The sequence below is a fragment of the Gemmatimonas sp. genome (genome assembly GCF_041689975.1).
Classification (GTDB): domain Bacteria; phylum Gemmatimonadota; class Gemmatimonadetes; order Gemmatimonadales; family Gemmatimonadaceae; genus Gemmatimonas.
The window spans coordinates 1-41,258 of the sequence record NZ_JBDNFF010000035.1 but is presented as its reverse complement, the minus strand read 5'-3'; the positions used below and the strand labels follow the sequence as shown (position 1 = coordinate 41,258).

Here is a 41,258-nt window from a genome sequence, read left to right as displayed (position 1 = left end):
GTCTAATCCGTCATTTCCGTGTTCCAGCTGGTGTTGGTGCTGTTGTCACGGACAAGCCGGACCGACGAGCTGCATGTGCTGTAGGATCGGTAACGGCTGGAACACGGAACCGGCGGATTCTGCGGAACCGCACGGATAAGCCAATCGGCGTCTGTGTGCCGTTCGACCACGGCGGGCGCCGAAAGCTCTCGGGGAGAATGTGACGCAACCCTGTCTCCGAACACGTCCGACCCTATCGCCAATCGAATTTCGGCGCAAACATTCATGTCTGCCGACTCGTTGCGATTTTCGGTCGGTCCCACCGAATCACCTCAGGAGCATTTCGATGAAGCGTACCATGCAGGTCGCGCTCGCGACGGCCGCACTCGCCCTCGTGCCACAGTTGGTGCAGGCGCAGGAGATGGAGAAGTCCACCGCCGTGAAGGGTGGCATTCAAATGAAGGGCTGGATGGGGAAGGTTGACGGCAAGGAAGCCAAGGCCGGACTGACCGTCGACAGCGCAAAGTTTGTGGCTATGGGCGCGGGCATGCACGCCACGACCGGCCCGGCGATCACGTACTGGAACCCCGAGATGAAGGGCAAGGGCGACTACGTCGTGAAAGCCACGTTCTCCGAGCGTGAGTACATGGGACTCAACAACCATCCGCACCCGTACGGTATCGTCATGGCCGGCAACGACATGGGCACCGACAACGAGTCCTTTCTGTATTGCGCGGCGTACGGCAACGGCAACTTCATCGTGCGCGGCATGGGCCCGGCGCCATTCCAGATGAACGGACCGCGTGGTGGCATGAGCGACGCCGTGCACAAGGCCGAAGCGAAGGGCAAGCCGGTAACGCAGGAGATCGCGATGCAGGTGAAGGGTGACAAGGTGTCGTGCATGATCAACGGCACGGAAGTGGCCACCTACAGCAAGGCCGAGCTGGTCGCGGCTGGCAAGCTCAAGAGCACTGATGGTGCCGTTGGATTCCGCATGGGTCACAACACCGATGCGCACATTGCCGGCTTCTCGATCGGCAAGCCGTGAGTAACACCGACACGGCGGCGCGCCAGTTGGACCGGCTTCGCGTCGCCGTTGTCGGCGCTGGTGCCATTGGCGGCGTGCTCGGTGCCCGTCTGCAGCAGGCCGGCCACGATGTCACGTTCATCGCTCGGGGCGCCACGTTGGCCGCTTTAAAGACACGCGGTCTCGTTCTTGAAAGCGTCGACGGCAACCTCACGTTGCCGTCGGTGCAGGTTACCGCCGATCCGAGCACCTTGGGCGTCGTAGATATCGTGCTCGTGTGCGTGAAGGCCACGCAGATCGCGAGCCTCGCACCGTCGTTGCGCCCGCTGGTCGGACCGTCCACGGCAGTGATCCCCGTCCAGAATGGGGTGGAGGCCAGCGGACTCTTGGCGGCCGCCTTGGGAGAGGGCAACGTGCTCGAGGGGTTGGGCCGGGTGCTGGTCGAGCAGGTCGACCCCGGACACATCCTCCACACCGCCGTCACCCCCATTGTCGAGTTTGGCCGCCGGGCCGGGGCGCCTGTGCAGTCGGCGGCCTATGTCCAGATTGACCGATTCGCCGCCGCCCTCCGGGGAGCCGGACTGGTCGCCATCCTGCCCGACGACATGGGTGTCGCCCTATGGGAAAAGTTCTTGTTTATCGAGCCCATCGGGGCCGTTGGTGCCGCCGCGCGCGTACCGTTCGGGGTCGTACGATCGGTGCCGGAATCACGCGCGCTGATCGACGCGGCGCTGCACGAAGTGCGAAAAGTGGGTCAGGCCGTTGGTGTGGCGTGGCCAGCCGATAGTATGGTTCGGGTATGGGCGCGCTACGATAGTCTGCCACCAGACGGTTCGACATCGTTGCAACGCGATCTCATGGCAGAACGACCGTCGGAGTTCGACGCACAGACCGGTGCCGTGGTGCGTATCGGACGTGCGCATGGCGTGCCAACGCCGGTGCACGACGTGCTGTATGCGGTGCTGCTGCCTACCGCGCAGCGCGCGACATACTGACCGACACGGACCGGTACCGATCACCCTTCGGACTCTCGACACACGAATCTGAACCGTGTCGCGCGCGGTGCTCGTCCATTGGATGGTGACCGCGCGTGGCGCATGGTCGCCATCTTCTGCCGACATGCTGAAACGCTCGGGCACGGGCGTTGCAACGTTTTCCAGCGACTTGGGTGATCCCGACGTAATTTCCATAGAGATCCGGCCTCCCGTCCTGCCGAATCATCGAACGAAGTGACTGGGCGACGCTATCGTGCGTCGCGATCCTTTTAGGAGTAGCCGGCATGAAGCTTCTGCTCGTGTTGTCCGGAATGATCACGTCGGTGACGATGGTTGCATCGTCGCCGCCGCCGACCAATCCGGTCACGACAACATCCGCCACACGGTCAACGCGCACGGACGTCGCGACGTCGGTGTCGGCGACGATCAGCACACGGCCGAGCGGCAGATTGCCTGCTGCACACCCGGTGTTGCATCCGATGCGTGCCACCAACACCACGGGTCGTGCGTTCACGCGTGCATCCGCCGGGGCGCGCGGCATCACGATGGGTGCGCTCGATGATGTAGTGCAGCAATATTGCGCCGGGTGTCACAACCCCAAGCAGCGTCGTGGTAATCTCGATCTCAAGAGCTACTCCGTCACGTCGGCGAGCGCCGCGTTGCCGACCTCGGAGAAGATGATCCGTAAGCTGCGCGCCCAGATGATGCCGCCGCCCGGATCGAAGCGTCCCACGGGCGACACCCTCGAGGCGCTGGTCGAAACACTCGAACGCGTGGTCGATGGGGCCGCGCCGGTCAATCCGGGTACGCGCACTTTCCAGCGCTTGAACCGCCCCGAGTACGAGCGCGTGATCCGCGATCTGCTCGGCCTCGAAGTGACATCCGGCGATTGGCTGCCGCTCGACACCAAGAGCGCGAACTTCGACAACATCTCCGATGTGCAGTTGCTATCGCCCACGCTTCTCGAAGGCTACCTGAACGCGGCCGCCGCCGTGAGCCGCATGGCGATCGGTGATCGCAAGGCGCTCGTGAGTCAGGCCACGTACAAGACGTCGCCGTTCGCGTCGCAGCATCCGTGGGATCACGTGGAAGGCACTCCGTACGGAACGCGCGGCGGCCTGGTTCTGCTGCATATGTTCCCGGCTGATGGTGAGTACGAATTCCGGCTCAACGTCGGGGGTGGCGTCGGTCGCCCCATGGAAGATCTCGACATCTCGATCGATGGCGATCGCGTCGCGATGCTACGCTACGATCGAGGCATCGCGCGCAACGGGGAATCGGCCGATGCGCCGCTCGGCGCCGACTACATCCGTAGTGAGCCCATCAAAGTGAAGGCGGGACAGCGCAAAGTGTCCGTCTCGTTCGCAAAGTCGGCGGAAGGTCCGTACGAAGATCTGATCAAGCCGCACGAATGGTCGCGTGCGTCCAGCGGCACCGGCGCCGCCGGCACCACCGAGCCGCCGCCCCTCTTGGAAGTGTTCGTGGCCGGCCCGTATCGCGTGACGGGGCTCTCCGACTCGCCGAGCCGTAAGCGTATCTTCACCTGCGCGCCCACGGCCGCCACACAGCAGCGTCTTTGCGCCGAGCAGATTTTCACGCGCCTTGGCACGCGCGCCTATCGTCGCCCGCTCACCGCGAACGACAAGACGAGCCTGATGAAGTTCTACGATCAGGGAGCCAAGACAGGCGGTGACAACGCGTTCGAAGAGGGCGTGCGGCTCGGGTTACAGGCGCTGCTCGCCAGCCCCTACTTCGTGTTCCGCTTCGAGAAGGAGCCCACGACCACGGCCGCGGGCACCGACTACACAATCGACGATCTCGAACTCGCCACGCGACTGTCGTTCTTCCTCTGGAGCACGATCCCTGATGATCGGTTGCTGGCGTCGGCTCGTGCGAAGACGTTGCACACGCCAGCGGTGTTTCAGGCGCAGGTGAAGCGGATGCTCGCGGATCCGCGTGCCGAAGCGCTGGCCACGCGCTTCGCCGCGCAGTGGCTGCGCTTGCAGGATCTCGAGAAGGTGCACCCTGATGCATTCCTGTTCCCCGACTTCGATCTCAAGCTTGCGCAGTCGATGCAGCGCGAGACCGAGCTGTTCTTCGAAGACGTCGTCCGCAAGGATCGCAGCGTACTCACGATGTTCAGCGCAGAGTCCACATTCGTGAACGAGCGCCTGGCGCGTCACTACGGCATCCCGAACGTGACGGGTGACGGTTTCCGGAAGGTGGCCTACGCCGACGATCAGCGCCGTGGCGTGCTCGGTCATGGCAGCGTGCTGGTGCAGACGTCGCTCGGCAATCGCACGTCTCCGGTGTTGCGCGGCAAATGGGTGATGGAAGTGCTGCTTGGCACGCCGCCGCCGCCGCCGCCGCCCGACATTCCCGACCTCGAGCAGACCGTCGGAACGAAGGAAGGCAAGCAGCTCACCACGCGCGAGCGTATGGAAATGCACCGTGCCAATCCGACCTGCCGCTCGTGCCACAATTTCATGGATCCGATCGGACTTGCGCTCGACAACTTCGACGTGACCGGAAAGCTGCGGTACCGCGAATTCGGCGCGCTGCTGGATACGCGTGGTCAGCTGTACGACGGCACCGCGCTGACCACGCCGATCGATCTCAGCAATGCACTGCTGAAGCGGCCGCTGCCGCTGATGCGCAACTTCACCGAGAACCTGATGGCGTACGCCTTGGGCCGTCGTGTCGAAGACTATGACCAGACCACGGTGCGGACGATCACGCGTGACGCCGAACGCAACAAGTACAAGTTTTCGTCGTTCGTGATGGGTGTGGTGAACAGCAAGGCCTTCCATAGCAAGCGCGCCGAGCCGGTGTCGGCTGATGCGTCTCACAACTGATCGAACTTTCAAGGAGATCGACCCATGTCGTTCATGACGCAGAAAGCCCTCCCTCGCCGCACATTCCTTCGGAACATGAGTGCCGTCATCGCACTCCCGTATCTCGATGCCATGGAACCGGCCGGCCGTTTCCTCGCCAAGGTCGGCGGCGCCGGCGCGCCGCTGATTGGTCACAAGCGCCTCGTCACCATCGAATCGGTGCACGGTGCCGCCGGATCGAACACGTGGGGCGCCTCGAAGTATCTGTGGGCGCCGAAGGGTGTGGGTCGTGACTTTACGCTGAACCCGGACGGTGCGCTCGCGCCGATGGAAGCGTGGAAGCACAAGATGTCGATCATCAGCAACACCGACGTGCGCATGGCCGAAGCATTCGACGCGCCGGAAATCGGCGGCGACCATTTCCGCTCCAGCGCGGTATTTCTCACGCAGTCGCACCCCAAGCAGACGCAGGGCTCCGATCTGTACGTCGGTACGTCGTTCGATCAGATCGTGGCGCGCAAGATCGGTCAGGATACGCCGATTCCGTCGATGCAGCTGTGCATCGAGAATCTCGATCAGGCCGGCGGCTGCTACTACAATTACGCCTGCGCGTACACGGACACGATCAGCTGGGCCTCGCCGACCGAACCGCTGCCGATGATTCGCAACCCGCGCGCGGCGTTCGACCTGCTGTTCGGTGCCGGGTCGAGCAACGCCGACCGTTCGGCTCGTCGCAAGGACAACGGCAGCATTCTGGATTGGGTCGTCGGCGAGATGTCGTCGCTCAAGCGTGAACTCGGCGCCACCGACCGTCGTCGCGTAGATCAGTATGTCGAGAACGTACGTGAGCTCGAGCGGCGCATCCAGAAGGTCGAAGCGAAGAACGCAAGTGGTGACGAGCGTCTGCTGCCGGAAGCGCCGGCCGGCGTGCCCGATTCGTTCGAAGAGCACATGAAGCTGATGTTCGACATCCAGGTGTTGGCGTTCCAATCGGACATGACACGCGTGTTCTCGTTCAAGACCGGCCGTGATGCGTCGAGCCGCACGTTCCCGGAGTCGGGCACCAATAAAGGCTTCCACCCGTCGTCGCACCACGGCGGCCGCGAGTCGGCGATTCTCGAGTTCAATCAGATCAATCGCTATCACATGTCGATGCTGCCGTACTTCCTGCAGCGCTTGCAGGACACGAAGGAAGGTGACGGTACGATGCTCGACAACACGACGATCCTGTACGGCTCGCCGATGGCCGACGGCAACATCCACAATCATCGCCGGTGCCCGTTGCTGCTCATGGGTGGTGATACCACCCTCGTGCCGGGCGGCACACACCTGCGCGCGCCGGACGGCACGCCGATGGCCGACGTGATGCTTTCGCTGCTGCACAAGTACAACATCGACGTGCCGAGCTTCGGTGACAGCCTGTCGCCCTTCGCGCTCTACGCTTGAGACGAACCATGATCGATCGAAACGGAGTGCGGGTCGGTGTCGCCGGTGCGCTCGTGTTGTTGTCGGGCGTGCTGTCACCGATCGCGGCCCAGGATACGAAGTCGGTAGTCCGGGTGGCTACATCCAGGCTCGAGACCAAGCTTGAAGCGAAGCCGGCGGCGCGTGTGGCACCGGCCGTGGCCGAAGCTGCCATGAAGGGTGACATCGCCAAGGTGCGCGCGTTGCTGGCGCAGCAGAGCGATGTGAATGTGGCGCAGGGCGATGGCATGACGGCGTTGCATTGGGCGGCCGATCGTGGTGACGTCGCGATGACCGCGCTGTTGCTCCGCTCTGGCGCAAAGCTCGCGGGTACCACGAGGAACGGCGGCTACACGCCGCTGCATGTGGCGGCGCGAGCCGGCCATGCGGCGGTGGTGCAGGCGCTGCTGGTGGCCGGTGCCGATGCGAACGTGCTCACGTCCACGGGTGCGACCGCGATGCATCTCGCGGCTTCGGCCGGTGATGCGGCGTCGGTGAAGGCGTTGCTGACGAAGAAGGCCGATCCGAACGCGCGCGAGTCGGCGTGGGGACAAACACCGCTGATGTTTGCGGCGGCCGAAAATCGTGGTGATGCGGTGCGTGCGCTGCTGGCGGGCGGCGCCGATGCGTCCATTCGCACGAAGATGGTCGATCTCACGGAGGAGTTGGCGCGACAGCAGGCGGCGGCGAAGAAGCGCAATGAGGTGCTCTTCTCGTATCTGCCGCAGAAGACGCGCGACTCGATCATAGACGCCTCGGCCAAGGCGACGGAGAAATTGATGGCCGATGCGGCCGCCGCACGCAATCGTGCCGCCGCTGCGTCGGGCATGGCGGCACCGGCGGCGCCTGCAACTCCGGCACCTGTTGTTGCCGCCCCCGCGCTCGCTGCGGTCCCTGTGGCTGCGGTCCCTGCTGCGAGTGCGCCGGCGGTTGCTGCGGCACCGGCGCCCAAGGCTGATCCTGCACTGCGTGGCTACAAAATCGGCGTGGCGGCTCCACCCACCGCAGATCTCACGCCGGCGCAGATCCAGCAAGCGATCGAAGCGGGTCGTGCGCTCTTCTCGGCTGGTCCGGTAGCCAAGTCCACCGAATCCGCCGAGCTGTTCGAAGGGCAGGTGTCTGGTTATGAAACGACCGTTGGTGGTATGGGTGGCATGACGGCGCTGCATCACGCCGCGCGACAGGGCAATACCGATGCGGCGCTGGCAATCCTCGATGGAGGCGCGAAGATCGATGAAGTGACCACCAGCGACAGTACCACGGCGCTGCTGATGGCGGCGATCAACGGCCAGTTCGATCTGGCGATGGTCCTGGTGAAGCGCGGCGCGAATGTGAAGATCGGCAGCAGTGCCGGTCTCACGCCGCTGTATTCGGCCCTGAACACGATGTGGGCACCGCGCTCGCGGTATCCGCAGCCGCAGTCGGTGCAGACACAGAAGGTCACGCACCTCGAACTGATGGACGCGATGCTGAAGGCTGGTGCGGATCCGAACGTCCGCCTCAAGAAGAACCTGTGGTTCTTTGCCTATAACAACTGCGGCAACGCCAACTGTGGACTCGAAGCGCTCGACGGCACGACACCCTTCTGGCGCGCGGCGTACGCGGTAGACGTCGAGGCGATGAAGCTGCTGAGGGATCGCGGTGCGATCGACACGCTGCCGTCGTTTCGCCCAGCCGCAGCCGCCCGCGCCAATAGGGCGCGAATCGCGGGTGGTGCAGGTGGAGCGGGTGGTCCAGGCGAGCTGCCTGGGGCGTTCGTGGTGCCGCCCGACATCGATTCCGCGTCGAAGGCCGTGCCTCCCGGTATCGGCGTGTATCCCGTTCATGCGGCGGCGGGCGTTGGTTACGGCAACGGCTTCGCTGGCAATTCCCATCGTCATGCCGCCGACGGGTGGATGCCGACCATGAAGTACCTCGTGGAAGTGCTGCATGCCGACGTGAATCAGCGTGATGTGAACGGCTACACGCCGCTGCACCACGCTGCCGCGCGCGGTGACAACGAGATGATCAAGTATTTGGTGAGCAAGGGCGCCGATCCCAAGGCCGTGGCCCGCAACGGCATGACCACGGTGGATATGGCGAACGGTCCGGTGCAGCGTTTACGACCGTTCCCCGAAACGATCCAGCTGCTCGAGAAGCTGGGCGCGAAGAACAGTCATCGCTGCGTGGCCTGCTGATTGCCAAGGGCGTCTTTCCATCGGTCGGGTCGCGTTCAACCACGACAGGACCCCATCACGCGCCCCTTCAACGTGAAGCCTCCGACGGCGAAAAGCTGTCGAGCTGAAGTTGTGCCATCCCAGTAGTGTCCCAACGTTTTTCAAAGGAGAACGAGTGGAATGGCCTCGAGATCAGAGTCTGAATGACTGGGTTGTGGCGTAAGTAGTTGATGGAGCGGGACTTGATCGAACAGGGCCACACTCAGGATCTGTAGAACTTCGTACACGCTCTGCCGGTCAAGTGGTAGACCTTGCTTCGCGATCCAGAGGTGTGTCTTCACCTGAACACGTGGGGACGCCACTCATGGTGTTGCTGTTCTTCGCGTGCCTTCGCGATCTTCGCGGACTTCGCGCGAACTGCGGTGCGTGCGGCTGCCTCGGAGCGGTCGGAGAGCCAGCTGGTTCGCGCGAAGCTCGCGGAGCACGCGAAGCGACGCGAAGAACAGCAAAATGAAGGAAAAGGGAATCGTGCCGACGGACGGGGGCGTGGCGAACCATCAATGCTGTTGTGGCTGTTCTTCGGTGCATGACGGTCCCGCGCGCCTCCGCGCAAAAGACCGACATTCAGCGCCTCGTCGTTCAAGTCGAGACCAGACAAAACGGCGCAGTTCCCCAGGAAAATCAACCACTTATACCGTTCCAATCCCAAAACGTTGGGACGCTACTGGTGCAATCCGTGAAGTGAGCGCGCGCGCCGTCAATGTAGGAACGCGCTCATCTTGTGGGGAAGGGAGAATCGTCCGTGCTGGCACGAACGCCCCGCTGCCACCTGCGCACATAGTGTCTGTCGACCGACGCCGGCCACCGTCACCGCCACAAGCGACGATCAGTTCTGCATCCAGATAAGCAGTGTGCCGCAGGGGGCGTTTCCACCGCGATTGAACTCGATGGGTGTGGACGCCACGGTGTAGAACTCGATTCCGGCGATCATGAAGGCATCGAGACTGCGAAGATCGAACAGCGGCAGTATCCCGCCGGTCTCGTATCGTACCACGTTGTCGACGATGACCTGCACGTAGCACCGCAACTTGCTCGGGTCGGCGTCAGGATGCAGCGTGATGTTACCACGCGCCGAGCCGGCCACGATCTTGCCATTCACATCCCACACGCGAAATCCGGCCACTTTGGAACGCAGTACGGCGTCGAGTGATCGCCCTTGCTGACGCACCAGTTCGTCGCGGGAGATGTATCTGCCCATCCCTGTCGCGCGTCGGCTTGCGAACTCCCCATACCACTCGTTGCGAGCATTCTCGCGATCTGCCATGCTGATCACGCGCTTCAGCACTCGCGGCAGCGGTTGGAGTTCCACGTCAACCTCGATCGGTAGACCCGACGTCAGGGAGACGGTGGCCCGAGCAGGCGTGTAACCCAGGGAGCGCACCAGCAACTCCTGTTCGCCTGCGCGCACGTCTTTCAGCGTAAACCGACCCAGCGAATCCGTGCGCGTCTCTCGCGCCGCAGTGAGTACCGCCACGACCGCGTCAGCGATCGGGCGTCCCGATTCCGTGCTCAGCACCCGTCCGCTGATCGAACCGCCTTGCGCAGACAGCAACGTCGAGCTCGTGAGCCCTGCGATCGAAGCAGCGATCGCGACCGCCGCGACCATCGCCCCTCGCGAGTTCACACGGAGGCAGAGCAGTGGATTCGTCCTCGGAGCGCTCATTGCGGTGTGCTTGCGTATGAGATCGGCACGCGCCTGCCAGGCACGATAACGCGAGGCGGAAGCTCAGGTAGAGCGCCTGGGCGGCAGGAGTGTTCTCGGATGAAGAAAACTCGTACGTCTCATGCCCGGCGTGAAGTAGCGATGGAACGAGTCGCCGTCCGACGAACGTACGATATCTGCGCGCTACGGCACTCCCCCGCGACCACAAGGGATACAACGGAGTGCGGGAGGGTCGGTTCGACTTGCCCGACGCCGCCCGGCGGCGTGACAAGACCGGCACGGACAAGCGATCCGCGCGAATGAGTGACTACCTGCTGCCAGTCGTGTCCCGACGTTTTGCAGAGGAGAACGAGGAGAAGGGGCTCGAAATCAGCGTCTGAATAACCAGGTGGTGGCGTACGTAGTTGATGGAGCGGGACTTGTGCGAACAAGGCCACACGCAGGATCTGTAGCATTTCGCACGCGTTGTCGGTCATGCGGTAGACCTTGCTTCGCGATCCAGAGGTGCGTTTTCACCGCGTACTCTCGCGATCTTCGCGGACTTCGCGCGAACGGCGGTGCTGACGGCTGCCACGGAGCGATCGGAGAGCCAGCTGGTTCGCGCGAAGCTCGCGGAGCACGCGAAGCGACGCGAAGAACAGCAACATGATGGAAATGGGCATCGTGCCGACGGACGGGGGGCGCGGCGAACGACCACGCCTGTTGTAGCGGTTCTTCGGTGCAGGACGGCCCCGCGCGCCTCCGCGCAAAAGACCGACATGCAGCGCCTCGTCGTTCACGTCGAGACCAGACAAAACGACGCCGTTCCCCACAACAAACCAACCACCTACACCGTTCTAATCCCGAAACGTTGGGACGCTACTGACCTGCTGCCGAAGATGCTCGATGAATCGTGTTCAGGCCTCACGCGGGCGATTGGCTGATGTGATCGATCAGGCGGGTCGTTGCCGGAAGCCCTACGACTGTACGCATTCAGCCTGCTCCGAGGTGGGGGTCCCGGTAACGTCTACTTCTTCTTTCAGTCCATTGACTGAAGAGTATTTGGACTAGCCCGGTCGTAGATCCTACGGCTTCTTCTCGCCGGCGAGGAGAAGCCCGATGTGGCTCTGCGCCTGCTGCAGCCCACCTTCGCCGTCGCCCCAACCGATGCGGCCGTCGGCGTCGTTGTCCGAGCCCGCGATGAACTGATCGCAGATGGAAACGAGCTGCGCCAACAGCGCGGCCGCCGCTGCGGCCGTCGTCGCGGCCTGAATCTGCCTAGCGATGGCAATGGCCTGATCAGCACGCGTCATCGCGCTCCGCGCGGCGGTCGCGATATGCGTGGCGTGGGTCTTCACGTTCGCTGATGCCGTAGGTTCCTTGGCCGCCAGCTCCACGTGCTGCGCAATGCCACCGGCCGCGCGCTTCATGCCGAAGCCCTTGCCGGGGCCGCTGGGAGCCTGCGTGGGGTCGATCGCATGAATCACGTGCCCCGCGTGCGTCTGCATGGACTGCAGATTGTCCGGCGTGCGCGCGGCAAACGCGGCGTGCTGTGCCGCGATCTTCGCTTCGACCAGCGCCATCGGTAGGAAACCGGATTTGTCGGGCGTATCCATGAAGCTCGAGACCACGTGGCCCAGGTGCGTGCCCACGAGTCCCGGAGGCAGCGACGACGCAGCTACGGCGCCCAGTGCCAACGGTGCGGCGGCCATCACGCCCGGCAGTGGCGCGCCCGTGACCACCGAGAGGATGCTGTCGAACTGGCTGCGCAGTGTCGCATTGCTGCTCACCATAAAACGACGCTTCGAGAACACGGAGTCGGCCATCCCCTTCGTGGCGAGCGCTTCGGTGATCATCTCGCGCTTCTTGTGCTGCAGCTCGAGCTGCGCCTCTTTCGTCTTGTTCTTCTGCTGGGCCGCCTTGTTGTCGCTCGAATCGTGAATGGCGGAGACGATCAGATGCGCTTCCACCAACGCTCGCACTTCGGCGAGCGTAAGAGGGGGTGCCACCGCTGGGGCGCTCTGACCGGCGCTCTGTGCGGCGAGTGGCGCAGTGAAGGCTGCGGCCGAAACGAGGGCCGCTGAGAAGGTCAGCGCCAGAACGGAAGACGGGCGGACAGGGAGGGCCATGGCGTCCGGGAGGTGAGAGTCGATCGGGGCCTGCGTTTACGCGCCCTGCGTTCACGCGCCCTGCGACACTATACGCATTCGACCCGCACTCCGCTCTGGCGAAGTAAAGATTTTGACGGCATCGTCCGGCATTACCGATCGATCACCCCCGAGTTCTCCAACCGTTCAACCGTTCCGAGGCACCGCAATGACCCGAGGCATACTCTCGCGCGCGCCACATCGCATCGCGATCCTGGGCGCCGCGCTGGCCAGCGCTGTGGCGTCCGTCGCCCTCAGCAGCACGGCCAGCGCCCAGGGTGGCGCTCAGCCCGCCACCGCCCGTGATCCGCGCAACATGGGCGGCGGTACCTGCTCGGCCAATCCGTACAACTGCGTAGATGCGGTGAATCCGCTCCGCGCGCCGGACACCGTGTGGATGGAAGAGATGACGTGGATGGACGTCCGCGATGCGATGAAAGCCGGCAAGACCACGGCGATCATCGCCACTGGTGGCATGGAGCCGAACGGTCCCTGGCTCGTGACTGGCAAGCACAATTATGTGTTACACACGAACTGTGACGCGATTGCGCGGAAGCTGGGCAATGCGCTGTGCGCTCCGATCGTGAAGTTCGTGCCCGAGGGCAACATCAGTCCGGCCAGCGGACACATGGTGTCTCCGGGCACGATCAGCATGCGTGAAGAGACGTTCCGCATGCTGCTCACCGATCTCGTGGCCAGCCTCAAGGCGCACGGCTTCACCAAGATCATCCTGATCGGGGACAGCGGTGGCAATCAGGCGGGGCAACGTTGGCTGGCCGATTCGGTGACCAAGATCTGGCAGGGAACGCCGATCGTGGCGCACATTCAGGAGTACTACGACTACGCCAGCGTCGCGAAACACATGGAGCAGTTCGGTATCAATCAGACGGTGGCCGAAGGGCTGCACGACGATGCGGAAATCTCGCTCAACATGTTCATCGATGATCCCAAGTCCATTCGCTACGACGAACGCGCCAAGGCGAAGCTGCTGACGATCAACGGGGTTTCCTTGGCCGACCGCAAGAAGGCGACGGCATGGGCGAAGCAGATCGTGGAGTTCCGCACCAAGGTCACGATCGAAGCAATCGACAAGGCCACGGCCAACAAGGGGACGCTTCCCGCACCGCCGCGTCGCACCGGCGGAAACTAGCGTCCGCGCGTCGGCATCACGGTATCTCGTTTCGATGCATTGATCGCGCGCATCCCGAACAAAGACTTTTCTTTGTTCGGGATGTGCCATGCTTTGAGTACGGTCAACGCGCGGAGTTGGCCCGCCGCGGTTTTTCCGTCGAACGGGGCGGGGCGGTCGTCATTTCGAATGCGACGACGTTATGCGTTCCGTCGAGCCCAGTTCATAACATCGGTGGATCGGCTCTGGGAATCGATCAGAACGTCGCCAATGTCTGCAGTCCGTACGTCATAACGTTGCAGGTGTTTTGCAATGCCTGCGCTAATCCGGGAGGCCACCTCTCCGTCATATGGCCCCCCCGTCTGTACGGAAACGTGCAGCAGCAACAGTGCCGCCCTCGTACCAATTCGGAACATCTCCCGCATGAGCCGATCAAGGTTGGGCATCTCAAATGTGGGATCATCCGTCATGTCGAACGCGTGTCGACACAACACGATATCAAACGTATTGCTCCGGAGAACACTCCCCCATTCCGAACCCTGCAGCGAGAGGACCGGTATGTTGGGGCATACCCGCTCCGCGAGGCGCGTCGCCCGGACCGCATAGCCCGCGACCGGCGACACGAGCGACAAAGACGCCAGGGTGGGGCAGGCGCGAGCCGCGCGGAGGGCTGCGCGCGGTGTGGGATAGCCGAGGATCGCAATGCGCTTTGGGACAGGGTCCAGCAGCGTTCCCATGAGCTCATGGACGGAAGCTTTTCGGGGGAAGTCGAGCCTGAGAACGGTTCGCCATGGGTCAGGCGCCGGCGCTACTGGGGTGCGGAGCGTTTGAAGCATGGAGGCAGACTTGGCAATGTTCGCGCCAACAGCAAGCTCGACAATAACCTTCTTTTTTTGCGGGCGACGCACCGCACCGGACAGTTCGTCAGCCCTATCAGACGAGGGGAGGACAACATGGCTCACCGAGGGTGACGAAGTAGCCTTCCCATCCAGTGCCTCAGCGTCATGATCGCATCGTCGTGGCGCTGTGGCGCTGTGGCGAAACATCTGGTGGCCTTCGAATTGCTAGACGTACCGTTCATGGTACATCGCGACGCCGCCTTTATCGAACATCCGTTTTCTCACGCGCACTCGCACGCCAGCGGGCAATCCCCACGCCCCGCATCGGCGGCTGTGCCCACCATGATCTGGCCAGATTTCGGACTGCCACCCGAGGCACAGGTCGACTCGCTGACGACCGTGCAGGTGCTGTCTCTGCACATGCGGCCCATGGATCTGCACAGCGCCTTGGCGACACTGCGCCTGACTGTCCGGATACCTACCAATGCGGCTGGAAGTCTAGACTTGGCGGTCGCGCCGGTGCACACCGATACGGCAACGGTTCGCATTCTTCGAACGCATGCTCACGAAAAAGGCTGTGACGCGAGTGGTTGCCAACTGCTACTCGCGTTGACCAGCGCTGGGCTGACGGAACTATCGTTCGACTTGCGGATCGCCGGCCCGAGAATTAGCATGCTTCCTCCCGCGTTGCATGTGCGGGCTACGGTGGTGACTCACGCCACGGGTGTCATCAACGAGGCCACGTCGATCAGGGTGCTTACGCCGCAATTTGCGCATTTCGGCTGAAGCCGATCAGTCTTTTCGGTGGACGCCGATCACTGCGTGAGTTAAACGCACGGGTCTTACTCCGGTCCACTTTCCCCGGGACGCTTTGCCCGAAGAACAGTGGTGCCAGCCTCTAGACTCCCGATGCGACGGATGTCCTAGGTGCTCCGCCAGTATGACCAGCGGCTCAGCCAGCGGGCAATAGCCCGAGCGCTGGGCATCCCCAGAGTCCCGTCCACGAGTACCTCCGCCGGTTTCGGGGGTTGGGCGTGGCGTGGCCCATCCCGGCGGCGCTGGATGATGTCGCGGTCGAGGCGCGGCAGCTGCTCTGGATCGAGTACACGCAGCGCCAGCCGACGGGCGATCAATACACGCAATGCGCCAGCACAATTACGAGTGAACGACGGCGCGGCGTCAAGGGTACACTGCCGGGAGAAGGCCTTCGTCGACGACCCCGGGCTCACGATGCCCATCGTGGATGTCACGGCGGGGGACACGCGCGAGGCGCAGATCTTTGTCGGCGCGCTGGGTGCCAGTCCTCTGATGTATGCCGAGGCGACGTGGACCCAGTCGCTTCCCGACTGGATAGGCTGTCATGTGCGGATGCTGGAGGAGTTCGGTGGCGTGCCGGCGCTGTTCGTGCCCGATCATCGGAAGGCGGGCGTCACGTCCGTGCTACGACGACCCCGTAGTGTATGCGACGTATCAGGATGTCGCGACGCACGACGGGACCGCGATCTTGACCGCTACTCGTGCGGCATCCGCGCGACAAGGCCACGATGGAAACTGCGGTGCAGATCGTCGAGCGCGAGCTCCTGGCGCCATTGCGGCACGACGTCTTTCACGCGCTCGCGGAGCTCCAGCACGCGATGGCCTTTGCGCTGGACCGCCTTAACGCGCGGCCGTTTCAGCAACTCGCCGGCAGTCAGCGCCGTGTCTTCGAGGCGACCGACCGCGCGGCGCTCCGACCGCTGCCGCCCGCGCGGTACGAGCTCGCGGTATGGAAATCGGCGAAGGTCAGCATCGACGATCACCTCTCCGTCGCGGGCCATTTGTACCTGTCCGGATCGCGTGCCTTATCGGTTCGTCGGCGCGCAGGTTACCGTGCGGCTCGAAGCCACGTGTGTCCGCGCGCGCGGCGCAGACGATGCGCGATCGCGCCGTTACATCGATCCTGGCGACGGCGCTCGACACGATCCCACTCGCCCCCGTTACGCCGACCACACCGCTCCCCGCCACGCATGCGCATGTTCGCGGTGCCCGTATTACGACCACGATACGACGGTCGTGGACGCATCCTTCCCGCTCGCCATCCCCGAGGCCCCATGCGGATCGAACAGACGCTCGCCACGCGGCACGCGCTCGAACTGTCAGGCAGGGCCGCCGCGCTCGAGGAACAGTGCGACGTACCCGATCTCGGGGCCCTCTCGTTTGACGAACGGCTCGCGCGACTGCTCGACCGGGAACACGCCGTCCGCCACCACCAGCGGCTCACCCGGCTGCGCTAACCGAATTTCTCACGAGGGTATTGCATCACGGCCGCTTCGCGTGGCATGAAGGGTTTGTCGAGAACACCTTACGCGCAATACGGAGACGGCCGTTATGTCCACAGTGTGTACAACCGAACCGTTGACGTTTCACGGGGTCGCGGGGCCCCAGGTGGTGGCGCGGTGTGATGGCGGCGCGCTGACCTCCAACGGCGGGGCCGTGCTGCTGCGCGAGGTGGACCGGGCGACGGGGGCTCCTGACGCAATGCACGGCGTGCTTCACGGATCATCGGGATCCCGCGCGCGTCACGCACACGGTGGCGTCGCTCGTGCGGCAGCGCGTGTACGGCTTGGTGCTCGGGTACGAGGATTGGCATGACCACGACGCGCTGCGCCGCGATCCGCTCGTGGCCGCGCTCGCCGAATCGGCCGATCTCGGCGCGCCGGGTGCGGGCAAGCGCACGCGCAATCGTCTCGGATTGCGCGGCGCGACCGTCGCCGACCGCGAGCGCGACCAGAAGATCACGGTGGATCACGACGCGGTGGATCGCCTGTTCGTGCACGCGTTCGTGCAGGCGCACCCGACGGCGCCGGCGGAGATCGTGCGGGATCTCGACGCTACCGATGATCCGGGGCACGGCGCACAGGAAGGGCGCGTTTTTCACGGCGATTACGGGCACTATTGCTATCTCCCGCTGTACATCTTCGCGGGCGAGCACCTGCTGTGCGCCGACAGCGGCTTCTGCCGCGACGCGCTGATGACGTGGTGTGAAACGCACGCCGTGGACTACGTGTTTGGGCTGGCTAAGAATGCGCGGCGGATTGCGCTGATCCAGGACGAACTGGCCGCCGCCGCAACGCAGTGCGCGACCACGGAACGGCCGGCGCGGGTGTTTGCGGAGCGCACGGATCGGACCGTGGACCGCTGGTCGTGCGCGCGGCGCGTGATCGCGAAGGCGGAACAACTGACGCCCACCACCACCGACGGCGAGGGAAAACGGAATCCGCGCTTCGTCGTGACGTCGCTCCCGCTCGCGGCCGGCGACGCACGCACGCGCTACGAAGACGTGTACTGCGCGCGTGGCGAGATGGAGCATCGGATCAAGGAACAACAGCTGGGCCTTTGTGCGGATCGCACCAGCGCGGCCACCTTCCGCGCGAATCCACGGCGGCTCTCCTGCTCCTCCGTCGCGTACGTGCTGCTCGCGGCCCTGCGGCGGCTCGGCCTCGCGGGCACGGCACTCGCCAAGGCGCAGTGCACCACGATCCGTCTGACGCTGCGGAACATCGGCGCGCGGATCCGCGTCACCGTGCGCACCGTGTGGCTCGCGCTCGCGCGCGGGTGCCCGCACGCAGCGCTCTTCGCGCAGGTGCACGCGAAGCGGCATCGATGTCCGACGCGCGCGTAACCGTGCGCTCAATCCGCACCGCGGATCACGCCAATCCCTTAACACGGCCGTGTCACGACCCCGTCACCAGCAAACCCACCGAAAACCCCGCGCGCAGGCGCGCCGTCAGCGCCGCTGCCGCCCGATCACACCGCCGTCAAGGCCAAAACAGTCGCCATTTTCCCCAACGGAAAACCTCGACCCCGCGCGCGCGCCGCGAGCGGTCGATCTCACGCACCGGTGAGAAATTCGGGTTAACTGGTCCGTCTGCGCTATGCGGCGTGTGTCGAAGATGTGAACCTCCGTACGACGCGTGGCCTGCAGCGGCATCGCTTCCCCAACTCGTGGGTGGCGACTGGATCCGCCAACATCGGACGCTGGTACTGGTCGGTCCACGAGTACAGCGAACTCGTGGCTCGCGTGCGCCCTCGGCCAGAGTGCGTGCCGACAGGGGCATACCGTCCAGTACGTGCGCGTGCCCCGCCTCTTGGGGCAAGCGCTCGTGCATGCGCGCGCGGATGCACGTATGGCAAGGTGATGCAGATCGTGGCCAAGACCGACCTGCTGATCTTGGACGATTGGGGCTTGGCCCCCTGAGCGACCCGAAACGCCGCGATCTGCTGGAGCTGATCGAAGATCGGGCCGGCCGCCGCGCCACGCTGGTGACCAGCCAAGTGCCGATTGAGCGCTCGCACGAGCACATCGGCGACGCCACGTATGGGGACGCGATTCGGGATCGCCTCGTGCACCACGCCTACTGCCGCACGCTCACCGTGGGCTCCTTGCGCCGCCTCCCGGCGACCGAATCTTCCGCCACATAACCCTCACCCCATACCGAGCGCTCAGCGCACGCGGTGATCGGCTACGACCGAAAGGGGTGATCGGTTTGGACCGAAACCAGTGGTCGGCATCGCCGCACTACGCACAATTGGGATGGCTTGGTGAGGTTGTCCCGTGGCATGCATAACACACGCGCGCCGATTCGGTGCTCAGACCACAGGCTCTGACGCCGGGAGCCACAGCACGAATTTCGCGCCTGGAGAGTGTTCTTCCTCAACGCGCAACGTACCGCCGTGCGACTCCGCACATCGGCGCACCGCCGTGATGCCGAGTCCGGTGCCGCCGGTTTCATGGCGGGTCGTGACATACGGCTGACCAAGGCGGGCTGCGACGTACGGCGCCAACCCTGGGCCGTCGTCGGCCACCGCAAGGGCAACGCCACCGGCTTCCAAGGTCGCCGACACGGTGATGCGACCTTTGCCGCCAAGCGCATTGCGAGCATTGAGCACAAGATTGAGCAGTGCCTGTTCGAGTTGCGCCACGTCGATCAGCACCGTGGGCAGATCCGGCGCGACGTCGACATCCAACATCACGTGCGCGGGGAGAATGTTCGTCAGGAACGCGGCCTGGGTCTGAAGAAACGGCTCAACGGCGATTCGCTCGCGAATGCCAGCGGAATATCGTCCATAGCGGAGCAGGGACCTCGTTAACCGGGTGGCGCGCGACGTGGCTGACTGCGCGGCGGTAAGTTCGCGCAACGGCGCCCCCTCACGCGCTGCAACCGACAGCAGACAATCCTGCACCACTGCCAGGAGCCCGGCCACGTCGTGCGTGACCTCCGCTGCCAAACGGCCAAGGGAGCCAAAAGCGCCGGACAGCGATGCGTGCTGCGCCGACGTGGGGCGCCCGCGAATATCCCGGACGACCAGCGTACACGAAAGGCGGTCGCCACTCATTGCTGACGAGGCGTTGATCTCCACGGACACCGTCGGGAGTCCACGAAGCATGGCCTCGAATCGCACCACGGCGCCGGGGGTCGTGGTAAGACTCGTGAGCAACTCACGCACCGTTCCTTGTTCCTGCGCCACAACGAGGTCAGCGAATGGCACTCCTTCCCAGGCTGCCGTCGCGAGTCTCATGGGGTCTGGTAGTGGTGTCAACCATGCGCGCATCGCTTTGTTCGCAAATACCACGCGCGTGGTATCGTCAAGCAGGACAATGCCGTCGGGCGCTTGCGAGACGAGCTGCTCAAATTGTCGCCGCCGCCCCACGTCACGACGGGCGCGCCCGAGTCGACAGGCGGTGGACACGCGCGCGCGCAATTCCTCGCGGTCAAACGGTTTGGCGATGAAATCGTCCGCCCCGGCAGCCAGCCCGCGGAGGCGATGTTCGCGGCTGTTGCACGCCGAGAGTAGGATGATCGGCACGTCGCCAATTGCCAGATCGCCGCGAAGACGTTCGGCTGTCTCGAAGCCGTTGAGCACCGGCATCATCACGTCGAGGAGCACGAGGTCCGGAGCGAAATGCTCCGCCAAGCGAAGCGCTTCCTCGCCGTCGTGTGCGAACACCAAGGTCGCTCCCAAGGGACGCAGGACGTCCCGCAGGACCTGACGGCTGATCGGGTCGTCGTCGGCGACGAGCAGGACGGGCGCGGGTGCGTCACCGTGATGGAGCATCTGGTCGCTCGACCTGTTCTCCGGCGCCGTGGTCACCACGCGGCGGACGACCGCAGGTCCATCCCCGTATCGCTGGCCGGTCCCGCTGGGCTGCGTCCCGGGGCGGCTTCGTTGAACGTGCGGCCCGACGAGGCAGACACCGCGCTCAACTGGTCCAGTCGCCGATGTCCACTGGCGTGGATGTCCAGCAGCACGGGCAGCTGACGTGCTGCGACCGGTCCGTAGACGCCTTCCATGAGCAATTTCGTGAGCCCCAGAATGGCACTCAGCGGCGTACGGACTTCGTGACTCGTTGCCGCACGCGTGGCGTCGCATCGTGCGCGAAAGTTAGTCCGGGAGCAGTTCGCGAGCGGTTTGTCCACGGCGCCCAGCGGGGAGCGCACGGACTCCCGCACGAGGCATTCGGCGAGGAGGGTTGCGATCTCAGCCATCAGCGGATGACGGAATCCCGGTGGCGCGCAATGCCGCGGCGCCACCAGCACTAACTGGCCCACGGGTGAGTCGCGGTCCCGCAGGTGGGTGCCGAGCAATAACACGGGCATGTCGTCGGTCGTGAGACAGATATTATGCGTTGCGATCGTTAGGCGACGGCGTAGTTCACTGGTCCAATACACGGCCGCGGTGTCCGCCGTTCGTTGGCTGAAACGCGCGACGACAGGAACGAGATCCCCCGAATGCTCGATCTTAAGCACTACGAACGCCGTGAGTTTGTCCGGCACCAGCTGCTCCGCTAATGCCTCCAGCTCGGCGCGAAGTGGAGCGCGCGCGAGGGCACTCGTCGTCAGTCGGAGCAGTGCCGAGGCCCTCGGGTTGAAGGATTCCTTACCGTGACCGAGCGCCGCCTTTTTGGTGTGCCGCACGATCGTGCTTCCCAAACGCGTCACGGCTGGTTGCTGACGGGCCACGCGACGGGCAGGTCATCGCACGTTGCGTGATCACGCACATCGGGCATCGGTACGGGAGCCACGGCTGACGTCATCGCCGATGAGGGGAAGATGTCGTCCACCACGTCGTGCGCCGTGTCCTCCTCGCCGGACGGTTCGTCTACGGCCAGTCGGGCGCGGCCTCGTTCTGCCAATTTCCGTCGTAAGGTGCGCACGTTGATGCCCAGCATGCTGGCGGCACGCGTTCGGTTGCTGTGCGCCTTCTGCAAGGCGCCGTCAATCAGGACCTGCTCCGCGTCACCAAGATCGAACCCGCGTAGCACCGCGGAGACCTCGGGCGTTTCGCAGCGCGTACACGGAACAGGAGCGAGCGGCGTCACCAAGCTGCTCGGCGCGGAGACCACCGACTGCCCTTCCGGCTCCGTCTCCGCCACCCGCAGTCCCCGCCCCGATCCTTCGAAAACGTTCCACGTGAGGACTGGCCCTTCGCTGAGGAGTACGGCCCTATAGACGGCATGCTCGAGCTCCCGCACGTTTCCTGGCCAAGGCAATTCACACAGACGCTCAAGGCAGGCGGCGTCGATACGATCGACCTTGCGTCCTGACTCCTCAGCAAAACGCTGCACGAACGAATTCGCGAGTACGACGATATCGTCCGGCCGCTGCCGGAGCGGTGGAACGCGCAGGTTGACGACGTTGAGCCGGTAATACAGGTCTGACCGAAAGGTGCCGGCGCCCGCGTCCGCTGCCAGATTGCGATTGGTGGTCGCGAGCACCCGCACATCGACGTTGAGAACGCTTGAACCACCCACGCGCTCAAACTCCCGTTCCTGCAGCACCCGAAGGAGCTTGGCCTGAAGGTCGAGTCGCATTTCTGATACTTCGTCGAGCAGTAACGTGCCTCCATCGGCTCGTTCGAAGGCGCCCTCCGAGCGTCGCACGGCACCGGTGAAGGCACCACGTTCGTGGCCGAAGAGGGCGCTTTCGATCAGTCCCTCCGGGAGTGCGGCACAATTGAGCCGGATGAAGGGCCGGCGGGCTCGGTCGCTCATGTCGTGCAGGGCGCGGGCAAAGAGTTCCTTGCCGGTGCCGGATTCCCCTTCGATCAGCACGGTGGCCCGCGTGGAAGCGACAGCCGCGATGGTACGCATGATTTCACGCAGCTGAGGGGAATTCCCCAGGATGCGCCGGGAGGCATGCGCTGACGTCACCTCCGCCCGCAGTGTATCCACCTGCTTCCGCATCGTCACCAACTCGAGTGCCTGACCGAGAGCGGCCTCCAGCTGCGCCCGAGCGACGGGTTTGGCGAGATACGTCACGGCGCCCGCGCGCATCGAGGAGACGGAGTGTTCTATAGACGCGAACGCCGTCACGACGATGAACGGACACTGATGCCCTTGATCGCGCACGAGAGTCAGTAAATCTGCTCCCGTCATGCCAGGGAGCTGGAAATCGGTCACCACCACGTCAACATCCCGATTGGCGAGCACGCCCAACGCGTTGGCGGGTCCCTCGGCCCGTAGTGCCGTGTGACCAAGTGCCAGCAGATGGTTCGCTACTGCAGATAGGGCCAGTGGATCATCGTCGATACACAAAACCGTCGCCACGTGTCTGACATTCTCCTATCGAGAGACAAAATGTCCTGCCAGCGCAGGGGCAATTTGTCGTCTCGATCGTAATGGTCTGTTTCTTTAGGCTCTTTTGTCAGTGTTCTCCACCGATATGCCGGGATGGCAAGCCCAACCATAAAAATATAACAAACTTCGTGCCGTAACCTAAAATAGCGCACTTTTTGTCCGGGACTCTGAAAAAGAAGGGACAGGAATGTCCCGTTCGGTGGAATTTTGGCCACAAATCTGCGGAAGGTGGCGCCTGTTGACCTTCGCCATGAGGACAACGGGCGCGTGGGATGGTGAGGGCGCCGCGAATGTTCTCTGGCACAGCAAATGCCTTATATGGCTGAGAGCGCTCTCTGATGTGCCCCTTCCTTCTCGTCGCCGCCTCGTCGGGCCGACTCGACTGGCCGGCCCCGACCAAGAGCCCAAGAGTATCTCGGGGTAATCGGTTGGAGACGAGGGATCGTCCGGGGTAAGCCGTTTGCGGCCGCACGTGGTGTGTGTGCGCCGGTCACCGGAGGTCAACGCGTCTCCATCGGCATAGACCTTGGCGGCCACGGGGCAGTGTCCGCGAGCTCGAAAGTGGACGCCTCCCGGTGTCCGCCGATGATCAAACAGAGGGTTGGCAACGCGCCAGGGAGTACCGTGCCGCGTCTGCGTCTGCGTCAAGCAGCATCCACTGCGTTCCGCCTTCACGGCAGCTCCGCACCCGCAGGTACGGGCGATACACTCACCTCCGGAATATCCGGTCTACTTGCTCTTCACCATATAGGAGTGAGACGCGAAGCCATGTCCGAAACACATCGGTCGGAACAGATCGACAAATCCATCGTGATTCTTGGGGGCGCCAAGCCTCTTGCCCGCGCGCTAGCCGTGAGTTTGATGCGGCAACCGGCTACGCGAGTGGTGCTAATGGATCGCCCGGATCCTACGATCGCGCTTCTCGACGAGCGCACTCCCTTGCTCGGTCGCGGCGCTGATGGTCATGAGCTGCATTCGTGGCGGGAGCAGTTTGGCACCGGCAAAGTGGCCGGTGCATCGGTGGGGCACGACTCCATGGCTTGGACGGTCGGGTCACTGGGGTTGCTGCGGCCGGCCAGAATCGTGCTGTGCGTCGCCCTTCGCTCGCAGCCATCGTTCCATGTTGGCCATTGGTCACCGATTGCCGCGCTCAGTGACGAACTTGCGGGATTTCTTGGTGCGGTGCGCGAATACACGCGGCTTGTGCGCCTCGGAGATGCCCCGATGCCAACTGTCATGGTCTGTATCTCCGGTGTCTCGGGTGCATCATCGGTGACCAGCGTGTCACGCTTGGCCCAAGCCCTGATCGAGGAGCAATTGGGGGACCTCGGGCCCGAGGTCTCTGTCGTATTGATGCCCCGACTGCTGGGCGCGGGGCCCGTCGCGGATGCCGATTTTCAGTTTGTACTGCGCCGACTGCTGCTGGGAGGCATGTTACGGGTGGACACCGAGCAGCCGCTCCCGCAGTGGATCGATCAAAATTATGCGGCGCAGCTGGTGGACGCCGTGCTCACCGCAGACCAAGCGGGGAAGCAACGCCGAGCCATGAGTGCCGTTTCCGAAAATCCCTCAGGCGCTCTCATGCTGCCGGGATACGCCGGTTCACTCGGGTACCTCGCGAGGATCGCCGCCGACGAAGTCGACCGCCTGCTGAGCGATCCCGTGCTGCGACGGTGCGAGCTCGTTGACCAGTGGCTGCCGCGTGAAGCCACCGCCAGCGTGTCCAGCGCTCTGGCGGATGCGATCCGCCTTGCCGTTCGTTGGAATGTCGCCAACGTCTAGATGATCGGTCGCGCGTTCGCCTGAAGCACCGTCATGAACGCGACGAAGCCGGCCGCGCTGATGCTGACGAGGACGGTGTCTCCCTGACGGTGCCGGCGCGTGAAAACTGAGGGATGGTAGCTCAAGGCATTGTGGCGCCGCGCGGTACTCCGGAATCCCCGCGCACGGTCCGCTTGCTGGTTGTTGGTGCCCACGCACTGCCCAGCGGTCATCTGGCCCTGTTCATTGGCTAGGACCTCGAGGTGCCCTATGTGCGCTTGATGATCCGTGTTCCAGCAGTGATCGATCTTTCCGCACCCGCAGATCATCGGTCCGAATGATCCGGTGAAGCCGGTGGCGGGCCACCGCCACATCTGACCTGCAGGCACTCCGACGCAGCGCATGCGCTGCGTGCGCGCCAGGCATCCTTGTCGATGTTCGCGACGCGTCTGATACCCGTGCGCCCTAGAGCGTCGCGGTGTGGCATTCTAAATATTGAGAAATTAAGGCACGTCGCCCGGTATAGATTCACGAAGCGGCGTTGAATAACCACGCCGGCATCCTTGGGCAGTCACCATGCACGGCGCGTACCAATACCTGCGATCGTTCGCAGACGCCCTGTTCTCTGCGGAACGAGGCCACGCCGATACGTTCCACGTACGATTGCTCCTCTTAAGCTCAGAGCACGATGAGCCCTCTCGTTTTATCGCCGCAACCGGCCCCCGGAGCTCTCATCGCCTTCGCGAGGGAAAGTCCCATCACCGGCAGAATCGTTGCGAATGATTTCGCTGCGCACGGCGTGCGCGTGCTATGAGTGGACCACTAGGCGCGCTGTCGTGCGGTGGGAGCGAGCGCCGGCTGCCCCAAGCCCGCACGGCTGCGCGATCTGAGAAGTTTACTATGCGACCTTTCGAAGACTGAGCGACACGTATGTCTCCACTGAACACGTTCAACTATTTCACCGATCCGATTCTTCACGCTTTCGCGTCCAGTCTGGAAGTGACAATCGGAGTGGTGGACATGGAAGGAAAGCTCGTGGCGGCAAATGCCGGTGCGGCAGAGTCGGCGGGGTGCCCGCTGTCCGAGTTGATTGGGACCTATCTGTGGGATGTCGTCTTCCGCCCCGAAGACGAGCCGATGATTCGCCAGACACTTGCCGCACTGGCGGCAGGTGCCCCCGCAGCCACGGTCGATAGTCACTGGCGTCGCGGGAATGGCTCGTTGCGCATCATGCGATGGGTGAACTTGCCAATGCGCGACGACGAGGGCGTCGTGCGTTGGGTGATTGGCATGGGCCGCGAGGCGACCGTGCACGAAGCGCTGCGGATTTGCGCACTCGAAGCGGAGCAACACGTGCGCCTTCTCGTGAAGCCGGTCGATGAGCTGTTTTACATTGCGGACGTGGTCAACGGACGAATGACGTACGCAAGTCCGGGCGTCGAATGCCGGTGGGAATGTTCGGGCAACGACTTGCGTACCGACGTGCGTCGCTTTCTGGATCGCGTTCATCCGGATGACCGTCCGGCGATGGACCGGGCCCGCGACCAGCAACTGCACGGCCAGCGCACGGAAGAGGAATATCGATTGCTTTTTCCCGATGGTCGCATTCGCTGGATTCGCGATCGCTCGTATCCCATTTTCGGCTCCGCTGGCGAGATCCTGATGGTCGCTGGCATCGCGAGTGATGTCACTGCGCATCGCGAAGCCATGGAACGTCTCGCCGACCGGGAACAGCTTCTCAGTGCAGTTTTCAATCGGTCATCCCAGGCGCTCTGGCTGCTATCACCCGATGGGAAAGTCCTCGAATTCAATGACGCCGCGGTCGCAATAAGCTCACCCGTCGGCATCGCGTACTTCCAGGAGTTGTCGTGGGCAAGCGCCGGGGATCACGAGCAAGCGCAAGCCCTGCAACGGCTCGCAATGCGCGGCGAATGCGCGCGGTACGATGTCTCACTCCGCTCGTCCGACGGCCGGCGTCTCGTGCTCGACCTGTCGATGCAACCAGTGCACGCGCCTGCAGGCGAGATACGGTACTTACTGGCCGAGGCACTGGATATCACGCAACGAGTGCGCGAACGCCAGGTTCGTGATGAGGCCGAACAGCGTCTGGCGCTCGCCATTGAGGCGACCTCCGAGGGCGTGTGGGATTGGAATCTGCGCGATAGCAGCGCGTTCTATAGCCCTCGATGGTGCCGTAACCTCGGGTATGTACCGTCGGACGTGAGCCCCACTGTGCAGGCGTGGTATGCGCTGGTGCATCCCGACGATTGTGAGCGCGCATGTGAAGCGGTTCGCGCCTTGATCGAGGGGCGGATCGAAGCGCTTCGACTTGAAGTGCGACTGCGAAAGGCTGATGGCGATTGGTTCTGGTCCCTTACTCGCGGGCGCATCGTGCAACAGGATGCCCGCGGGCAACCACTGCGGGCTGTCGGTACTGATACGGACATCGGGCACCTCAAACAGGTCGAAGAGCGCATCCGCTCGCTCAACGAGTCCCTCAAGGAGCGTGTGCGTGATCGCACAGCAGCCCTCGAAGAGGCAAGTCGGGCAACGGATGAATTCCTTGCCGTGATGAGCCATGAGTTACGCACGCCGCTGATGGGTATTCTGGGTGTGGCGGAGTCGATCAGTGAGGGTATTTATGGAACGGTGACGACCAGCCAGGTCGACGCGCTCGGCCTGCTGAATACCAGCGCCCAGCAACTCCTCGCTCTCATCGGTGATGTACTCGATCTCGCAAAAATCGACGCCGGTCGTTTGCCCGTATCGCTGCATCCCACGAGTGTTCTGATGATCGTGCGCGAAGCGGAAAGCCTGATACGCACAATGTTGGTGCCGCGCGGTCAGTTGCTGCAGATCACGATTCCTCGTGAGACCGGTCTTTTTGACGTAGACGCGCTTCTCGTGCGGCAGGTGCTGCTAAACATTCTGACCAACGCGGGCAAGTGCTCACCGCATGGTGCGCAGATCTCCCTGGAAATTGAGAGCGACGCGCGCATCGTGACGTTTCGTGTCAGCGACCAAGGCGCGCCGATACGCGAGCAGGATCTCTCAAGGATCTTCCGCCCATTCCAGCAGCTCGATATGCAGCTTGCCGGTCGGTACGGCGGCGTTGGCCTTGGACTCGCGCTGGTGCACCGGCTTACTTCGTTGCACGGGGGCGGCGTCACGGTGATCGCGAACCCCGCGGGAGGGAACACGTTTCAGATCTCCTTTCCGCGTGCGCGCGAATGGCCTTTACCCGAGCCGAAAGAGGCGGGATCCGTGCTCGTCGTCGCCGCGAGCGGTCCACGTCGCGTGCAACTCGAAAACTGGCTGCGGGCAGCGGGCTTCACGGTCAGCGCGGCGGCCGATCTCACGGAAGCCTTGGCGCGTCTAGAGTTTTCTACAACAGATGTGCTATTGGTTGATGGTGAGGCCGCACCGATGGAGCTCGTGGCGATGCCGAAACTCCGGCACCTTCGTGTGGTCATCATGATGGCCGTGACAACGGCTGCCTGGCGCGACGCGCTTGTTGAGGTCTTCTCATCGCACGCCGTGCTCGAGGTCCCGTTGGAGCCTGCTAGACTGCTTGAGGCCATTGCGGCGGTGCGGCAGTCGCCCCCTACCACACCGTAACCGGAAAATCTCTAAGCTTTCGTCGAGATTGGTCGGCGTGCTCCTGCGAACGCAGCATCACGTCTGCTTCTACGCGCACCGACGAGTCGAACACGGCTATCTTCATCATATGTCGATTTTGCGTTTTACCCGCTGGGGTACTCGTCCGGCCGCGGTGCTAGCCGTGCAAACCCTCATCGGCCTCATGCTCGCCGCCTGCGCTGGTGATCCCGGTTCCGTGCCGAAGACGCTCACGCGAGCGCCGATCGTGTCCGCGTTGCCGCAGCTTCCCCAGCTCGCCCCCGACCTGCGCCCGGTCGTACCCCCTGACCTGGACCTCGCGTTCGGTGTTGACTCCGTGCGCGTGATGATCTCCGTGGAGCTAGGGGCGCGCGTGAATGCGCTGCTACCCCCCGTCATTGAAGGCATTGACGGACGTCGTTTCATCCTGCGCGCGCCTACCGTGACCGAAGACAGCGCCTATTTCGTGGAGCGCGCGTCGATCACTCTGCCGCGAACCGCGCTTCCGATTCGCGGCACGCTACGCACCAGCTTCTGTCGTAGCGATGAACGCCTCTGTCGTAGCGCGGTACGCGACGTGGTGCTTGAGAATCAGTGAGGCGGGGCGAGATAAAAACCGCTGGAACACGGAACGTACGGATGACACAGAACCGCACCGATAAACACAACGCGTTGTTGTATATCCGTGCGGTTCCGTAAAATCCGTCTACTCCGTGTTCCAGATGTTGCTGCTCGACGTTCGCGGCGAACGTTTTACTTCACCCGCGCCCGCTCCAGCTTGGTCGTGGTGCCCTCGCGCAGCGCGAGAATCACCACACCCCCCTGACCAAAGCCCACGATCGTGCGGTTCTCGGGGATCTGCACGCGATCCACGACCTCACCTTTGGCGTTGATCACGTCGTACACGGCGCCACCGGGCGCTGGCTTCGTGGCGATCGTGCGGACCCAGATGTTGCCGTCGTCGTCGGCCTTCGCGCTCGTCGCGAAAAAGGCTGGCTGGTAGTCGGGCAGCTCGGTGGGCGACACATAGTTGATTTGCGGCGCCATGATCTGCGGTGTCCCGCCTCCGCGCGGAGGTCCACCGGCGCCGGCGCGTACATCAAGGCTCATCACCATCTGCGGCGCTGCGCCACCGGCTCCTCCTCCCGTGCCAAGTGCCGCACCGAACGCTGCCGCCATCGCGTTGCCTTGTCCCGGATTCGCGGCCGCTGCACGATCACGAATGGCCTTGACCGAATCGATGAGTGCAACCTTCTGCTCGTCCGTCAGGCGCTTCCAGTCGAAGGCCATCTTGGGTGACGAACGATGCGTGCCGTCGGGCGACATCCAGTCGATGTGATAATCCTTGCCGCGAATCAGCGCCACATCGCCGTTCGAGGTCACGACCCAGTCATCGACCACGGGCAACGGATTGACTTCGATCGAGATGCTGATCTTGCCGTCGTCGCTGCGTGACATGTTGGTGTTCGTCTTCGGAATCTTGATGAACCCCACCGTATCCACCGCGCGCGACTGCACGTTCACGCGGACGATCGCCATCGTGTCCGCGATCGATGGCATCGTCGGGGTGCCACCAGGCCCCATCTGCATGCGAAACCCGGGCATACCGCGGTACACGAGGTAGCCGTTGCTGTAGTACGCGCCGGTCCCGAGTCCGCCGGCGGCCAGCATCATCGCATCCTGCGAGCGCGGCACCGACATCACGCGACCGATCTTGCCCGTGGGGTCGATCACCAGCATCGAGAGCGACGCCGCATCGACGAACAGCGTGGAGTCACCACGGAACGCGATCAGACTGCCCGAGCGCGGTCCGTATGCGTTGGCCGTGCTGCTGGTGGAGTCGGCCACGATACTGATCAGCTTGAACGTCGAGTCCACGAGCAGCACACGGCGACTCGAGGCATCGTTGATCAGCAGTCGGCCACCGGGCAACGCCCGTACATTGTTCACCATGCCGAGTGAATCGGTAGTGACGGCATGCATCGCGCCGAGTTGACGGATCGGGGGACGCGCCTGCGCGCCAGCGGCCGGAGCCAACGCCGCGAGAATCGTCGGAAGCGCGAGCAATCGCGCGAAAATAGGAGTCATGAATGGAGTCGTTGAGATGAGAAACGAACTACCGTCGGATTTCAATCGTCTGCAAGCCACCACCCAGGCCGCCGCCCATGATCATGGCCCCGCCGCCCGGAAGCATCATGCCGCCACCGCCGCCGGAGGTCGCTGAACGGATCGACTTGAGATAGCGATCGTCGAGGGCACTGGCCACGAACGGCGGCAGCAGGCGACGTTGGGCGTCGGTCAGCAACCCCTTCACGGCCGGCGCGTACTTCCGCAAAATGTCGATGCTCGCCTCACGCGCCTTCACGTACTGCGCGTAGATGCCGTCGTGATCGTAGCGCTCGGGGAGATCGGCAAAACGCTTCGAGATCGGTGCCCAGATGGAGTCGAGTCGCACCGTGTAGCGCCGGTTCATCGTGGCCAGACTGTCGGCCTGATCCGACGACAGCTTGAGCGTATCCTGATCGCGCAGGATCGTCGCCAGCGGGTTGGGCACACCGCCGTTGCCGAACTGCGCCTTGATCATCGCTTCGCCCGCCTTCGTGCCCTTGGTAAGGCGGCCGCGATCGAGCGATTGCGTGAGCACCTGCCGCTCACGCGTGGGGCCGATGTCGTAGCGCAGCTGGGCCGTGATCGTGACCGGAACGCGGAAGCTGTTGAACTGCGGATTGGTGGCTCCGAAGCGCTGGTTCACTTCGTACGTGTAGCGCCTGGTCGTCGCGTTGAAGCCGCGAACGTACAGCAGCGACTGATCGAGGAACGGCTGCTGTCCCCAGCCGCGCAGATTGTTCTCGCCGTGCAGAATCAGGTCGGCAGCCCCCAGCGGATTCGACACGTTGAACGACAGGTTGGCGCGCTGCGGCAAGCGCAGCTTGAGCGGATTGAACGAGATCGACATGTTGGCCGTGCCAACCCACGGGCCCTGACAGCTGTTGCGTGCCGCCAGCTTCCCGAGCTGCGACGACAGGCACTCGTGCGCCATCCGCGACCCGTTGTCGAGCAGCGCCTGCACACCGGCCGCGGTGACCGCATCGCTCGACGCATTGTTCGACGCATTACGTGACGCCGGGTTGAATATGAACGCGCGATCATTGCCGAAGCCGTCACCGTTCACGTCGCCGCCGATCGTGGGTGTGAAGGGCGTACCCGAGCGGAACTGACCGAACCAACCTAGGCGAATGAAGTCGAACGCGTTGTAGCTCAGGTTGTACGTGATCTGGTGACGCGAATCGAACGACGAGCGCGACCAGTTCACCGCCTGCGGATCGCCGGTGGTGCTGGTAAAGCCGCGGAACTGTTCGCGCACGTTCGAGTAGGTGTAGCTCATGCTCCAACTGAAGTTCGTGCTGAAGTTCGTGGGCGACAGTCGTACACTCCCTTGCGCGCTACGCGAGTTCAGATCACTGCGCTGCTCCGTGACGCGCTGAAACGCTGTTGCCACGCGACCATCGCCGGCCGCGATCGCTCCCGTGAGCGGGACGATGCTGGTGGGCAGGACATACACCGGCCGACCGGATTCGTTGTCGAGTGCGAAGCGCTGCACACCCTCGAAGTTGCGATCCACGAAGCTCGATTGCCGCGTGTTCAGCGAGTACGTCGCGTCGAAACTCGCATTGAAACGATTCCGCAGAATCGGCCCCGACCAGCTCAGGTTCGAGCGCAGACTGCTGGGCGCCGCGTAGTCCTTGGCGAACAGCGTCACGTTCGGCGCGCGATTCGAAAACACGGTACCGGTGCTGCCGTCGGCGCAGCGCGTGGGAATGAGCGCCGGGTTGCCGTAGGCGTTCCAATCGGGAATCGGCGTGGCCGGCCCCACGCAGGCGAGCTGCTGAATCGCACTGGCCAGACCGGTGTTGTCGATCGCCGCTCCCACCAGCGTGGCCTGCGGTGTGTTCTGAAACACGCCGACCCCGCCACGCACCACCGCGCGCGGCCCACGGAACGCGCCATCGAAGGCGCCGATCTGCGGACCCGTGCCGTACTGCCACGAGAAGCCCACGCGCGGGCTCACGAACACGCCGTCCGGTACGAGATCGTTGCGCACGCCGAGCAGTCGCGCCACGTCGGTATTGCGAGCCGGTGCATCGAGGTACCGGTTGGCATCCACGCGCACGCCGTACTGGAACTGCAGACGATTGGTGCGCCGATACGAATCGCCGAGCGAGATTGCACCCACCATCATGCTGGCGTCGCGTTCACGTGGAGCGAGCGCGCGTGTGAATGAAATGGGAACACCGGTCTGCAGATCGGCGAGCGAGTTGTATGCGAAGGTACCCAGTCGGTTCACGGTCTGATCCTGCGACGAGCCATCACGCCGCACTTCAGTGGCCAGCTTGAGACGGTGCTTGTTGTCGCCGCTGAACCATGACAGCGTGTTCAGCGCCGACACGCTGTTCGACGTCTGTGAAGTACCGAGGAATTGATTGCCGCCGAATGTCAGATTCTGCACGCCGTTCGTACCGTCGGCGAAATTCGAGTTCACGCGCACGCGCCCGCCCGGCAGATCCATGTACGGCAATCCGACGTTGCTCGAGGCACTCACAGCGCCCGACGTCTCGGTGAGAATGCCGATATTGCGCAGAGTGAAGTAGCCGCTGTGCCGCCCCTGCATCCCGCCACCCACCGACGTGCGCTCGCCGCTCGTGGTCGCCAGTCCCGTGTTCAGCGGTGTCGCGGGATTCTGATGGTTCCAGTTGCCGCTGAACGTGAGGTTGTAGGCGGAGCCGCTGGTGCTCGACGGCGGCGTGAAGTCGATGGCGCCGAGCACGGAGCCCTGATCGCCCAGCCGGCTGGATGGCAGTCCGCTGAAGCCGATGGGCACGCGTGCGTTCTGTAGAATGCCCACGAGACGCTGCACGGAATCGGCGGCGACACCCGATGCCTGCAGGCCGGTGCTCGATGTGTTCAGCAGGGTCTGCAGGTCGTTGCTGCGACGGCCAAGCTGAAACGACATGTTGTAAAACGCCTTGTCGAAAATGACCGGGCCCGACACCGAGCCGCCCAATGAGCCGTTGGTATACTCCTGCCCGTTCGCGCGCGCTGCCGCATCGGTAAACTGCAGCGACGGGGCATCGCCCACGAAGCTCAGTCCTCGGCCAATGAAGTTGGATCCCGGTCGCGTCCGAAGTCCGAATTGCCCGCCGGAGAATCCGCCACGCGAGACATCATATGGTGATGTGGTCAGCGAGCTCAGCACGCTCGCATCGCGCGGTAGTCCCGAGCCGCCGAACATCATGCCGTTCAGCGTGGTGTTGTTCTGATCGGCGCCAAGTCCGAGCACCGAGAATCCGTTCGCGCCGCCGTCTTGCCCGGGTACGAGCTGCACGCCGGGAAGCGTGGCTGCCATGGCAGCGAGGTCACCCATCTGGTCGGGCGGCAGCGCGCTGTTGTTCTGAATCACGCGCTCGGTGCCGCCCACGTCCGCCTGCACTTCGTTGCGGGATACTTTCTGGCGCGCGGCTGTGACCTTCACCGCATCGAGGACCGCGCCCACCTTCGACATCTTGGCATCCGCAATCAGAATGTCCTCGTCGGCGCCGCGCTTCACTTCGAAGCGCTTGACGCTGTAGCCGAGCGCCGTGACGGTGACGATGTAGTCGCCGTCGCCGCCCGGGAACGTGACCGTGAAGCGGCCGGAGCGATCGGTGCGCGCGGTGCGATTGACGTTGCCCGAGATCGAGGTGACGACCACGGCCACATTGTCGAGCGGCTCCCCCTCGGCGCCGGTAACCCGGCCGCGGATCACGTCAACCTGCTGAGCGGCGGCGAATCGCGGAGAGACAGTCAGGCCCAAGAAAAGTAGGCTGGCCACAATCAAAAAACGACGAAGCACGTCGGGGAGGGATCAGGGGGAATAGGCAAGGCGGGTTACAATTTGTACGGACCGCATCACATGCCCGTTTCGACACAGGTCACCCGACATTCGTTTCCTCTGCGTTTTCTGCGTTCTCTGCGCCTCTGCGTGATCTGTTCTGACCACGCCGCCGCCGAACCGATCACGCAGAGGACACAGAGGCGCAGAGAACGCAGAGGGAAAAGCCTTCCCTGGAGCTAGAACTCCCCGATAAAGCCGACCTCAGGCTGTAGTTCGTGGCCGAACCGCTCCTTTACCACAGATTGCGCGTGCGCCACCAGTGCTCTCACGTCGGCTGCCGTGGCGTGACCGAGGTTGACCAGGATATTGGCGTGGATGTGGGAAATCTGGGCGTCGCCCACGCGGAAGCCTTTGAGGCCGCACTGGTCTATCAGACGACCGGCGCCCACGCCTTCGATTTTTTTGAAGATGGAGCCGGCGCTGGGATGCACCTGCAGCCATGGGTGCCGCGAGCCGCGCCAGGATAGGTTTTCCTGCAGGATCTGGTGGAGGCTGGCCGGATCGGCCTTGGTCAGCTGAAACGTCGCGCTCAACACCATATCCCGGCGATGATGAAAGATCGTATCGTCGTAGCCGAATTTGATGTAGTCGGCGCGGACCACTCGGCGATCGCCCTCCTCGGTCAGGATCTCGCAGCTCTCGAATACTTCGGCGATGAACATCGTCCGCTCGCGCTCTGGGGCCGGCGAGAGAAAATGCAGGTTCTGCCACAGCGCCCCGCCCACGGTGCTCGGGATGCCGATGTAGTGCTCGAGCCCCGACCAGCCGGCACGCACGGTGTCGAGCACCAGGTCCTGCATCACGGCACCGCTTTCCGTCGAGAGTGTCCCGTTTGGGGAAATTGTGTGGGCGGCCGCAGCGTTCCGGATCACGAGCCCGCGCATGCCGCGATCACCGATCAGGACATTCGCCCCCAAGCCCAACACGAACCACGGGATCCCCGCCTGTTTCGCGGCCGTGATGGCCGAAGCCAGCTCATCGGCGGTCTGCGCTTCGAACAACACGTCGGCCGGTCCGCCGATACGGAACGTCGTGAACGGCGCGAGCGGTGCGCTCAGCAGCAGGCGGTTGCGATCCAGCGGCGGTCTGGCGACAGCGGATGCGGCAACAAGTTCGTCGGCAATCTGGGCGGGGTTCATACCGAAAGATTCCCCGCAGCGGGTCCGTACGCCATCGTTCAAGTGACACTGCTCACCCTCCCCCTTTTCACGTCGCATGCCCGCATCCTTCAGCGCCCGGCTTTGCCTCCGGCACCTCGTTGCGGCCGCCCTGCTCGCGGTGACCGTTCCGGCGGCCACGCCGCAGCTGCTCCCGGCGCAGTCCCGTGCCGAACTGGCCAAGGTCGTGCGCCGGAAGGTGCTCACGAACGGCATGGAAGTGATTGTGGTGGAGAATCACGGCGTGCCCATCGCGACGCTCGAAATCAATGTGCGCAACGGCGCGTTCACGCAGAGTCCCGAGTTCGCCGGCTTGGCGCACATGTATGAACACATGTTCTTCAAGGCCAACAAGGATCTGCCGAACGCCGAGTCCTTCAACGATCGCGCCGCCGAACTGGGCGCGGTATTCAACGGTACGACGCAGGAAGAGCGCGTGAATTACTACCTCACGTTGCCCGCCGATTCGGTGGCCGGTGGATTGCGCTTCCTGGCCAGTGCCCTGATCAATCCGAGTTTTCGCGAAGACGAGTTGAAGCGCGAGAAGGAAGTCGTACTTGGTGAATACGACCGCAATGAAGCGCAGCCAGGCTTCGCGTTTCAGCAGATGGCCACGGAGCTGCTGTATCCCGGACAGTTCAGCCGGAAGAATACGATCGGTGATCGCACCGTGATCGCCAACGTGACGTCGGCGCAGATGCGGGAGATTCAGCGCAAGTACTACGTGCCGAACAACAGCGCGCTGATCGTGACGGGCGACGTGGATCCGGAGAACGTGTTCAAGCTGGCCGAGCAGGTGTTCGGGGCCTGGCCGCGTGGTGAGGATCCGTTCAAGGCCGATCCTATTCCGCCCATTCCTGCGCTCGACGGCAACAAGTCGCACATCAGCGAAGAGCCGATCAATGCAGTGGCCGTGCTGATACAGTGGCAGGGTCCGAGCGTGGGCAGGGATCCGGGCGCCACGTTCGCGGCTGATGTGTTCAGCGATGTGCTGAATACGCCGGGTTCGACGTTTCAGAAAAACCTGGTGGACACCGGACTGTGGCAGGGCGTCGGCGTGAATTACTACACGCTGAATCAGACCGGCCCGATCTCGATCAGCGGACAAACCACCCCCGAGAAGTTCCGCGCCGCCCTAGCTGCGTTGGAGCGCGAGATCGCGCGCTTCACCGATCCCACGTACGTCACCACGCGCGAACTCGAATCGGTGAAAGCGCAGCGCACCGTGTCGAGCGCGTTCGGCATCGAGAAGGCCTCGGAGATCGCGCACACCATCGGCTTCTGGTGGAGCGTTTCCAACCTCGACTATTTCATCGGCTACACGGATACCATGGCCCAGCAGCGTATCACCGATCTCCTGCGGTACACCAGCACGTACATCGCCGGAAAGCCGCGCATCACGGGTGTCTTGCTCTCCGCTGAGGCGCGTCGGTCGATCGGGCTCACGGAGAAGGAATTGCTGACGCCCGGGGGGCGGAAATGAAAAAACAGTATGGGGTCGGGAGTAGGGGGTATGGGGTGCTGTGCGCGGTGGGATTCGTTGCGATTGCGGCGACGTCCTTGCCCGGGCAGGCGGTGGCGAAGCAGGTGGAGCTCTCGCCGGCGATTTCTTCGCCTTCCGACACGCTCACCTCGAAGTTTGATGTGGCGGGTATCCCGGTCATTCTGCGTCGCGTGAGTGCGAACAACGTAGTCGCGGCCAACCTGTATCTGTTGGGTGGCACTCGTCAGCTCACGGCGGCGAATCAGGGCATCGAAACGTTGTTGCTAGAGGTGAGCGAACGCGGGACGGCGAAGTATCCCCGCGACCTGTTACGCGCGAAGATGGCGCGCTTGGGGAGCGCGATCGGTGTGAGCGCGAATGCCGACTGGACCACGATCAGTCTGCGCGCCACCACCACCGGCCTCGACAGCACGTGGGCCATTCTGGCCGATCGTGTCATGGCGCCGCGACTCGATCCGGCGGAAGTGGAGCTGGTGCGCGAGCAGTTCGTGACCGCGACCCGTCAGCGGAAGGACAGTCCTGATGCGTTGCTCGACTATCTCGCCGACAGCATCGCTTTTTCGGGTCATCCGTACGCCCTCGAGCCCACGGGCACCGAACAATCGTTGTCGTCGATCACGACCGCCGACCTCAAGGCGTATCACACGTCGCAGGTCGTGACGTCGCGCATGATACTGGTGGTGGTGGGCAATGTGTCGCGCACGAAGGTGGAGAAGTTGGTGCGTGAAACGCTCGGCCGTATGCCGAAGGGAAACTATACGTGGACGCTGCCCGATCCGCCGGCGGAGTTGCCGAGTGCGTATGTGGTGGAGAAGCGCACGCTGCCCACGAACTATCTGCAGGGATACTTCCACGGTCCGAAAGCCACGAGCAAGGATTATCCCGCGCTGCGATTGGCCTGCGCGGTGCTCAGTGGCCGGTTGTTCGCGGAAGTACGCGGTCGTCGCAATCTTGCGTACTCCGTGAATGCACCGTTCGTGGAACGCGCCTTCTCGCTCGGTGGACTCTATGTCACCACGACACAGCCCGATGAAGTGCTCGTGATCATGCAAGAGCAGATCACGTCGATGCGCGAAGGTACGATCACGAACGACGGACTCGAGCGGCTGGTGCAGCAGTTCATCGTGACGTACTTTCTCGACAACGAAACGAACGCCGACCAGGCGAACATGCTGGCGCGCGCCGAACTGTATCAAGGAGACTTCCGTCTCGCGGCGCAGTTCGTCGACGAGCTTCGTGCCGTCACGCCGGAGCAGATTCAGCGGGCCGCTCGCACGTACATGGGTAAGGTGCGGTGGGCCTACGTCGGTGATCCGTCCAAGGTGACGCCGGCGCGGATGCTGCGCTTCTGAACGAGCCACAGAGCCGTGGGGTCGCGCTCTCCGTCGATCTCGCGTACGTGGATTACCGCGATATCGGGGTGGCGCTGGTCACCTACGATCGTGCCGGGCAACAGGAATCACTGTCGGCACGGGCCTTCGATGTGCCGCTCAGTGGACGCCCTTCGGTGGCACCGCTGGCCGCGTGGTTGCGGGAGATGGTCGACGCGCACGCGGTGCGCTGTCTTTGCATCGATGGCCCACTGGGTTGGCGCTCGCCCGATACCGATTCGCCCCACTGCCGACTCAGCGAGCGCGTGGTGCGCGCCCCCGGCAAGACCGGTCTCCCACCCGATGGCGTGAAGCCGCGCACCTACCTCGGGTTCACGACGTTCTCGATCGCGCTGTTCGAAGCGTTGCTGGAGTCCGCCGACTGGGCGCTGCCCGGTGACCCCGCCGCCGCGCCGCACGCTCGCGTGGTGACGGAAAGCTTTCCCACGGCGGGGTGGCGTGCGCTGGGCCTGTCGCCGTTGATGGCCAAGGGACGCGCGTCGGTTGCTGATGTGCAGGAGGCCGGAGCGCGGTTGCAGGCACGCACCGGAATCACCCTCGAGCAGGTGCGTACGCACGATCAACTGCAGGCGGTCGTGGGTGGTATCGCCGGTGCCTGGTGGGCCGCCGGCCGCACCGAACAGGTGCAATTGGCAGGTGCGCCGCCCTTTCGCCTCGCAGGAAGCTGGCGCGAGGGATATATCATGATTCCAGCAGTCACGCCGTGATCGACCTCAGTGGCCACCCTCTGCGTACGACACCCCCGCCTCCCATGTCAAATCCATACTCCCGTCGTGACTTCGTGTCCGACAGCGCCAAGCTCGCCTTCGGTGCGATGATCGTGCCGCGTGTCGTACTCGGTGGCCCCGGCTATCGCGCGCCCAGCGCCAAGCTCAACATCGCCTGCGTCGGTGTCGGTGGCATGGGCATGAGCAACATGTCGCAGATGCTCACGGAGAACATCGTGGCCGTGTGCGACGTGGACTTCGCCTATGTGGAGCGTTCGCTGAACGGACGGCTCAAGCCGCGGACCGGGGAGCCGACACCGGAGAACGTGCAGCTGGCCGACGCGTACAGGAATGCCAAGCAGTACACGGACTTCCGCGAGATGCTCGACAAGCAGAAGGACATCGACGCTGTGCTGATCGCGACGCCCGATCACTTGCACGCCACGATCGCGTTGGCCGCGATGTCCTTGGGCAAGCATGTCTACGTGCAGAAGCCGCTCGCCTACTCCGTACACGAAGTGCGACTATTGCAGAAGGCGGCCGCAGCCAATCCGAAGCTGGCCACGCAGATGGGGAACCAGGGCCACTCGATGGAGGGCTCGCACCGCATCAACGAGATCATCGGGTCGGGCGTGCTGGGCAAGATCCGTGAAGTGCACGTGTGGACCGATCGCCCGGTGCGTTATTGGGCGCAGGGTATTCCGCGTCCCCGCGCAGCTTCTGCCCCCGCGCCGACCGCGCCGCCGAATCCGCGTCCACAGTGGAACATGGGCACCGTCGACAACGCGGTACGTTCGGCCATGGCCGCCAACGATTCGTCGATGCCGCCGGGACTGAACTGGGATCTGTACCTTGGCCCCGCCCCGGAGATCGCGTATCACCCGGCGTACCATCCGTTCGCGTGGCGTGGATGGCTCGATTTCGGCGTCGGTTCGCTGGGCGACATGGGCGCGCACTTGATCGATCAGCCGTTCACGTCGCTCGGGCTCACGTACCCGACGTCGATCGCGGCGTCGTCCACACCGTGGGGCGGTGGTGAGAAGACGCCGGCCACGTACCCGATGGCGACGATGGTGCAGTACGAGTTCCCGAAGGTGGGCAAGCGCGATGCACTCAAACTCTTCTGGTATGACGGCGGCCTCTTGCCGCCGCACCCGGAGATGCTCCCGCCAGACGTGCCTATGAACAGCCCCGGTAGCGACGGCGGTGGCAGTGTGTTCATCGGCGAGAAGGGCATCATGTTCTACGAAACGTACGGCAACAAGCCGCGCATCTTTCCGGAGGCGATCGCGAAGAAGGCCGAGCAGGTGCCCGTCACGGTGGCGCGCATCGCGGTGTCGCACGAGCAGAACTGGATTCAGGCGTCGAAGGGCGAAGTGCAGTCCAGCTCTCCGTTCTCGCAGGCGTCGCCGCTCACTGAAACGATGTTGCTCGGTATGGCGGCGTTGCGGGCCGGGCAGGGTCGCAAGGTGATCTACGACAGCGAGGCGATGAAGTTCACCAATGCACCCGACGCGGATCAGTATCTCACGCGTGTGTACCGTAAAGGATGGGAGCTGTAGTGCGCCTGCGTCCTCGTGAATATTGGGCGGTCGGTGTGGTGGCCGCGTTGTCGGTCAATGCTCCCGCCGCACTGCCGGCCCAAGCGGTGTCGACGTATAGGGTGACCACGACGGCGCCGGCTGGTTTCGATCGCGCCTTGGCGCAGCGCGCGTCGCTCGAACATCTCACCAAGCTCATCGCGCTGAACACGCAGAATCCGCCGGGCAACGAGATGCTCACGGCGCGCTATTTCGATGCCATCTTCGCACAGATCCCCGGCGTCGAGCGCCACGTGCTCGATGCCGGTAACGGACGCGCCAACTTCATCGCGAGATTACGCGCGGTAAATCCGACCAAGCGTCCGGTGCTCATCATGGGGCACATGGACGTCGTCGGTGCCGACACGACCAAATGGAATACGCCGGCCTTCACCGCGACGCTTCGCGACGAAGAGGGCGTGTCGTACCTGTATGGTCGCGGCGCGATCGACGACAAGGGAATGCTCGCCACGGCTACGGCGGCCATGGAGCAACTGGCGACGCAGCGCGCGTCGCTCGATCGCGACATCATCTTCCTGGCTACGGCGGCCGAGGAAGGCGGCGACGAGGTCGGTATCGACCGGGTCATCGAGAAGCATTTCGATCTCATTAAAGATGCCGAGTTTGCGCTGAATGAAGGCGGCCGCGTGCGAGTGGCCGATGGTCGCGTGATGTCGGTGAACATCCAGACCACCGAGAAGATTTCGTACAACGTTGTG

32 protein-coding genes are annotated in these 41,258 nt (G+C 63.7%); 20 read left to right on the top strand and 12 right to left on the bottom strand.

Annotated elements, in window-relative coordinates; translation table 11 throughout:
- Positions 1-325 precede the first annotated feature (325 nt).
- The 5 genes from ACESNG_RS02650 to ACESNG_RS02630 all read left to right on the top strand — a co-directional run bounded on the left by ACESNG_RS02650 (position 326) and on the right by ACESNG_RS02630 (position 8,476).
- Entirely contained in the window at positions 326-1,027 is a 702-nt protein-coding gene (locus ACESNG_RS02650) for a hypothetical protein (RefSeq protein ID WP_373061437.1), read from the top strand.
- Positions 1,024-2,001, top strand: coding sequence for a 2-dehydropantoate 2-reductase (locus tag ACESNG_RS02645; protein WP_373067690.1), 978 nt, complete (start codon positions 1,024-1,026; stop codon positions 1,999-2,001). Before ACESNG_RS02650 ends, ACESNG_RS02645 begins: the two co-directional genes overlap by 4 nt.
- A 284-nt stretch (positions 2,002-2,285) precedes the next feature.
- On the top strand, positions 2,286-4,856 hold the full coding sequence (locus tag ACESNG_RS02640; RefSeq protein WP_373061433.1) for a DUF1592 domain-containing protein: 2,571 nt from the start codon (positions 2,286-2,288) through the stop codon (positions 4,854-4,856).
- Positions 4,857-4,880: 24 nt separating this feature from the next.
- Positions 4,881-6,281: a DUF1552 domain-containing protein gene (locus ACESNG_RS02635; RefSeq protein WP_373061431.1), complete on the top strand. Its 1,401-nt coding sequence runs from the start codon at positions 4,881-4,883 to the stop codon at positions 6,279-6,281.
- Positions 6,282-6,289: 8 nt separating this feature from the next.
- Positions 6,290-8,476: an ankyrin repeat domain-containing protein gene (locus ACESNG_RS02630; protein ID WP_373067688.1), complete on the top strand. Its 2,187-nt coding sequence runs from the start codon at positions 6,290-6,292 to the stop codon at positions 8,474-8,476.
- Positions 8,477-9,341: 865 nt separating this feature from the next.
- Here ACESNG_RS02630 and ACESNG_RS02625 read toward each other — a convergent pair.
- A complete protein-coding gene (locus tag ACESNG_RS02625; RefSeq protein WP_373061427.1) occupies positions 9,342-10,178 on the bottom strand; it encodes a carboxypeptidase-like regulatory domain-containing protein in 837 nt (278 codons plus the stop codon).
- 242 nt (positions 10,179-10,420) lie between these two features.
- Here ACESNG_RS02625 and ACESNG_RS02620 point away from each other — a divergent pair, with 242 nt between their 5' ends.
- A complete protein-coding gene (locus ACESNG_RS02620; protein ID WP_373061425.1) occupies positions 10,421-10,558 on the top strand; it encodes a hypothetical protein in 138 nt (45 codons plus the stop codon).
- Positions 10,559-10,690: 132 nt separating this feature from the next.
- Here the strand turns inward: ACESNG_RS02620 and ACESNG_RS02615 are convergent, their stop codons facing one another.
- Both ACESNG_RS02615 and ACESNG_RS02610 read right to left on the bottom strand, forming a co-directional pair.
- On the bottom strand, positions 10,691-10,840 hold the full coding sequence (locus ACESNG_RS02615) for a hypothetical protein (protein WP_373061423.1): 150 nt from the start codon (positions 10,838-10,840) through the stop codon (positions 10,691-10,693).
- A gap of 402 nt (positions 10,841-11,242) precedes the next feature.
- On the bottom strand, positions 11,243-12,286 hold the full coding sequence (locus ACESNG_RS02610; protein ID WP_373061421.1) for a hypothetical protein: 1,044 nt from the start codon (positions 12,284-12,286) through the stop codon (positions 11,243-11,245).
- Positions 12,287-12,473: 187 nt separating this feature from the next.
- Here ACESNG_RS02610 and ACESNG_RS02605 point away from each other — a divergent pair, with 187 nt between their 5' ends.
- Together ACESNG_RS02605 and ACESNG_RS02600 are read left to right on the top strand one after the other, a co-directional pair.
- Entirely contained in the window at positions 12,474-13,454 is a 981-nt protein-coding gene (locus ACESNG_RS02605) for a creatininase family protein (protein WP_373061419.1), read from the top strand.
- A gap of 983 nt (positions 13,455-14,437) precedes the next feature.
- Entirely contained in the window at positions 14,438-15,058 is a 621-nt protein-coding gene (locus ACESNG_RS02600) for a hypothetical protein (protein WP_373067686.1), read from the top strand.
- Positions 15,059-15,195: 137 nt separating this feature from the next.
- Here ACESNG_RS02600 and ACESNG_RS02595 read toward each other — a convergent pair whose 3' ends face one another.
- Entirely contained in the window at positions 15,196-15,522 is a 327-nt protein-coding gene (locus ACESNG_RS02595) for a hypothetical protein (RefSeq protein WP_373067684.1), read from the bottom strand.
- A 261-nt stretch (positions 15,523-15,783) separates the two neighbouring features.
- Entirely contained in the window at positions 15,784-16,089 is a 306-nt protein-coding gene (locus tag ACESNG_RS02590) for a hypothetical protein (protein ID WP_373061415.1), read from the bottom strand.
- Between the two features lie 273 nt (positions 16,090-16,362).
- Here ACESNG_RS02590 and ACESNG_RS02585 point away from each other — a divergent pair, with 273 nt between their 5' ends.
- From ACESNG_RS02585 to ACESNG_RS02570, 4 genes are all read left to right on the top strand, one after another.
- Positions 16,363-16,545: a hypothetical protein gene (locus ACESNG_RS02585; protein WP_373061413.1), complete on the top strand. Its 183-nt coding sequence runs from the start codon at positions 16,363-16,365 to the stop codon at positions 16,543-16,545.
- Positions 16,546-16,781: 236 nt separating this feature from the next.
- Entirely contained in the window at positions 16,782-17,933 is a 1,152-nt protein-coding gene (locus tag ACESNG_RS02580; RefSeq protein WP_373061439.1) for a transposase, read from the top strand.
- A gap of 292 nt (positions 17,934-18,225) precedes the next feature.
- Complete coding sequence (locus tag ACESNG_RS02575; RefSeq protein WP_373061411.1) at positions 18,226-18,450, top strand: ATP-binding protein; 225 nt, start codon at positions 18,226-18,228, stop codon at positions 18,448-18,450.
- Between the two features lie 40 nt (positions 18,451-18,490).
- On the top strand, positions 18,491-18,733 hold the full coding sequence (locus tag ACESNG_RS02570; protein WP_373061409.1) for an ATP-binding protein: 243 nt from the start codon (positions 18,491-18,493) through the stop codon (positions 18,731-18,733).
- A gap of 168 nt (positions 18,734-18,901) precedes the next feature.
- On the opposite strand, the gene ACESNG_RS02565 is transcribed toward ACESNG_RS02570, so the two are convergent.
- Genes ACESNG_RS02565 through ACESNG_RS02555 form a run of 3 tightly spaced genes read right to left on the bottom strand, consistent with a single transcriptional unit; the run spans position 18,902 to position 22,859 of the window.
- A complete protein-coding gene (locus tag ACESNG_RS02565; protein WP_373061407.1) occupies positions 18,902-20,368 on the bottom strand; it encodes a response regulator in 1,467 nt (488 codons plus the stop codon).
- Between the two features lie 32 nt (positions 20,369-20,400).
- Positions 20,401-21,228 carry a histidine kinase dimerization/phospho-acceptor domain-containing protein gene (locus ACESNG_RS02560; protein ID WP_373061405.1) on the bottom strand — a complete coding sequence of 276 codons (828 nt, stop codon included), beginning with the start codon at positions 21,226-21,228 and terminating at the stop codon, positions 20,401-20,403.
- Between the two features lie 20 nt (positions 21,229-21,248).
- Positions 21,249-22,859, bottom strand: a complete 1,611-nt coding sequence (locus ACESNG_RS02555; RefSeq protein WP_373067682.1) for a sigma-54-dependent transcriptional regulator — start codon at positions 22,857-22,859, stop codon at positions 21,249-21,251.
- Between the two features lie 798 nt (positions 22,860-23,657).
- Between ACESNG_RS02555 and ACESNG_RS02550 the strand changes: the two genes are divergently transcribed.
- Entirely contained in the window at positions 23,658-24,671 is a 1,014-nt protein-coding gene (locus ACESNG_RS02550) for a hypothetical protein (RefSeq protein ID WP_373061401.1), read from the top strand.
- On the opposite strand, the gene ACESNG_RS02545 is transcribed toward ACESNG_RS02550, so the two are convergent.
- Positions 24,668-24,883, bottom strand: coding sequence for a hypothetical protein (locus tag ACESNG_RS02545; RefSeq protein WP_373061399.1), 216 nt, complete (start codon positions 24,881-24,883; stop codon positions 24,668-24,670). The two genes, ACESNG_RS02550 and ACESNG_RS02545, sit on opposite strands and share 4 nt — an antisense overlap.
- Before the next feature lie 697 nt (positions 24,884-25,580).
- Here ACESNG_RS02545 and ACESNG_RS02540 point away from each other — a divergent pair.
- Positions 25,581-28,268, top strand: coding sequence for a PAS domain-containing protein (locus ACESNG_RS02540; protein ID WP_373067679.1), 2,688 nt, complete (start codon positions 25,581-25,583; stop codon positions 28,266-28,268).
- A gap of 109 nt (positions 28,269-28,377) precedes the next feature.
- Complete coding sequence (locus ACESNG_RS02535) at positions 28,378-28,866, top strand: hypothetical protein (protein WP_373061395.1); 489 nt, start codon at positions 28,378-28,380, stop codon at positions 28,864-28,866.
- A 155-nt stretch (positions 28,867-29,021) separates the two neighbouring features.
- Here the strand turns inward: ACESNG_RS02535 and ACESNG_RS02530 are convergent, their stop codons facing one another.
- The 3 genes from ACESNG_RS02530 to murB form a co-directional block, all read right to left on the bottom strand.
- Positions 29,022-30,356, bottom strand: a complete 1,335-nt coding sequence (locus tag ACESNG_RS02530) for a hypothetical protein (RefSeq protein ID WP_373067677.1) — start codon at positions 30,354-30,356, stop codon at positions 29,022-29,024.
- 28 nt (positions 30,357-30,384) lie between these two features.
- Positions 30,385-34,137, bottom strand: coding sequence for a carboxypeptidase regulatory-like domain-containing protein (locus ACESNG_RS02525; protein WP_373067674.1), 3,753 nt, complete (start codon positions 34,135-34,137; stop codon positions 30,385-30,387).
- Between the two features lie 239 nt (positions 34,138-34,376).
- Positions 34,377-35,498 carry a UDP-N-acetylmuramate dehydrogenase gene (gene murB, locus ACESNG_RS02520; RefSeq protein WP_373064811.1) on the bottom strand — a complete coding sequence of 374 codons (1,122 nt, stop codon included), beginning with the start codon at positions 35,496-35,498 and terminating at the stop codon, positions 34,377-34,379.
- Here murB and ACESNG_RS02515 point away from each other — a divergent pair.
- The 5 genes from ACESNG_RS02515 to ACESNG_RS02495 form a co-directional block, all read left to right on the top strand.
- A complete protein-coding gene (locus tag ACESNG_RS02515; protein ID WP_373064813.1) occupies positions 35,479-36,840 on the top strand; it encodes a M16 family metallopeptidase in 1,362 nt (453 codons plus the stop codon). The genes murB and ACESNG_RS02515 overlap by 20 nt on opposite strands.
- A gap of 47 nt (positions 36,841-36,887) precedes the next feature.
- Positions 36,888-38,213 carry a M16 family metallopeptidase gene (locus ACESNG_RS02510; RefSeq protein WP_373067672.1) on the top strand — a complete coding sequence of 442 codons (1,326 nt, stop codon included), beginning with the start codon at positions 36,888-36,890 and terminating at the stop codon, positions 38,211-38,213.
- 47 nt (positions 38,214-38,260) lie between these two features.
- Positions 38,261-38,959, top strand: a complete 699-nt coding sequence (locus ACESNG_RS02505) for a hypothetical protein (protein WP_373067670.1) — start codon at positions 38,261-38,263, stop codon at positions 38,957-38,959.
- Between the two features lie 44 nt (positions 38,960-39,003).
- On the top strand, positions 39,004-40,521 hold the full coding sequence (locus tag ACESNG_RS02500) for a Gfo/Idh/MocA family protein (protein ID WP_373067667.1): 1,518 nt from the start codon (positions 39,004-39,006) through the stop codon (positions 40,519-40,521).
- Positions 40,521-41,258, top strand: a 738-nt coding sequence (locus ACESNG_RS02495) for a M20/M25/M40 family metallo-hydrolase (protein WP_373067665.1), incomplete at its 3' end; no start/stop codon positions are given. The genes ACESNG_RS02500 and ACESNG_RS02495, both read left to right, overlap by 1 nt.

What these genes read in the sequence shown, in the direction of transcription:
- ACESNG_RS02530 (WP_373067677.1), bottom strand. Translation starts at nt 30,356, where the DNA reads ATGACTCCTATTTTCGCGCGATTGCTCGCGCTTCCGACGATTCTCGCG.
- ACESNG_RS02605 (WP_373061419.1), top strand. Translation starts at nt 12,474, where the DNA reads ATGACCCGAGGCATACTCTCGCGCGCGCCACATCGCATCGCGATCCTG.
- ACESNG_RS02550 (WP_373061401.1), top strand. Translation starts at nt 23,658, where the DNA reads ATGTCCGAAACACATCGGTCGGAACAGATCGACAAATCCATCGTGATT.
- ACESNG_RS02600 (WP_373067686.1), top strand. Translation starts at nt 14,438, where the DNA reads ATGATCGCATCGTCGTGGCGCTGTGGCGCTGTGGCGAAACATCTGGTG.
- ACESNG_RS02650 (WP_373061437.1), top strand. Translation starts at nt 326, where the DNA reads ATGAAGCGTACCATGCAGGTCGCGCTCGCGACGGCCGCACTCGCCCTC.
- ACESNG_RS02585 (WP_373061413.1), top strand. Translation starts at nt 16,363, where the DNA reads ATGCGGATCGAACAGACGCTCGCCACGCGGCACGCGCTCGAACTGTCA.
- ACESNG_RS02640 (WP_373061433.1), top strand. Translation starts at nt 2,286, where the DNA reads ATGAAGCTTCTGCTCGTGTTGTCCGGAATGATCACGTCGGTGACGATG.
- ACESNG_RS02590 (WP_373061415.1), bottom strand. Translation starts at nt 16,089, where the DNA reads ATGGCCCGCGACGGAGAGGTGATCGTCGATGCTGACCTTCGCCGATTT.
- ACESNG_RS02610 (WP_373061421.1), bottom strand. Translation starts at nt 12,286, where the DNA reads ATGGCCCTCCCTGTCCGCCCGTCTTCCGTTCTGGCGCTGACCTTCTCA.
- ACESNG_RS02535 (WP_373061395.1), top strand. Translation starts at nt 28,378, where the DNA reads ATGTCGATTTTGCGTTTTACCCGCTGGGGTACTCGTCCGGCCGCGGTG.
- ACESNG_RS02540 (WP_373067679.1), top strand. Translation starts at nt 25,581, where the DNA reads ATGTCTCCACTGAACACGTTCAACTATTTCACCGATCCGATTCTTCAC.
- ACESNG_RS02565 (WP_373061407.1), bottom strand. Translation starts at nt 20,368, where the DNA reads ATGCTCCATCACGGTGACGCACCCGCGCCCGTCCTGCTCGTCGCCGAC.
- ACESNG_RS02545 (WP_373061399.1), bottom strand. Translation starts at nt 24,883, where the DNA reads ATGACCGCTGGGCAGTGCGTGGGCACCAACAACCAGCAAGCGGACCGT.
- ACESNG_RS02635 (WP_373061431.1), top strand. Translation starts at nt 4,881, where the DNA reads ATGTCGTTCATGACGCAGAAAGCCCTCCCTCGCCGCACATTCCTTCGG.
- ACESNG_RS02625 (WP_373061427.1), bottom strand. Translation starts at nt 10,178, where the DNA reads ATGAGCGCTCCGAGGACGAATCCACTGCTCTGCCTCCGTGTGAACTCG.
- ACESNG_RS02630 (WP_373067688.1), top strand. Translation starts at nt 6,290, where the DNA reads ATGATCGATCGAAACGGAGTGCGGGTCGGTGTCGCCGGTGCGCTCGTG.
- ACESNG_RS02500 (WP_373067667.1), top strand. Translation starts at nt 39,004, where the DNA reads ATGTCAAATCCATACTCCCGTCGTGACTTCGTGTCCGACAGCGCCAAG.
- ACESNG_RS02615 (WP_373061423.1), bottom strand. Translation starts at nt 10,840, where the DNA reads ATGCCCATTTCCATCATGTTGCTGTTCTTCGCGTCGCTTCGCGTGCTC.